The sequence below is a fragment of the Magnetococcales bacterium genome (genome assembly GCA_015231755.1).
Taxonomy (GTDB): Bacteria; Pseudomonadota; Magnetococcia; order Magnetococcales; family Magnetaquicoccaceae; genus Magnetaquiglobus.
On the sequence record JADGAZ010000013.1, the window covers coordinates 1 to 57671 of the forward strand.

The 57671-nt window shown below is 60.0% G+C and carries 40 protein-coding genes (1 of these 40 running past the window's edge); 22 read left to right on the plus strand and 18 right to left on the minus strand.

Going from position 1 to position 57671, the window contains the following annotated elements; all coding sequences use genetic code 11:
• The coding region (locus HQL98_09820; GenBank protein MBF0272346.1) for a tyrosine-type recombinase/integrase at positions 1–245 on the plus strand (245 nt) is incomplete at its 5' end.
• A 94-nt stretch (positions 246–339) separates the two neighbouring features.
• A complete protein-coding gene (locus HQL98_09825; protein MBF0272347.1) occupies positions 340–1104 on the plus strand; it encodes a class I SAM-dependent methyltransferase in 765 nt (254 codons plus the stop codon).
• A gap of 101 nt (positions 1105–1205) precedes the next feature.
• Here the strand turns inward: HQL98_09825 and HQL98_09830 are convergent, their stop codons facing one another.
• Positions 1206–1409 carry a hypothetical protein gene (locus HQL98_09830; GenBank protein ID MBF0272348.1) on the minus strand — a complete coding sequence of 68 codons (204 nt, stop codon included), beginning with the start codon at positions 1407–1409 and terminating at the stop codon, positions 1206–1208.
• Between the two features lie 84 nt (positions 1410–1493).
• Between HQL98_09830 and HQL98_09835 the strand changes: the two genes are divergently transcribed.
• Positions 1494–2996, plus strand: a complete 1503-nt coding sequence (locus HQL98_09835; protein MBF0272349.1) for a B12-binding domain-containing radical SAM protein — start codon at positions 1494–1496, stop codon at positions 2994–2996.
• Between the two features lie 72 nt (positions 2997–3068).
• The gene (locus tag HQL98_09840) at positions 3069–3254 is read left to right on the plus strand and encodes a hypothetical protein (protein MBF0272350.1); all 186 of its coding nucleotides are present in this window, start codon (positions 3069–3071) and stop codon (positions 3252–3254) included.
• Between the two features lie 30 nt (positions 3255–3284).
• Here the strand turns inward: HQL98_09840 and HQL98_09845 are convergent, their stop codons facing one another.
• A complete protein-coding gene (locus HQL98_09845) occupies positions 3285–4235 on the minus strand; it encodes a DUF523 and DUF1722 domain-containing protein (protein MBF0272351.1) in 951 nt (316 codons plus the stop codon).
• 299 nt (positions 4236–4534) lie between these two features.
• Between HQL98_09845 and HQL98_09850 the strand changes: the two genes are divergently transcribed.
• From HQL98_09850 to HQL98_09860, 3 genes are all read left to right on the plus strand, one after another.
• The gene (locus HQL98_09850; protein MBF0272352.1) at positions 4535–12679 is read left to right on the plus strand and encodes an amino acid adenylation domain-containing protein; all 8145 of its coding nucleotides are present in this window, start codon (positions 4535–4537) and stop codon (positions 12677–12679) included.
• Positions 12676–20730, plus strand: a complete 8055-nt coding sequence (locus HQL98_09855; protein ID MBF0272353.1) for an amino acid adenylation domain-containing protein — start codon at positions 12676–12678, stop codon at positions 20728–20730. The genes HQL98_09850 and HQL98_09855 overlap by 4 nt, the downstream gene beginning before the upstream one ends.
• 145 nt (positions 20731–20875) lie before the next feature.
• Positions 20876–22705, plus strand: a complete 1830-nt coding sequence (locus HQL98_09860; GenBank protein ID MBF0272354.1) for a TolC family protein — start codon at positions 20876–20878, stop codon at positions 22703–22705.
• Between the two features lie 105 nt (positions 22706–22810).
• Here the strand turns inward: HQL98_09860 and HQL98_09865 are convergent, their stop codons facing one another.
• Entirely contained in the window at positions 22811–23686 is an 876-nt protein-coding gene (locus HQL98_09865; protein ID MBF0272355.1) for a sulfotransferase domain-containing protein, read from the minus strand.
• Between the two features lie 257 nt (positions 23687–23943).
• On the opposite strand from HQL98_09865, the gene HQL98_09870 reads away from it, so the two are divergent.
• The 7 genes from HQL98_09870 (at position 23944) to HQL98_09900 (ending at position 33899) form a co-directional block, all read left to right on the plus strand.
• The gene (locus tag HQL98_09870) at positions 23944–25593 is read left to right on the plus strand and encodes a cyclic peptide export ABC transporter (GenBank protein MBF0272356.1); all 1650 of its coding nucleotides are present in this window, start codon (positions 23944–23946) and stop codon (positions 25591–25593) included.
• Positions 25594–25597: 4 nt separating this feature from the next.
• Positions 25598–26299 carry a thioesterase gene (locus HQL98_09875; GenBank protein MBF0272357.1) on the plus strand — a complete coding sequence of 234 codons (702 nt, stop codon included), beginning with the start codon at positions 25598–25600 and terminating at the stop codon, positions 26297–26299.
• The gene (locus tag HQL98_09880; GenBank protein MBF0272358.1) at positions 26296–26979 is read left to right on the plus strand and encodes a 4'-phosphopantetheinyl transferase superfamily protein; all 684 of its coding nucleotides are present in this window, start codon (positions 26296–26298) and stop codon (positions 26977–26979) included. Before HQL98_09875 ends, HQL98_09880 begins: the two co-directional genes overlap by 4 nt.
• Before the next feature lie 381 nt (positions 26980–27360).
• The gene (locus HQL98_09885; protein MBF0272359.1) at positions 27361–29022 is read left to right on the plus strand and encodes a 2-isopropylmalate synthase; all 1662 of its coding nucleotides are present in this window, start codon (positions 27361–27363) and stop codon (positions 29020–29022) included.
• A 69-nt stretch (positions 29023–29091) separates the two neighbouring features.
• Positions 29092–29592: a rubrerythrin family protein gene (locus HQL98_09890; protein ID MBF0272360.1), complete on the plus strand. Its 501-nt coding sequence runs from the start codon at positions 29092–29094 to the stop codon at positions 29590–29592.
• A gap of 74 nt (positions 29593–29666) precedes the next feature.
• A complete protein-coding gene (gene rlmM / locus HQL98_09895) occupies positions 29667–30758 on the plus strand; it encodes a 23S rRNA (cytidine(2498)-2'-O)-methyltransferase RlmM (GenBank protein MBF0272361.1) in 1092 nt (363 codons plus the stop codon).
• A gap of 45 nt (positions 30759–30803) precedes the next feature.
• A complete protein-coding gene (locus HQL98_09900; protein ID MBF0272362.1) occupies positions 30804–33899 on the plus strand; it encodes a response regulator in 3096 nt (1031 codons plus the stop codon).
• Positions 33900–34082: 183 nt separating this feature from the next.
• Here the strand turns inward: HQL98_09900 and HQL98_09905 are convergent, their stop codons facing one another.
• Both HQL98_09905 and HQL98_09910 read right to left on the minus strand, forming a co-directional pair.
• Positions 34083–34811, minus strand: coding sequence for an OmpA family protein (locus HQL98_09905; GenBank protein ID MBF0272363.1), 729 nt, complete (start codon positions 34809–34811; stop codon positions 34083–34085).
• Positions 34812–34939: 128 nt separating this feature from the next.
• Positions 34940–35623, minus strand: a complete 684-nt coding sequence (locus tag HQL98_09910; GenBank protein ID MBF0272364.1) for an ABC transporter ATP-binding protein — start codon at positions 35621–35623, stop codon at positions 34940–34942.
• Positions 35624–35803: 180 nt separating this feature from the next.
• Between HQL98_09910 and HQL98_09915 the strand changes: the two genes are divergently transcribed.
• The 3 genes from HQL98_09915 (at position 35804) to HQL98_09925 (ending at position 38602) form a co-directional block, all read left to right on the plus strand.
• On the plus strand, positions 35804–36289 hold the full coding sequence (locus HQL98_09915) for an LEA type 2 family protein (GenBank protein MBF0272365.1): 486 nt from the start codon (positions 35804–35806) through the stop codon (positions 36287–36289).
• Positions 36290–36293: 4 nt separating this feature from the next.
• Positions 36294–37595 carry a TRAM domain-containing protein gene (locus HQL98_09920; protein MBF0272366.1) on the plus strand — a complete coding sequence of 434 codons (1302 nt, stop codon included), beginning with the start codon at positions 36294–36296 and terminating at the stop codon, positions 37593–37595.
• Positions 37596–37765: 170 nt separating this feature from the next.
• Positions 37766–38602 (plus strand): hypothetical protein, encoded by an 837-nt coding sequence (locus tag HQL98_09925; GenBank protein ID MBF0272367.1) that lies wholly within the window; start codon positions 37766–37768, stop codon positions 38600–38602.
• Between the two features lie 114 nt (positions 38603–38716).
• On the opposite strand, the gene mtaB is transcribed toward HQL98_09925, so the two are convergent.
• Positions 38717–40126, minus strand: a complete 1410-nt coding sequence (gene mtaB / locus HQL98_09930) for a tRNA (N(6)-L-threonylcarbamoyladenosine(37)-C(2))-methylthiotransferase MtaB (protein ID MBF0272368.1) — start codon at positions 40124–40126, stop codon at positions 38717–38719.
• Here mtaB and HQL98_09935 point away from each other — a divergent pair.
• Positions 40125–41483, plus strand: coding sequence for a CCA tRNA nucleotidyltransferase (locus tag HQL98_09935; protein ID MBF0272369.1), 1359 nt, complete (start codon positions 40125–40127; stop codon positions 41481–41483). The two genes, mtaB and HQL98_09935, sit on opposite strands and share 2 nt — an antisense overlap.
• Positions 41484–41487: 4 nt before the next feature.
• Here the strand turns inward: HQL98_09935 and dcd are convergent, their stop codons facing one another.
• From dcd to HQL98_09955, 4 genes are read right to left on the minus strand one after another with little or no spacing between them, the layout of a single operon-like run.
• Positions 41488–42069 carry a dCTP deaminase gene (gene dcd, locus HQL98_09940; GenBank protein MBF0272370.1) on the minus strand — a complete coding sequence of 194 codons (582 nt, stop codon included), beginning with the start codon at positions 42067–42069 and terminating at the stop codon, positions 41488–41490.
• Positions 42070–42084: 15 nt separating this feature from the next.
• Positions 42085–42729, minus strand: coding sequence for a hypothetical protein (locus HQL98_09945; GenBank protein ID MBF0272371.1), 645 nt, complete (start codon positions 42727–42729; stop codon positions 42085–42087).
• A gap of 26 nt (positions 42730–42755) precedes the next feature.
• Entirely contained in the window at positions 42756–43436 is a 681-nt protein-coding gene (locus HQL98_09950; protein MBF0272372.1) for an HAD family hydrolase, read from the minus strand.
• A gap of 1 nt (position 43437) precedes the next feature.
• Positions 43438–44925, minus strand: a complete 1488-nt coding sequence (locus HQL98_09955; protein ID MBF0272373.1) for a hypothetical protein — start codon at positions 44923–44925, stop codon at positions 43438–43440.
• Positions 44926–45283: 358 nt separating this feature from the next.
• On the opposite strand from HQL98_09955, the gene HQL98_09960 reads away from it, so the two are divergent.
• From HQL98_09960 to HQL98_09970, 3 genes are all read left to right on the plus strand, one after another.
• Positions 45284–45517: a hypothetical protein gene (locus tag HQL98_09960; protein ID MBF0272374.1), complete on the plus strand. Its 234-nt coding sequence runs from the start codon at positions 45284–45286 to the stop codon at positions 45515–45517.
• 18 nt (positions 45518–45535) lie between these two features.
• Positions 45536–47116, plus strand: a complete 1581-nt coding sequence (locus HQL98_09965) for a sulfatase-like hydrolase/transferase (protein MBF0272375.1) — start codon at positions 45536–45538, stop codon at positions 47114–47116.
• Between the two features lie 298 nt (positions 47117–47414).
• Positions 47415–48566 (plus strand): class I SAM-dependent methyltransferase, encoded by a 1152-nt coding sequence (locus HQL98_09970; protein ID MBF0272376.1) that lies wholly within the window; start codon positions 47415–47417, stop codon positions 48564–48566.
• Between the two features lie 21 nt (positions 48567–48587).
• On the opposite strand, the gene HQL98_09975 is transcribed toward HQL98_09970, so the two are convergent.
• The gene (locus HQL98_09975) at positions 48588–49922 is read right to left on the minus strand and encodes an AmpG family muropeptide MFS transporter (protein MBF0272377.1); all 1335 of its coding nucleotides are present in this window, start codon (positions 49920–49922) and stop codon (positions 48588–48590) included.
• Between the two features lie 99 nt (positions 49923–50021).
• On the opposite strand from HQL98_09975, the gene HQL98_09980 reads away from it, so the two are divergent.
• On the plus strand, positions 50022–50441 hold the full coding sequence (locus HQL98_09980; GenBank protein ID MBF0272378.1) for a hypothetical protein: 420 nt from the start codon (positions 50022–50024) through the stop codon (positions 50439–50441).
• Here HQL98_09980 and HQL98_09985 read toward each other — a convergent pair.
• The 7 genes from HQL98_09985 to mreD form a co-directional block, all read right to left on the minus strand.
• Positions 50435–51292 (minus strand): integrase, encoded by an 858-nt coding sequence (locus tag HQL98_09985; GenBank protein ID MBF0272379.1) that lies wholly within the window; start codon positions 51290–51292, stop codon positions 50435–50437. The genes HQL98_09980 and HQL98_09985 overlap by 7 nt on opposite strands.
• A gap of 162 nt (positions 51293–51454) precedes the next feature.
• On the minus strand, positions 51455–52075 hold the full coding sequence (locus HQL98_09990) for a TIGR04282 family arsenosugar biosynthesis glycosyltransferase (protein ID MBF0272380.1): 621 nt from the start codon (positions 52073–52075) through the stop codon (positions 51455–51457).
• 55 nt (positions 52076–52130) lie between these two features.
• On the minus strand, positions 52131–53189 hold the full coding sequence (locus HQL98_09995) for a methyltransferase domain-containing protein (GenBank protein MBF0272381.1): 1059 nt from the start codon (positions 53187–53189) through the stop codon (positions 52131–52133).
• The gene (locus tag HQL98_10000; protein ID MBF0272382.1) at positions 53189–54151 is read right to left on the minus strand and encodes a UDP-3-O-(3-hydroxymyristoyl)glucosamine N-acyltransferase; all 963 of its coding nucleotides are present in this window, start codon (positions 54149–54151) and stop codon (positions 53189–53191) included. Before HQL98_10000 ends, HQL98_09995 begins: the two co-directional genes overlap by 1 nt.
• Positions 54152–54600: 449 nt before the next feature.
• Complete coding sequence (rodA, locus tag HQL98_10005; protein MBF0272383.1) at positions 54601–55761, minus strand: rod shape-determining protein RodA; 1161 nt, start codon at positions 55759–55761, stop codon at positions 54601–54603.
• Complete coding sequence (gene mrdA / locus HQL98_10010; protein ID MBF0272384.1) at positions 55758–57572, minus strand: penicillin-binding protein 2; 1815 nt, start codon at positions 57570–57572, stop codon at positions 55758–55760. The genes rodA and mrdA overlap by 4 nt, the downstream gene beginning before the upstream one ends.
• Positions 57559–57671 carry the 3' portion of a rod shape-determining protein MreD gene (mreD, locus tag HQL98_10015; protein ID MBF0272385.1) on the minus strand. The gene runs 394 nt beyond the window's last position, so 113 of the gene's 507 nt are visible here — the last part of the coding sequence; the start codon falls outside the window, past its right edge — the gene reads right to left on this strand; its stop codon occupies positions 57559–57561. Before mreD ends, mrdA begins: the two co-directional genes overlap by 14 nt.

Sequence of the window (57671 nt, forward strand, 5' to 3'; positions counted from 1 at the left end):
TTTGCCGCACCACAGCCTGGAGTCGCGTCAAAACGTGCATGAATCAGGCTGGCATTTCTGGGTCGCAGGCAAGTCCAAAAGGTCTGCGGCACGCCTTCGCCGTCGCCTCGCTGCAATCCGGTGTGCCGATCAATTTTGTGCGCAAATGGCTTGGTCATTCCCGCTTGGCAACCACCGAAATCTATGCCGATGCCGTTGGCGAAGAAGAGCAGAAAATCGCCAGTCGGTTGTGGGGTACATTCTGAACCCATTTCACTGAACAGAATGCCCCATTCTGTTTAAAAGTAGTCATCTTACTTAAAAAATGTTACCAGACAGAAAAAAGGAACAATAAATAAAATGTCCACAGAAAGAAAACTAGGCTACAAACAAGAAAAATGCCCTGGATGCCTTTCAAAAAATATTATCAAATATTTTGATTATGACAGTTTTAACATAATGTCTTGCATCGAATGCAAGACAGCATTTGTTTATAATATACCTTCAGAGAAAGAAATATTTAATTTTTACAAATCATCATACACTACAAATGGAGATTTTATCCCAAATCAAAACATATTCCGTATCCTAAAATATCGACTACTTGGAAAATATTTGATATCGAAAGCAAGAAACAATAATGGAATTCGTCTATTAGAAATAGGATGTTCCCAAGGATATCTTATGCACGCACTGCAAGGAAATAAAAATATATACACAGAAGGAATTGATTACGCTGAAGGGCCAATCTCTTATGCCACCTCTCAAGGTCTAAATGCTTTCAATTGCTCAATATGGGAGAGGGGCTATAAAGATGGGGATTTTCAAATTATTGCAGCCTTACATGTGGTTGAACATTTTCAAGATCTAACAGATCATCTAAACGAAATACATAGAATATTAAGCATTGGGGGAATATTCTATAGCGTTATCCCGTGCATTTCTCATATCAAGGCAAAATTGGCAGGTAAAAAATGGAAATATTTTGGACCTCCAGGACATCTTTGGTACTTTTCTGCTTTGGGGTATTTGCGCCTATTGGAGCGACATAATTTTCATATTGAAAACTCATCTTTACTTTCCAACAGATCACATCTCAGAGTCATTGCCAGAAAAATATATTAACGATTTAAATTTTAAAATAAAAAATAATTATTTAAATTGTCAGTTCTAAGCTTATAAATGAAATTTCAATAAATCGTTATCGCATCAACCGCCCCACCCCCTCACCCGCCATCCCGATCCCGCATCAAATTGGGGTTGGCCGGGTCGATAATCTCCTCGTCCATGGGCCGACCGGCCAACATACGGGTCAAACCCACACTGGCTGGACGCCGCAATCCGACAGGCAGGGTTTCCGTGGAGTCCGGGGAAGCGGTTGTGTCTGTTCCCTCTTCATGCGCGATTGCCTTTGAGCGGGTTTCCGTCATAATCATGGCCTCCTGATCCGATGTGGATCGTCCGATACGATCCCAATTGATCCATAGATTAGCACAAATCGCGCGATCATAGACATGGCAGAAATCATTCTGACGGCCTTCAATGCCCGTTTTTCCCATCCTTCCATGGGACTGCGCTGTCTGCTGGCCGGTCTGGGACGCTGGCGGGAAAAGGCCCGTCTGATCGAATTCGACCTGGAAAAACGTCCCGAAGAGGCGGTGGAGGTGATTCTGGCCCAACAACCGCGCATTATCGGTTGCGGGGTATATGTCTGGAATACCGAACTGGTCACCCGCTTCGCCACCCTGTTGAAAACAATCCGTCCGGAAGTGGTTTTGGTACTGGGGGGACCGGAGGCCGCCCATGCCCTGGATGATCACCCCCTGGCTCAACTCGCGGATCATCGGGTGGAGGGGGAAGGCGAGGTGATCTTCGCGGCGATCTGTGACGCCATCCTGGCTGACGGACCCCCACTGCCCCGCAAAATCACGGCCCCCGCCCCGGATCTGGCCACCCTGCCTTTCCCTTATGACGAATACGACAGCCAGGATCTGGCCCATCGCCATCTGTATGTGGAATCCTCCCGGGGATGTCCCTACCGGTGCGCATTTTGTCTTTCCGCCCTGGATGCCGCCGTGCGTCGTTTCCCCCTGCTCCCGTTCCTGAAAGAGATGGAGCGGTTGCTGGAACGGGGTGGGCGTCATTTCAAGTTTGTGGACCGCACCTTCAACCTGGGGGAGAAACACGCCACGGCGATTCTGGATTTTTTCCTGGCGCGCCTGGACACTCCGGGGATTTTTGTTCACTTCGAGATGGTTCCGGACCGGCTCACACCCGCCATCCAGGAACGTCTGGCCGCTTTCCCCCCCGGAACCTTGCAACTGGAGATCGGCATTCAGTCTTTCAACCCCACGGTATTGCAGGCCATCCAGCGCCAGCAGGATAACCCCCGCGCCGAAGAAAATTTGCGCTGGCTGCTCACCGCCACCCACGCCCATATCCATACGGATCTGATCATCGGACTGCCTCATGAAACCCTGGAAAGCTTTGCCCAGGGCTTTGACCGCCTGATCACCATCCAACCCCATGAAATCCAGGTGGGCATTCTGAAACGACTGGCCGGAACCCCTCTTGTCTCCTCATGTCCCGACGCGGAGATGATTTTCGACCCCTTCCCCCCTTATGAACTCCTGGCCAACCGAAACCTGGATTTCATGACCTTGCGGCGACTCAAACGTTTTGCCCGTTATTGGGATCTGGTGGGCAATTCGGGTCGTTTTCCCCACACCCTGCAAACAGTGTTTCAGGATCACTCCCCGTTTCAAATCTTCCTGACGTTTGCGGACTGGTTGTTCACCGCCACCCATCAGACCCACCAGATCGCCTTGCCCCGTCTGGCCAAACTGGTGCAGGAAGGGTTTGCCGCCAACCCGGTTTTGGATCCGATCCGGATCAATCAGGCAATGGAACGGGATCTGCGTCAATTGCAACGCGCCGACACAACCCCCCGCGCCGCCAAAGCACCACCCCGACAGAGGCGTCATTTGGCCCCTGTTGTCCCAACCGAACAATCATAAACCGGCCTATTTATAAACAAAACGGATTATGATTCAAACCCCCCTTCAATACAATTCAGGAGAGTGCATGCCATGACCGACACCAAAGAAAACAACACCATCAGCGCCACCAACATCGCCAAAGAGATCGGAGTGAGCGATACCAAGGTCAAAAAGGTCATCAAGGAACTGGGCATCGAACCGGCGGCCAAACGGGGGGTCTGCTGTTTCTATGCCCGGGATGACATTCCCAAGATCAAGGAAAAGCTGGGAGTCTGATTCCCAAAGCATCCAAGCCGATCACCCGGTTTACGCATGGTTGCGCAATTTCAGCTCCAGGGGATGGGGGTGGAGATACCATTGCCCGGAGAGATAAGGCGGCGCGAATTTGCGCACATAGTGATTGAGCAGGGTGATCGGCACGATCAACGGGATACGCTCGGCCCGATAGGCGTCGAGCAACTCCAGCATTTCGGCTTTTTCGTCCGCACTCAGATGGGCCTTGAGAAAGCCCATCATGTGCATCAGTGCATCGACGTTTTTCTTCGGGGTGGCCAGACGTTTCAAGCCTTCCATCAGCAAGGCGCCATAGGCGTCCAGGGGCAGGTCCCCACCCTTTTGCATGCCCCCCGTCACTCCTCCCAACTGACGCATGTGGGTGGGACTGTGGGCCATGATCAAAAATTTATGCCGGGTGTGAAACGCCACCAGCGCCTGGGCTGAAGGGTTTTCCAACAACTCCCGCCAGCGCTGGTAGACGAATACCCGTTCGATGAAGTTCTCCCGCAGCGCCGCATCGTTCAACCGGCCCTCTTCTTCGATGGGCAACAGCGGAAACGCGGCCCCCAAGGCCTGAGCGAATATCCCCACCCCCTGCTGAACGGGCATGCCATTCTCCCGGTAGACCCGCACCCGCTCCAGGCCACAGGAAGGGGAATCCCGCTTCAGGATGAAACCGCACAGCCCCTCGTCTGCCAAGGCACCCACCAACCGCCCGGCGGCCTCTTGCAAGGGGAGGGTCAACTCTCGGCGGGTTTTCTGGCTGATCACCCGGGGCTGTTCCGGTTCACCTTCCAGACGGATTGGTTCGCGGGGAATACCGAAACCGGCTTCGACCTCCGGACAGACCGGCACAAAACGACAAAACGGACCCAGCACACCCGTGATGTAGCTGCTGTGTTTGTGCCCGCCATCGTAGCGGACCTCATGGCCGAGCAGGCATTGACTGACACCGAGGGCGATGGATGACTCTTCCGACATGGGGCGAGGCTCCTATGAGGCGAGACGGATGTATCCACGGTTGACTTATACAAAACCACCCGCAAGAAACGCTCCACAAATCCAAAAAGGGTCTCCCCATCCCTTAAAGCCACCTTTTGCCCAACAATGCAGCAGCGGATGGAGAAAAATCACCGAATTTTACAGGGGTGCGTCTGGTTGACGGTGGAAGAAACAGACAAAAAACGCTACACTTTCATCCCTGGCGGTCGGCATGGATCCAAGAAGACCACCCAAACCAAAAAAACACCCATCTTGTCACGTAAGGAGCCGGACACCCCATGTCCCAGATGTCCCAGGAACCGTCCGGTTCCGAAGCCAATCCACTGTCATCCGTCAAACAGGCCCTGCTGGCCGTGCGGGAAATGAGCGCCAAACTCAAGGCCATGGAGGCCACCCGCAGCGAACCCATTGCCATCATCGGCGCCAGTTGCCGTTTTCCCGGCCAGGCCGACTCTCCGGAACAGTTCTGGGAACTTCTGAAGAACGGTGTGGACGCCATCACCTCGGTTCCGCCGGATCGCTGGAACGCCGATGCCTGGCACGATCCCGACCCGGACAAACCCGGTACCATCAGCACCCGCTTCGGGGGGTTCATCGGGGATCCGACCCCCTTCGATCCCCAGTTCTTTGAAATCTCCCGCCGGGAGGCCGCCAGCCTCGACCCGCAACAGCGCCTGCTGCTGGAACTCACCTGGGAGGCCCTGGAACGGGCCAACATTCCCCATGAGGCGCTCCGGGGCCAGTCCGCCGGGGTGTTCGTGGCCATGAGTAATGTGGATTATGCCCTGCTCATGCACAAAAACCGGGATCCCAAGGAGATCGACGCCTATTTCATCACCGGCAACGCCTCCAGCGTGGCGGCGGGACGGCTCTCTTATTTTCTCGGGGTGACCGGGCCATCGCTTTCCGTGGACACCGCCTGCTCCTCTTCGCTGCTGGCCACCCATCTGGCCTGTCAAAGCCTGCGCCAGCGGGAGTGCGATCTGGGTCTGGTGGCCGGGGTGAATCGCATCCTGATTCCAGAGGTGAGCGTCAATTTCTCCAAAGGGCACATGCTGGCCCCGGATGGTCGCTGCAAAACCTTCGACGCCCGGGCCGACGGCTACGCCCGGGGAGAAGGGTGCGGCGCCCTGGTGCTCAAACGGTTGTCGGACGCCCTCCGCGACCAGGATACCATTCTGGCGGTGATTCGCAGCTCGGCGGTCAATCAAGACGGGGCCAGCGGCGGTTTGACCATTCCCAGCGGTCTGGCCCAGGAACGGGTCATCCGTCAAGCCCTGAGCAACGCCAATCTCAAACCTTCCCAGATCGATTATGTGGAAACCCATGGCACCGGCACCCCGCTGGGAGATCCCATCGAGGTGGATGCCCTGGCGAAAGTGTTCGGTTCGGACCGTGGGGCGGATCGCCCCTTGATGATCGGATCGGTCAAGACCAACTTCGGCCATCTGGAATCCGCCGCCGGCATGGCGAGCCTGCTCAAGACCACCTTGGCGTTGCGGCATCGGGCCATTCCCCCCCATCTGCACTGTCACACCCCCTCGCCCCACATCGACTGGAAAAAAGCCCCCATCACCGTGCCCAACCGCCTGACCCCCTGGCCGAACACCGGCAGCGAACCCGCCAGGGCCGGCATCAGCTCTTTCGCCTTTGGCGGCACCAATGTCCACATGATTTTGGAAGAGGCCCCGGCCCCAATCGCTGCCGCCCCGTCCGCCGCTCCCCTGGCTCCGCCGCCTCCCCTGGCCCTGCTCCCCCTGGCCGCCAAAAGTCTGCCCGCGCTCCAGGCCCTGGCCCGACGCCACGCCGCCCACCTGACCGACAACCCGGATCAATCCTGGTGGGACATCTGCCACACGGCGGCCACCGGTCGCACCGGATTCCGGCATCGGCTGGCCCTGGTGGCTCCGACCACCGCCGACGCCCCGCTGTCGGAGGTGCTGAACCACTTTGCCGAAAACCGTATCGATAAAACCTTCATGCGCGGTCGCGCCTCCTGGGGTCTGGTGCCCGGAGAGGAAAGCCCCACCGGTCTGCCTCCCAGAATCGCCTTTTTGTTCACCGGCATGGGCTCCCAATACCTGGGCATGGGGCGGGAACTCTACCAGTCCCAGCCCGTGTTCCGGGAGACCCTGGATCAATGCGATGACATCCTGCGACCCTGGCTCACCCCCTCCCTGCTGACCGTGCTGCACGGCACGGATCCGGCCCCGTTGAACCAGCCCGAATACGCCCATTCGGCGATCTTCGCCGTGGCCTGCGCCCTGACCCGGCTGTGGCGCTCCTGGGGGATCGAGCCGAGCGTGGTGCTGGGTCACAGCATCGGGGAGTACGCAGCAGCCTGGGCGGCGGGCATGTTCTCCTTGGAAGAGGGATTGCGGGTGATCGTCCAGCGGGGTCGGTTGATCGGATCCTTGGCCGCTGGTGGCAAAATGGCCCTGGTGGCCACCGGCGAGGAGGAGGTCCAACGGGCCATCGCCCCCCATGCCGCCCGCGTGGCCTTGGCGGCGATCAACGGTCCGGCCTATTGCACCATCTCCGGCGACGGGGAACGGGTGGAGCAACTCCTGGCCGACTTTGCCGAAGCGGGCATTCCCGGCCAACTGCTCAAAAGCGACCACGCGGTCCACTCACCTTTGGTGGAACCGATTCTGGCGGAGTTCGAGCAACTTTTGACCGCTCTCCCCCTGACCGCACCCAAACTGGAGCTGATCACCAATCTCACCGGCAAACGGGCCACGGCCCACATGGAAACGCCGGGCTACTGGCGTCAGCAGATGCGTCAACCGGTGCGTTTCGCCGACGCCATTCTGGCCGCCCGACAGGCCGGATGCACTGCTTTTGTGGAAATCGGTGCCCAGCCGGTACTGATCGGACTGGGCAGCATGGCGCTGCGGGAGTTGACCCCGGAACCCCTCTGGCTGGCCAGCCTCAAGGAGGGACAAGGTGAATGGTCGATGCTGCTGCGTTCCCTGGGCACCTTGTACACCCACGGGGCTTCTGTGGAATGGAAATCCTTCTATCGGGATTACGCCTGCCAGCGGGTCACGCTGCCCACCTATCCGTTTCAGCGTTCCTATTGCTGGTACACGGAGACCCCCACGCTCCCCACCCCCTCCCAGCCCGAACCCGTTGCGGAACCCGTCGACATGACCACCCACACCCCATCCGACAACCCCGGCCCCCGCATTCCGCAACGGCTGCAACAGCTCATCGCCCAGCAGTTGCGGGCCAATCCCGAGGAGGTGGATCTGCATACCCCCTTCCTGGAGATGGGAGCCGACTCGCTGATTCTCATGGAGATTCTCCAGGCCATCGACAAACGCTTCGGGGTACGCATCGCCATCCGGCGCATTTTCGAGGATCTGTCCACCCCCGACGCCGTGGCCAACCACATCGCCCACGCACTGCCCGCCGACTGGTGCGACCCGGACGATCAGGCTCCGGCACCCGCTGCAACACCCGCTGCGGTCACGGCGGCGGCACCCCAGACGACAACGATCACCCCTCCCCCGGCTCCGAACGTGACGACGACGGCCACCCTGGCCGCCGCCACGGCTCCCGGATCGGCCATCGAACAGGTGGTGATGCGTCAACTGGAACTGATGACCCAACAGTTGGCCCTGCTGCGGGGAGAACCCCTCCCGGCCTCCCCGACGGCTGGCATTGCCACGCCAGCCGGACCGCTCCCCACCGCCCCGGCCAAACCCCAGGGGCAGACCGGGGGCCATTTCGCCTCGTTCCACGACCAGGACGCCAGCGCCCTCACCCCCTCTCAGCAGGCCTTCCTGGATGGTTTCATCCAACGTTACATCCAGCGCACCCAGACCTCCCGCACCCGTGCCGAACAGGAGCGGATCCACTGGGCGGATGTGCGTTCGTTGATGGGCATGCGTCCGGAAACCAAACGCCTGAGCTATCCGATTCTCTCCTCGGAGGCCACGGAGAGCGGATTCATCGATCTGGACGGCAACCACTATGTGGATCTGGCCAGCGGATTCGGTGCCCATCTGTTCGGTTTGAAAGCCCCCTTCATCACCCAGGCCATGCAGGCCCAGATCGAAAAAGGGGTGCATCTGGGGCCCCAATCCGCGGTGAGTGGAGAGGTGGCGAGACTGATCCGGGAGTTGACCGGGGTGGAACGGGTCGCCTTTTGCTGCACCGGCACCGAGGCGGTGATGTCGGCCATCCGGCTGGCCCGGGCCGCCACGGGACGCACCCGCATCGCCATGTTCTCCGGCTCCTATCACGGCCACTCCGACGGCGTGCTGGTGATGGCGGGCAAAGTGGATGGCCAGGCCTGCACTGTACCCATGGTGCCCGGAGTGCCTCCGGGTCCGGTGGCAGAGACCCTGATTCTCAACTACGACAAACCCGACGCCCTGGAGACCATCCGCGCCCACGCCGACTCCCTGGCGGCCATCCTGGTGGAACCGGTCCCCAGCCGCCAACCCACCCTGCAACCCAAGGCCTTCTTGCATCAGTTGCGCGCCTTGACCCTGGAGCTGAACATTCCCCTGATCTTCGACGAAATGATCACCGGTTTCCGCATCGAAGCCGGAGGGGCGCAGGCCCATTTCGGCGTGGAAGCGGATCTGGTCACCTATGGCAAGGTCTTGGGCGGGGGACTGCCCATGGGCGTGGTGGCGGGCAAGGCGCGTTTCATCGATCAGGTGGATGGGGGATTGTGGCGGTTCGACGATCCGGACTCCTTCCCCAGCCACGAAACCACCCTGGCCGGTGCGGGCACCTTCCGGCGTCATCCCCTCTCCCTGGCGGCGGCCCTGGCCATTCTCACCCGCATCAAAGACGAAGGCCCGGCTTTGCACGCACGCTTGAACCAACGGGCCGAACGGCTGGAAAACGACCTGCACGCCTTTTTCCAATCCAAAAAAGTCCCGGTGCGCATCGCCCGGTTCGGTTCGTTGTTCCGCTTTGTGCAAAGCGGCAACTTCAGCTACACCTATCAGCCGTTGGAAATGGATCTGCTGCACTATGGGTTGATCGAAAAGGGTATCTATCTGTGGGAAGGACGCACCTGTTTCGTCTCCACCGCCCACACCGACTTAGACATGGAACAGGTGGTCAACGCGGTCAAGACCACGGTGGAAGAACTGCTGAACGCAGGCTTTTTCCCCAGCGCCGGACACACCCCCACCCCGCCCGCGCCGGTGGAAAGAATCCTCCCCTTGAGCGACGCCCAAACCCAGTTGTGGATGCTGGATCAGATGCATCCGGACAGCTCCTTGTGCAATCTGAGTTTCACCAATCTGGAGTTGCATGGTCCCCTGGACCCGGAGGCCCTGCACGAGGCGGCCCGTCGGGTGATCCAGAGGCACGACGCCCTGCGCACCACGATTGCGCCCCACGCACCCCAACAGACCGTGCTGCCCGCCGTGGCGTTCACCATTCCCCTCACGGATCTGTCCCACCTGGACGAATCCGCCCGTCAGGCGGAACTGACCCGCTGGTTTCAGCAAGAGGCAGCCACTCCCATCGACATCACCCAACCGCCTCCCTTCCGGCTCACGGTGATCCGTCTGCAACCCGAGCGGCATCGTCTGGTCTTCGCCGCCCACCACATTCTGATCGACGGCATGTCCCTGGTGGTGTTGCTGCGGGAGCTGTTCACCCTCTACACCGACTTGAAACAAGGCATCTCCACCCCGTTGCCCCCGGCCATGCCCCTGGACCATTACCTGAACTGGCGGCAGGCCTGCGACCGCTCCGTGGAGATGCAACCCCACGAAGCCTACTGGCTCGACCAGTTCTCCGGTCCTCTGCCGGCCCTGGAGCTGCCCTGGGACCGCCCGCCCCGCCAGACCAGCGACTATCGGGCCGCACGGGCGGTGCTGCGCATCGAAAACACCTTGTATCAATCCCTCAAAAAGGTGTGCGCTCAGTTCAATAGCACCCTTTTCATGGTGCTGCTGTCCACCTATCAACTCTTCTTGCACCGGCTGTCCAACCAGGATGAGCTGGTGGTGGGCATCTTAGTGCTGGGACGGCCCCCCGCCGCCCAGAAACAACCGCTGATCGGCTACTGCTCCCACATTCTGCCCCTGAAAAGCCGACTGGAGGGCAATCCCGATTTCGCCGCGTTCTTGAAGGGGGTCAAGCAGACCCTGCTGAACGCCCTGGAGCATCAAAACTACCCCTTCGCCCGGCTGATCGACCGGTTGCAAGCCCAACACCACGATGCCCACACCGCGCTGATGGCCACCACCTTCAACATGGACCATCCCATCGAATTGGGGGATGCGCTGGGATTGCAGGCGGAATGGTTTCCACAGCCGATCCATGTATTGGACAACGCCTTGAGCGTCAACGTCACCGAGATCCAGGGGGAGCTGGTGGTGGAGTTCGACTACAGCACCGAGCTGTTCGATCCCGCCACCCTGGAACGCTGGAGCGGCCATTTCCACACCCTGCTGGCCTCCATGGTCGCCGACGCGCAAGGCATCACCCCGCCCACACCGGTACGCAACCTGCCCCTGCTCACGTCAAAAGAACGCCACCACATCTTGACCGCCTGGAATCAGCCCCGGTATCTGTCGTTCCGCCATGGCACGTTCGACGCCCTGCATCAAGGCGTCGAACGCCATGCCGTCGAGAACCCGGAGGCCATGGCCCTGCGCCTCGATGACCGGGTTCTCAGTTATGGTGACCTCAACGCCCGCTCCAACCGGCTGGCCCATCACCTGATCCGCTCCGGGGTTGGCCCCGGCTCCCGGGTGGGGCTGCTGGTGGAACGCTCCTTGGAGATGATCGTGGCCCTGCTGGCCATTCTCAAGGCGGGCGGGGCCTATGTGCCCCTGGATCCGGAAACCCCCACGGCCCGACTGGCTTTCGTGATCGAAGACGCCGGATTCGCCGGCATCGTCACCCATGCCGCCCTGGCCCCCCGGCTGCCCCCATTGCCGAATCACGCGAATCAGGCGGCGCTCCGGGTGATCCTGGATGACTGCTGGTCAGCGCTGCCGGAATCCGACTCCGGCAATCCCGACCTCCCCATCCAGCCCGACCAGCCCGCCTATGTGATCTACACCTCCGGATCCACCGGGGAACCCAAAGGGGTGGTGGTGGAGCATCACACCATCGTGCGCCACTGTCTGGATTACGGGGCCATGCTGGAAATCACTCCGGCGGATCGGGTGTTGCAGTTCAGCGCGTTGCATTTCGATTTTTCGGTGGAAGACATCTTCACCCCGTTTCTGGCCGGAGCCGGGCTGGTGTTGCGAGGTCCGGAGATCTGGACCGCCGCCGAGTTCAACCGTCAGGTGGGCCAGCACGGCATCACCCTGGCGGGTCTGACCCCGGCCTATCTGCAACCCCTGGTCCACGCCTGGGAAAACCATCCCCGCGAAGCCCCCCATAGCCAGCTCCGCTGCGTCACCGTCGGCGGAGACGCGGTGCCCAAGAGTCTGGTGGAGCAGTATCAACGCACCCCCATGGGGGCCGTACCCCTGTGGAACACCTACGGACCCACCGAAGCGGTGGTCACCGCCTTGGTGCATCCCATCGGCCCGGTAGCGCAAGAGACCCATCCCCGCGTTCCCATTGGCCGTCCGTTGGGACGACGTACCGCCTGCATTCTCGACCCCCAGGGGGAACCCCTGCCCATCGGGGTGCCCGGCGAACTGCATCTGGGGGGCATGGAGTTGGCCAAGGGATATCTCAACCGCCCGGAACTGACCCGGGACCGTTTCATTCCCGACCCCTTCAGTCCCCATGCCGGCGCCCGGCTGTACAAAACCGGAGACCGTGCCCGTTATCTGCCGGACGGACAGATCGATTTTCTCGGGCGCATCGACACCCAAACCAAAATTCGCGGCTTTCGCATCGAGATGGGCGACATCGAATCCACCCTCACGCGCCACGCGGGGATCCGGGAGGCGGTGGTCCAACCCCATGTCCAAGAAAACGGGGAGACCATCCTGGTGGCCTATCTGGTCCACACCCGGCAACCGCCCCCCACGGATTCCCGGTTGCGCGCCCATCTGCAAACCCAGTTGCCGGACTACATGATCCCCTCCCATTTCATCCACCTGGAGGCGCTGCCTCTGACCAGCAACGGCAAGGTGGACCGGCGGGCGCTGCCGGCACCGAAACGCGACTCCGCGGATCCGGATGATCTGGTGGCTCCCCGCACCCCCACGGAACAGACCATGGCCCGGATCTGGAGCGCCCTGCTGGACAGGACGGAAATCGGCATTCATCACAATTTCTTCGATCTGGGGGGCCATTCGCTGCTGGCGGTTCAGGTCATCTCCCAGGTGCGCGACCGCCTGACGGTGGAGTTGCCCATCGGCCTTTTCTTTCAATATCCCACCATCGCCGGACTGGCCGAACGCATCGACGCCGCCTTGGGCATTGCCCTCAACGACCATTCCGACACGGAACGCGAGGAGTTCGTCTTTTGAGCCACTCATCCCCCTCCATCGAATCCCTGCTTTCCGAACTGCGCGGCCTGGGCATCGCCGTACTGGCCGACGGGGAGAATCTGCGGGTCAGCGCCCCCAAAAACAGCATGACCGCCGCCTTGCGCCAACAGGTGGCCGACCGCAAAACCGAGCTTTTGGCCCATCTCCGGCACGAAGCCGCCCAAAGCGCCACCATCCGGATCACCCAACCGGAAGCCGGAGCCCGCACCATTCCGGTCGTGCCCCGTCATCCGGATCAGGAGTTGCCCCTCTCTTTCGCCCAGCAACGGTTGTGGTTTCTGGATCAACTGGAAAGCGGCTCCACCTGGAACATCCCCGCCGCCTTGCGCATGACCGGCCCGTTGAACCGCGCCGCGCTCACCCACGCCTTGAATGATCTGGTGGCCCGTCACGAGGTGTTGCGCACCTCTTTCGGCAAAGGACGCGACGGGGAGACCCCCATCCAGATCATCGCCCCTCCGGCGCTTGTGGCGCTGCCGGTGATCGACCTGGAACCCCTGGACCCGGAACAGCAGCAAGCCGAAGTGCGACGCTGGATCACCCAGGGAGAGGATTACCGATTCGATCTGGCCACCGGCCCCCTGATGTGGGTCCACCTGTTGCGGCTCTCCGACACCGCTCATCTGCTGCTTTTGACCCTGCACCACATCATCGCCGATGGCTGGTCCGTGGGGGTGTTGATCCACGAGGTGGCGGCGCTGTATGCCCGGCATGCCGGCTCTCCGGCTCCCGTGGCCCTGCCGGAGTTGCCGATCCAGTACGCGGATTTCGCCGTCTGGCAACGGGGCTGGTTGCAAGAAGGGGAGCTGGACCGTCAACTCGCCTACTGGCAAAAAACCCTGACCGGCGCCCCGGCCCTGTTGGAACTGCCCACGGACCGGCCCCGACCGGCGCAACAGACCTTTCGCGGCGCGGTGGAGCGCTTCTCCTTCGGTCCCGCCCTCACCCAGGGGTTGCGCCAGTTGAGCCGCGACAACCAAACCACCTTGTTCATGACCCTGCTGGGTGGGTTCACGGTGCTGCTGTCTCGTTACAGCGGACAGTCCGACCTCGTGGTCGGCTCGCCGGTGGCCAACCGCAACCGGGCCGAACTGGAAGGCTTGATCGGATTTTTCGTCAATACCCTGGTGTTGCGCCTGGATCTCTCCCGGGAACCCACCTTCCGCACCCTGCTGCAACAGATCCGCCAGACCACCCTGGATGCCTACGCCCATCAGGATGTGCCTTTCGAGCATCTGGTGGAACGGCTCAAACCGACCCGCACCCGCAGTTACTCGCCGTTGTTCCAGGTGATGTTCATCCTGCAAAACACCCCGGAAACCCGGCTCGAACTGCCGGAGATGACCATTCACCTGCAAGACCAGGAACAGATCCCGGCCAAATACGATCTGCTCCTGGGCATGGAAGAGCATGCCTCCGGCCTCAAAGGAGAGTTCGAGTACAATACCGACCTGTTCGATCCGACCACCATCCAGCGCATGATCGGACATTTGGAAACCGTACTGCACGCCGCCGTTCACAATCCGGATCAATCCTGCGCCCGCATGCCCCTGCTGACTCCGGGGGAATACCAGCTCATGGTCCATGACTGGAACCGCTCCCCCTGTCCGGAACCGGAGACCACCTGTCTGCACACCCTGATCGAAGCCCAGGTGGCCCGCACTCCCGAGGCTCCCGCTTTGGTCTTTGAAGGCACGACCCTCAGCTACCACGCCCTCAACCAGCAAGCCAACCAACTGGCCCACCACCTGATCGCCCTCGGCGTGCAGCCGGGCACCCTGGTGGGCATCTGCCTGGATCGGTCGCTGCAAACGGTCATCGGAGTGCTGGCGATTCTCAAGGCGGGGGGGGCCTATGTGCCCATGGATCCCTATCATCCACCGGAACGGCTCTCCTTGCTGATCGAAGACGCCCGACTGGCCTTCCTGGTGACCCAAAGCCCGATCCTGGCCCGGCTGCCCGCCCATCAGGCCCGCACCATTCTGCTGGACTCGGAAGCCGAAACCATTCGCAGCCGCCCCGCCACCAATCCCGACACCCGGGTCACGCCACTGCATCCCACCTATGTCATCTACACCTCCGGCTCCACCGGACGGCCCAAAGGGGTGGTGATCCGTCACGACCGGCTGGTGCGCATGTTCCTGGTGATGCGGGAGTGGTACCAGTTCGACGCCCGGGATGTCTGGTCCCTGTTTCACGCCTTCTCGTTCGATTTTTCCGTCTGGGAGATGTGGGGCGCGTTGCTGTTCGGGGGACGGTTGGTGGTGGTCTCCCGGGATACCGCCCGCTCCCCGGAGGCGTTTTACGAGCTGTTGCACAGCGAACGGATCACCATCCTCAACAACAACCCCTCGGTGTTCCAGGCCCTGACCAACCTGGAAGAGTCGGGTCACGCCAAACCCTTGAGCCTGCGGCTGGTGATCTTCGGGGCCGAGCCTCTCAAGCTGCAAAACCTCAAACCCTGGTTCGACCGCCACGGGGACCAAACCCCGCAACTGATCAATCTGTATGGCATCACCGAATCCACGGTCCACACCACCTATCACGCCTTGAGTCGCGCCGATCTGGAGCAGCCCCATCTGCGCATCGGCCCCCCCCGCGCCGAACTGCACCCGTTGTACATCCTGGATGACCACCTGCAACCCGTGCCCATCGGGGTGCCGGGGATTCTGTACGCCGGAGGCATCGGACTGGCCACCGGTTATCTCAACCAGCCGGAGTTGACCGCCAAGGCCTTTCTGCCGGATCCCTTCAATCCCCACCCGGACAGCCGTTTGCAACGCACCGGGGATCTGGCCCGTTTTCTGCCGGATGGCAACATCCACTTTCTGGGACGCAAGGATTATCAGGTGAAGGTGCGGGGATTCCGCATCGAACTCGGAGAGATCGAAGCCAATCTGGCCCAACACCCGGACCTCTACGAAGCCGCCGCCACCACCTGGGAGCCGCAACCGGGAGACAAACGGCTGGTGGCCTATGTGGAGGTGGAAAAGGGACACACTCCCCCCACCGCCGCAGAACTGCGGGCCTATCTCAAACGCAAGCTGCCGGATTACATGGTTCCGGCCCTTTTCCAGATCCTGGAGGCCCTGCCCCGCTCCCCGAACGGCAAGGTGGACCGGCGTCTGCTCACCCCTCCGGCCAGCGACGACGCCCCTGCGACCCCGGCCAGCCAGGACCCGTTGCGCACCCCCACCGAAGAGATGGTCGCCGCCACCTGGGGCGCGTTGCTGAATCGCCCACGGGTCAACCGCGCGGATCATTTTTTCGAACTGGGGGGACACTCCCTGATGGCCACACGGGTCATGGCCCGGCTGCGGGATCTGTTCGCGCTGGATCTGCCCCTGACTTTGCTGTTCGACCACCCCACCGTGGCGGATATGAGCGCCCAGATCGACACCGCGCGCCTGCAATCCAATCGCATGCCCCCGCCCCCTCCGATCCGGATCGCCGCCAAGGATGCCGCTTTGCCCCTGTCGTTTTCCCAGCAACGGTTGTGGTTTCTGGAACAACTGGAAGGGGGACTGGCTACCTATCACATGCCCGGCGCCATGGCCCTGACCGGCTCCCTGGACGCCAACGCCCTGGAACGAGCGATCCATGCCATCATCCGGCGTCACGAATCCCTGCGCACCACCTTCCAGGTGATCGACGGGGATCCGGTGCAACGGATCCTGCCCCCGGTGGATCGGCCCATCACCCGCATTCCACTGCCGCCGGGAGAGAGCGTGCAACAACTGGGCAGCGCCGAAATGCAAAAGCCTTTCGACCTGACCCGCGACTTCATGCTGCGGGCCACCCTGATCGAAACCGGCCCCCAGGACCACACCCTGCTGTTCACCTTTCACCACATCGCGGCGGACGGCTGGTCCATCACGATTTTCATCAGTGAATTGATCCAACTGTACAACGCCTTTCTCCAGGGTCAGCCGGATCCCCTGCCCCCGCTGCCGATTCAATACGCGGATTACAGCCAATGGCAACGGCAATGGCTCCAGGGTCCAGTCCTCGACACCCAGTTGGCCTACTGGAAACACCATCTGGCGGATGCCCCGGTGTTGCTGGAACTGCCCACCGACCGGCTGCGCCCGCCGATCCAGACCTATCATGGCGCCGACGCCTATTTCCACGTGGATCCGGAGATCGCGCAGGGCATCGCCCGCTTGAGCCGCGACACCGGCACCACGGTGTTCATGACCCTGCTGGCCGCTTTCACCACCCTGCTGGGTCGTTTGAGCGATCAGCAGGATGTGATCGTCGGCACCCCGGTGGCCAACCGCAACCGCCCGGAAACCGAAGGATTGATCGGCTTTTTCGTCAACACCCTGGCGTTGCGGGTGGATCTCTCCGGGGATCCGGCCTTCCGGGAGCTGCTGGCCCGGGTACGACGCACCACCCTGGACGCCTTCGCCCATCAAGACATCCCCTTCGAGCAACTGGTGGAAGCCCTGCAACCCACCCGCAACTTGAGCCACGCTCCGTTGTTCCAGGTGCTGTTCGCGCTCCAAAACGCCCCCTTCACGCCTTTGGAGATGACCGGCCTGACCATCACGCCCCTGGATCTTTACGGCAAATCGGCCAAATTCGACATCTCCCTCTCCATGGAAGAGACAGATCAGGGGATGACCGGCAACATCGAGTACAACACCGATCTGTTCGACGCCGCCACCATCCAACGCATGATCGGCCATTTCAAAAACCTGCTGGCCAGTCTGGTGGCCCAGCCGGAACTCTCCCTCTCCCGGCTGCCCATGTTGAGCGCCGCCGAACGGCATCAACTGCTGGAAACCTGGAACGACACCCACGCAGACTATCCCAACCGTCATCTCTGCCTGCATCAGTTGTTTGAAGAGCAGGCGCTGCGCACTCCGGAAGCCACCGCCTTGGTGTGCGACGATGGCCGCAGCCTGTCGTATGCGGCCTTGAACCGCAAAGCCAACCAACTGGCCCACCATCTGCGCGCCCTCGGGGTCGGGCCGGACAATCTGGTGGGCATCTGCCTGGAACGCAACCAGGAGCTGGTGATCGCCCTGCTGGCCACCCTCAAGGCCGGAGGGGCCTATGTGCCCCTGGATCCCAACTATCCCCAGGATCGCATCGCCTTCATGCTCGACGACATGCAACAAGGGGATACGGGCGCCCATGGTCCGGTGCTTTTGACCCAGCAATCGATCCGGCCCCAACTGCCCCCGACCCGGGCGCGGGTGATCAGCCTGGATGGCCCGGAGGCTCAGACCATCGCCGCTCTGAGTACCGACACCCCCGCGCCCCTGGCCACACCCGACCATCTGGCCTATGTGATCTACACCTCCGGCTCCACCGGACGGCCCAAAGGGGTGGCCATCGAACACCACAGCCCCGTGACCCTGATCCATTGGACCCAGGGCTATTACGAACGCGCCTGGTTCGATCAGGTGCTGGCTTCGACTTCCATCTGCTTTGACCTGTCGGTATTCGAGTTGTTTGTCCCGTTGAGCTGGGGCGGCACCATCGTCTTGGTGCGAGACGCCTTAGCCCTGCCCGCAGCGGTGGAAGCCGGACACCGGATTACCCTGATCAACACCGTGCCTTCGGCCATGGCCGCGCTGCTGCGTCTGGGACCGCTGCCGGAATCGGTCAAACTGATCATTTTGGCCGGGGAACCCTTCAAGGACACCCTGGCCCACGGCATCTACGCCAATCCGTCGGTGCTGCATTTCTACAATCTTTACGGACCCTCCGAGGATACCACCTACTCCACCTACGCCCGCATTCCGGCGGATCTTCAAGGTGCCCCCTCCATCGGTCGGCCCATCGCCAACACCCAGGCCTACATCCTGGATCACCACCTGGAACCGGTTCCCGTGGGGGTGGTGGGAGAACTCCTGTTAAGCGGCGACGGACTGGCCCGGGCCTATCTCAATCGGCCCGATCTGACCGCCGAAAAGTTCATCCCCAACCCCTTCCGCCCCGGCACCCGCCTGTACAAAACCGGGGATCTGGCCCGCTACCGTCCGGACGGCTCCATCGATTTTCTCGGACGGCGGGATCATCAGGTCAAGGTACGGGGATTCCGCATCGAACTGGGAGAGGTGGAAAACGCGCTCCAGCAACATCCCGACATCCGGGAAACGGTGGTACTGGTACGCGGCGACTCCAACGACAGCCGTTATCTGGCGGCCTACGTGGTGCCCCGGGTCTCCCCCGGCCCCACTGCGGGGGATCTGCGCGCCCACCTGAAAAAACGGGTGCCGGATTACATGGTACCGGCCATCTTCGTTCTCATGCCCGACGGCCTGCCCCTCACCGCCAACGGCAAGCTGGACCGCAAGGCCCTGCCGGATCCGGAACGGTCCCGGGAAGGACTGGAAACCACCCTGGCCGCACCCCGCACCCACAAGGAACGGCTCCTGACCCGCCTGTGGCAAGAGGTGCTGGGTGTGGAACGGGTGGGGATCCACGACAATTTCTTCGAGCTGGGGGGTGACTCCATCTTGAGCATCCAGATCGTGGCCCGGGCCCGTCAGGCCGGGGTAAACCTGACCCTGCGCCAGATCTTCCAGCATCAAACCATCGCCGAACTGGCCCTGATGGCCGACCAGACCAGCGCCGTTCAGGCCGAACAGGGCACCATCACCGGTCCGGTGCCCCTGACCGCCATTCAACGCTGGTTCCTGGATCGTCACACCCCGGCCCCCCACCATTTCAATCAGTCCCATCTGCTCGTCACCCCGCCCCACATGTCGGCGCCATGGCTGAAAGTGGCGGTGGGACAACTGCTGATGTGGCACGACGCCTTGCGCGCCCGTTTCGTGTACCAAGGAGACGTCTGGCATCAAGAGATCGCCCCCCCGGATGACGCCATTCCCTTCACGGTGGAAAATCTCGCCGCCCGGCCCCCGGAGCAATGGCAATCCACCATCGAAGCCCACGCCGAACGTCTGCAATCCACCCTGGACCTGACCCATGGCCCCCTGGTGCGCGTGGTCTTCTTCCAAGGCCCAGACCATCAGCCGGGACGGTTGCTGTTCATCATCCACCACCTGGTCATCGACGGCGTATCCTGGCGCATCTTGCTGGAAGACCTGGAAACCGCCTACGAACAGGCCGCCCAGGGGCAAACCGTCGCGCTTCCATCCAAAACCTCCTCTTTCCGGCAATGGGCGCAGCGGATCACCGCGCCCGCCTTCCTGGAAACCCTGCAACCGGAGCTGGACCACTGGCAACCCGTCGCCACCCGATCCTGCGCCGCATTGCCCCTGGACTGGCCCGACAACCGCTCCCAAAACACCGTGGCCAGCGTGGCCTCCATCCGGGTCGCTCTGGATCCCGAAGAGACCAATGCCCTGCTGCGCACCATTCCGGCTCTGTTTCACACCCAGATCAACGATCTGCTTCTGTCCGCCCTGGCCCAGGCCCTGCGCCAGTGGAGCCGACAGGATGGCCCTTTTCGGGTGGACATGGAAGGACATGGCCGGGAGGAGCTGTTCGAGGATCTGGACATCTCCCGCACGGTGGGATGGTTCACCGCCTTGTTCCCGATCCTGCTGGATCCCGGCACCCCGGAGGCGTGGCCCGCTGGCACCCTCCAAAAAACCACCGCGACCCTGCAAGCCACCCCCCGCCACGGCATCGGCCACGGGCTGCTGCGCCATGTTCAGGATACACCCCTGCGCGCCACCCCCAATGCCGAGCTGAGTTTCAACTATTTCGGCCAATACGACGCCATGCTGGGCGAGTCGCGCCTGTTCACCCTGGCCGCGGAATCCATCGGCTCCACCATCGCCCCGCACGCCCCCCGCAGTCACATCCTGGAACTCAACGGATTCGTCACCGCGGGACGCATGCAATGGGAATTAAGCTTCAGCACCGCCCTGCATCGCCCGGAAACCATCCAACGGTTGGCGGATCTTTTTGTCAGCGCCTTGCGGCAATGGGTTCAACAGGGTCTGGGTCCGGTGGCGCCGGTCCATACCGCTCCTCCTGAGGAATGGACCGGGGAAAGTCTGGATCCGGACGAACTGGACGCCTTGTTGGATGAACTGAACTGAAACCATGCAATCTTTGCTAGAGAAGCTCTTTAAATTGAAGTGTTGATCGGTTATCATGATCCTGCGTTGCGCATCAATCAACTATGGCATAAAAATTGCGTATCGCATTGCCATCGATTCCCATCTCTTGAATAATGAGATCATCATGAAACAAACCAAACCATTTTTCTGGATTCTCCCTTCGCTTCTCCCCGTGCTGCTCGGTGGACCAACACCGGCCATGGCCGCCGAACGCGTCAGTCTGCAAGAAGAAATTTTCAAGACCATGACCCCCACTCCGGAAGAACAGAATGGAAAATGGGGCATTGTGGACGCCATCAAAATGGCCATGGAAAACGACAACAATGTCGAAGTGATCACGGCCAAAGGGATGCGTGAAGTGGCCGCCGGTGAATACCAGGAAAAAAGCGGGGCCTTCAATCCCACCTTCGGTTTCACCATGGAAAACAGCCAGAACATCACCCCGGTACCATCCTGGGTGCAACAGCAATACAACGCCTTGAAGGCCCAGGAGGCCGCGTTGCCAGGAGGTTCCGCCCCCGCTCTGGCCCGGGCCTTAAGCGCACAGGCCGCACGTGCGGAACAGGGCAATGGTACCTTCACCGGCTCTGACATGAAGAACCTCTACGACGTGCAACAGATGTCCGCCGGTCTGCGGGCTTTGTACGACGCCTCCATCGAAAAGAATGTCCACAAGTCCACAGCCGTGGCCTCCATGAAACAGTTCTATCGTCCCGGCTTCTTTGCCAAGATCGAAACCATCCTGGACCGCACCGATCCGGTCAACTATTACGATGTGGGGGCCCAGGGCGCCGGCGCCACCAACATCGGCATCACCCAGGTTTCGATCCGCATCCCCCTGCTGCGCAACAGCGGTCCGGACGCCTATCAATGGACCGTGGAAGAAAAAGAGAAAAAACTCGGTTACGAATCCAAAAAGCAGGATTACCGTCACGCGGTCGCCAACCGGGTCCGCAACGTGGCCAAGGCCTATTGGGACTACAAGGAGGCCATGGAAAAACAAGACATCCTGCGGGTGTCGGAAAAACTGGTCACCAAATGGGCAGAGTCCGCCAAGGGCAAGGCCGCCCGGGCCACCAAAGGCAACAAGGATGAAGTCAATACCCTGACCGCCCGTCTGGCCTCCGAATCTTTGGCTCTGGAAGAGGGACGCTCCAAGGTCTACGCCGCCAAAAACGCCCTGGCGGAAGCCGTGGGCATCTCTGTGGAAGATTTGACAGCCAAAGGCTATCCCGCCGACGATTTTCCGACGGTTTCGACCAATGTCGAAGACAAGGCCCTCATCAAACGGTTGATGGTTCTGTCCCAGTCGGAACGGTCCGACCTGCTGGCCGCCAAACTGACCGAAGAGCAATCCAACGTCTTGCTGACCAAAGCCAAAAAGGATCTGCTGCCCAATCTGGTGGTGGATGCCACCGGTGGCGTCATGGGGGGCAATGTGGATGGCTCCACTCTGAGCAACGCCATGGACGGCTTTACCGACAATGTGGTCTCGCCGAACTGGAAAGTGGGTGTGACCTTTGAATATCCCTTCGGCAACGATGCGGCCCAGGGTATGGTCACGCAACGCAACATGGCGGTGATGCGGGATTCCATGCTGCTGGAAGAGAAAAACCGTACCGTTCAGATGAGCGTGAAAAAAAGCCTGAACGACCTCAAACACTCGATTCCGAGCGTGGATCTGGCGAAAAAATCCATCAAAAACTACTGGCCGAGCGTGGAAGGCTCTTTGGAGAAATACAACGCCCAAAGACAAAACGCTCCGCTTTCCACCTTGATGGATCTGCTCAGCCTGGAAGAAAAACTCAAAGACGCCCTCACCAAACACATCGAGGCCAAAAGCTCTCTGGCCAAATCGTTGGTGGATGTCCGTTTCGCCACCGGCACCCTGCTGCCCAAAACCGAAGGCGACCAGTTCGTCATTGGCAAGGAAGCCATCGCCACCCTGCCGTAACCTCGTCGCATACCAAAAAAACGCCCCCGTCAGAGTCCGTTCAATCGCTGGACTCTGACGGGGGCGGCATGCCTTTCGGGTATCAGCCCATGCGAATCACGGGGATCACCCCACCGATCCCAGATCCTGCCGTCTCTTCTGTTCAAAGCGATCCTTCTGAGCAGGAGTCAACACACTCTCCCCCTCGCCCCGTTTGCCTTTGCGAATGAACGCAGCCAACTGATAGCCCCGATCCAGGGCCAATCCCGTGGTATGATCGAATTGGGGTTCGTGGCGTTTCATGAACTCGAATCCGCAACGCTCCGCGATCACCGGCAGACGTTCGGGGGAGACCTGAAGATTACAGAACTCCGCCACCCGGAGAATGGTGCCCGGCAGATCGGCGGTCAACGCCTCGTAGCGCAAAAACAACACATCCGGATCGTTCCGGTGTTGCCACCATCCTTGGACATGCTCGAACCAGGACTGGAACTGCACCTGCCCGTTCATGAAACGCTCGAAGAACTCATCGAACGTCCCCCGAAATGACAGGTGGGAACGATAGAAATGATAATACGACACCACCACATCCTGCCCATCCCGCATCACATAGATGTATTTTCCCCGTTTTTTCGGGGTATCGGGATAAGACAGATGACACTTGAACACCCGGGGTGAGGGCATGGCGGCGAAATAGGCCATGGCCGCCTGCGGATTGGACATGATGCGCCGCTCGAACCAGGGCACCACCATGCCGATGTGCTGAAAATCCATGTTGCCGTCCGTGGTCAACTGATACAGCATCATCTGCATCAAGGTGGTGCCGGAACGGGGATAGGTGACGACAAAAATATCGTCCGCCCGATCCTCCATTTCAAAGGCCACGGTCCGTTTCAGATCGATCTGAATCGCGGCGGTCTCGATCCACTCCGCCAGGGTCCGCAACCCCCCGCTGATACCGCCAATCAAACGATTGGCGTTTTTTTTGATGGTCTCATTCATGGTTGTGGCTTCAAGATCCAACGCAAAAGAGAAAATGACATTTCATCCGCCAGTATAACGTCCGTCACCCGCAACCCAAGGAAAAAATCAAAAAAAACGCACTTCAACCCCCTCGACTCCACATCTTTGAACAAGAGAACCCCTGGCACTCTTCCCCTTTTCTGTTGTATCCTGGATCAGGTCTGCCAAATCGATCCCTTAAACCAAAACATTCCAACCCACACACCCGTTCCTTACACACTTCTGGACATCCGCATATGAAATTGTTGGAATTCTTCAACCGGGAGTTGGAAATTTCCAAGGGGTCCATCCTGGGAAGCGCCGTCATGGCCGGTGGGGCCAGCGCGGTCTTGCTGGCGGTGATCAATGCCGGAGCGGAAAAAGCGGCCAACCAGGAGGTGCGAGATCATCTGTTCTGGATCTTCATCGCGTCGTTTCTGCTTTTTTTCATCACCAAAAAACACGCCCTCAGCACCACCTCCATTGCCGTGGAAGCGGCGGTCCGCAAGGTGCGCATCCGCATCGCCGACAAAATCCGCAAGTCGGATCTGAGTTTTGTGGAGAACATGGGTCGTTCCAGCATGTTCACCCGCCTCACCCAGGATGCCAACCTGATCTCCCAATCGGCGGTCATCATCATCAATGCCAGCCAGTCGGCCATCGTCCTGGTCACCACCCTGATGTATGTGGCTTGGCTGTCTCCGGTAGGCTTTTTCATCATTCTGGTGGCCCTAAGCACGGGCAGCGCCATGTATCTGGTCAACAACCGCAAAAACGCCGAAGCCTTCGAGGTGGTCAACCGCAAGGAGTCGGAATTTTTCGACGCCCTCAACAACCTGTTGAGCGGCTTCAAGGAGATCAAGGTCAACCAGAAAAAAAGCGACAGCCTTTTCGATCACATCCAGCGCATCTCCGTGGAAACGGAAAAGCTCAAAGTGGCCTCCGGTCTGCGCTTTGTCGTGGATTTCATGTTCTCCCAGGTCACGTTTTATCTGCTTTTGGCCATCATCGTCTTCATCCTGCCCGAACTGGAAACCACCCATTACACCATCGTCATCAAACTCACCGCCTCGGCCCTGTTCATCATCGGGCCGGTCAACCTGCTGGTGGGCGCCATTCCGATCTTCACCCTGGCGGATGTGGCGGTGCGCAACCTCTACAAACTGGAAAAAGAGCTGGATGCCCAAGGGCTCAACACTCAACCCTTGAACAAACGTCTCGCCAACAAAATGGCCGCCTTCCAGGAGATCCGCTTTGAAAACGTCCACTTCACCTACGAGGCGAGAGAACAGGCCCAGGGGGTGGAATTCAGCGTCGGTCCCCTCAATTTCGTGGTGAAAAAGGGCAACATCCTCTTTTTGACCGGGGGCAACGGCAGCGGCAAATCCACGGTGCTCAAACTGATCACCGGCCTGTATTATCCCACCTCGGGGCGCATCCTGGTGGACGGAATCCCGATCACACGCACCAACTATCCGGAATTCCGCAATCTCTTTTCGTTGATCTTCAGCGATTTTCATCTCTTCGACCGGCTGTACGGTCTGGAAGGGGTGGACGAGGACACCCTGGACGAACTCCTGCAACTGATGCAACTGGAACAAAAAACCACCTATCAGGATGGACGTTTCACCGATCTCAACCTCTCCACCGGCCAGAAAAAACGCCTCGCCTTCATCGCCTCCTCGCTGGAGGAAAAACCCATCAGCGTGTTCGACGAATGGGCGGCGGACCAGGATGCCACCTTCCGGGCCTTCTTTTACGAAAAAATCCTGCCGGACATGCGCGCCAAAGGGATCACCCTGGTGTGCGTCACCCACGATGATCGCTATTTCGACGATTGCGACCATCTGATCAAAATGGATATGGGCAAGGTGGTCATGGACGATCCCCAGCACGGAAACCTGTAAAGCAATGCAACTGTTCTGCATTCCCTATGCGGGCGGCAACGCCTATGCGTATCTCGGGCTGACCAAACATGCGGATGATTTCATTCAGGTGGTCCCCCTGGAGTCCCCCGGACGGGGACGCCGGGGTCAGGAACCCCTGCTGGAAACCATCGGGGCGCTGACCGACGACCTCGTTTCCCTGATCCGCAGTCAGGTCCGGGGACCCTTCGCCCTGTTCGGTCACAGTCTCGGGGCCTATCTGGCCAATCTGGTAAGCCGACGCCTGATGGATGAATTCCAGCTACCCCCTTGTCACCTGTTCGTCTCCGGGGCCGCCGGACCCACACGCCTCAAACCCGCCAACCTGATTCACCAACTCCCCAAAGCCGACTTTCTGGCGGAGGTGGGTAAATACGGCGGCATTCCCAAGGCCATTCTGGCCCATCAGGAGCTGATCGACTATTTCGAGCCGATCCTGCGGGCCGATTTCAAGGCCATCGAAACCGATCACTATCCCGCCCCGCCGCCCATGGATCTGGGAATCACCGCCATGACCGGTTCCCTGGACACCATCGTCACCTTGGAGCTGATACGCCTCTGGCAGGCGGAAACCCGGCGACCCCTGGTGATCGAACCCTTTCCCGGGGATCATTTTTTCATCTTCGAGCAGTGGCCACGAATCGGCGAGATTCTCTCCCAAACCCTGCGACCCTACTGTCAGGCGTGATCCGCATTCTGCTGGCGGAGATCCATCCCACTCCGCTCTCTCCGCCCCAGTGGCAGGCACTGCTGAATCAGGTACCCGAAAACCACCATCCCGCGATTCTGCGTTTCAGACGGTGGCAGGACCGACAGGCCACGCTCCTGGGACGACTGCTGCTGCGGCACGCCCTGTTGGAAGCCAAACACGAAGCCCACACCCTGCGCGATTGGCGCCTCGGGGAACATGGCAAACCCCGAGTGGCAGAAGACATTTTTTTCAACATCTCCCACACCGAAGGGCTGGTGATCTGCGCCGTGAGCCGTCTGGGGGAAGTGGGCATCGATTGTGAACGGATCCGCCCCATCCCGCTGGAGGATTTCCAGAACCTGATGGATCCGGCCATCTGGCAGACCATCCACACCGCCCCCAACCCCCAACAGGCCTTCTTCGACTTCTGGACTGCGCGGGAAAGCGTGGTCAAAGGGGATGGACGGGGGTTGTCGATTCCCTTTTCAGCTCTGGAGATTCAAGACAATCGCGCCACCATTCGCCCCCCCCACGCCCCCGCACCCCACGGCATCCAGAACTGGCACATCCACCCGGTGACAACCCGTCCCGGCTATTGTTGCCATCTGGCCACCCCAGTCCCCACCCCGCCGGAAGCCCCGATACTCTGGTTCCCGGACCCCTCTTTGGGGGAATGAACAGACGCACCACTCAAAATGGATTTGACACGCTCCCACGATCCGCGCTAGAGTTGAGGCCATGAATCAATCGAGCCATTTCTCCCTGCTGCGACTTCCTGCCATCCTGCTGCGTGGCCACACTGGCCCATGGATATCTGGAAAAGGGGGGTAATCTCCGGTTCGGTTGTCACGAAACGCTTTTCCGAAGGCCATGGGTCACACTCCATGGCCTTTTTTTTTGACCTTTCGACCCCAAGGAGCAACGCCCATGAACAGCTTGCAGCTTCGACTTCGACTGAGTGGCGGTCGCCGGATCATGGCCCATACGGGTATCGGCGACCGGAGGTACCGCCACACCTCAGCCACCACTCAGCCCCCGAATCGAAGGAGTCCGCAACGATGTTGACCCATCCGGCCACCCGCTACCGCCCTGTTCCTCCGGTTGATCTCCCCGACCGTCACTGGCCCTCCCGGGTGACGGTGGCCCCACCAATCTGGTGCGCCGTGGATCTGCGGGATGGCAATCAGGCTTTGGCCACCCCCATGTCGCCGGAGCAGAAAAAACGCTTCTTGAAACTCTTGCGCCGCATCGGTCTGAAAGAGATCGAAGTGGGTTTCCCGGCGGCCTCCCGGGATGATTTCGATTTTGTCCGCGCCGCGGTGGCCATCCAGGCCGAGGATCCGGAGTGGACGCTTCAGGTGTTGACCCAGGCCCGCAAGGAGATCATCGAACGCACCTTCGAGGCTCTGAAAGGGGCGCGAAGGGCCATTGTCCATCTGTACAACTCCACCTCTCCGGTGCAAAGGCGCGTGGTCTTCGGCATGGATCAGGCCGGCATCATCGCCCTGGCCAGACAAGGCGCCGAATGGGTCAAAGCCTGCGCCGCCCGACAACCCGAAACCGAATGGATCTTTGAATACTCCCCGGAGAGCTTTTCGGCCACCGAGCCGGAATTCGCCCTGGCCATCTGCGCAGCGGTCTGCCAAGTGTGGCAACCCACGCCGCAACACAAGGTGATCCTCAATCTGCCCGCCACCGTGGAAGTGGCCTCCCCCAACCACTACGCCGATCAGATCGAATGGTTTCATCGCCATTTTCCAATGCGGGAGGCGGTGATCCTGTCGGTTCATCCCCACAACGACCGGGGATGCGCCGTGGCCGCCGCGGAGTTGGCCATGCTGGCCGGGGCGGAACGGGTGGAAGGCACCTTGTTCGGCAATGGCGAGCGCACCGGCAATGTGGATCTGATCACCCTGGCGTTGAATCTCTATACTCAGGGGATCGCCACCGGATTGGATTTTTCGTCGATGGATGAAATCGTGGCCTGTTACGAACAAACCACGGATCAAACGGTTCCCATCCGCCATCCCTATGCCGGAGAACGCATTTTCACCGCCTTTTCCGGATCCCATCAGGATGCCATCCGCAAAGGATTGGCGGTCTGGCGCGCCCAGGGGGGATGGTGGGAGGTGCCCTATCTGCCTTTGGATCCCGCCGAGATCGGACGGGGGTACGAAGGGGTGATCCGGGTCAACGGACAGTCGGGCAAGGCGGGGGTCGCCGAACTGGCGCAACGCCGGCTCGGATTTCCCTTGCCGCGCCGTTTGCAGGGGGAGTTCGCCCAGGTGGTCCAGGGGGTCGCCGAGGGCAACCGGGGGGAGATGTTGGCCGATCAGGTGGCGGAACTGTTCGAGCAGACCTATCTGCGCCCTGCCGGAACACTGGCTTATGTCACCCACCGGTGCGACCAGACTGGCGACGATCCAGACCGTCCGGCACGGATGCGGCTCACCCTGAAAGACGGCCACCAGCCGATTGAATACACCGGAGAAGGCAACGGACCCATCGATGCCTGTCTGCAAGCCTTTCCTCAGCCATGGCGACTCTGGCACTATGAAGAACACGCCCTGGATCCGGGCAGCGCGGCGGCGGCCGTGGCCCTGATCGAACTGGAAAGCCCTCAGGGGATCAGAGCCTTTGGCATGGGTCGCCATTCCGACATTGTCACCGCGGCCATTCTGGCGGTGATCGCGGCCATGAATCGCGCCACATTCGCTTGAATTGCCGTGACGCGTCAGGCACTCTATCGTTGATCCAACCCCAAACCCCATCGTCAAGAAGGACACACCATGAGCACACAAGAAAATCTGCAATACGCCTTCGCCGGAGAGAGTCAGGCCAACCGGAAATATCTGGCCTTCGCCTCCAAGGCCGAAAAAGAGGGATTCGCCCAGATCGCCAAGCTGTTCCGGGTGGTGGCCGAGGCGGAAACCATCCACGCCCATGCCCATCTGCGGGCCTTGGACGGGGTGGGCAGCACCACGGAAAACCTCCAGGCCGCCATTGCCGGTGAGGCCCACGAGTTCACCCACATGTATCCCGGTTTTGTCGCCGAGGCCAAAGCCGAAGGTCACAAACGGGCCATCAAGTCCATGGAAGACGCCATGGAAGTGGAAAAAACCCATCATCGTCTGTTCGAGCAGGCGCTGGCGGCGGTGCTGGCGGGTCAGGATCTGCCGAGCATGGATATCTACATCTGTCCGGTTTGCGGACATGTGGAGATCGGTCAGCCCCCGGAACAGTGCCCAGTGTGCAACGTCAAGAAGGACAAATTCACCCGCATGGTCTAAAAAACCGACCTTTGTCATCCCCCATCCACGCGGCTCCCGAGTCCCGGATTTCGGGAGCCGCGCCCCGAGCGCCCATGAAGAGTCCTTGCACCCGATTGTTTCTGTATTGTCGCGCCGGATTCGAGCGCGAAACCCTGGCCGAATGTGCGAGCTGGGCCGCGTCTGCGGGTCTGCCCGGCTCCGGGGAGTTCCAGGAACGCTCCGGCCATGTACTCTTTCGGCCCGAGCAGACCCATCGGGTTGCGGAACTGCTGGAACGGCTGCACCTGTCCCGTCTGACCTTTGCCCGTCATCTGCTCGCGGTGGATGAGGACTCGGCCCCGCTTCCCCCCGGTGATCGACTGGCGCCGCTGCTGGCCCGCCTGAGCGCCATGGGGGAACGCCATGGCCCTTTTTCCGCATTGTGGCTGGGAGCGCCGGAATCCGACGCGGGCCGGGCATTGCTGCCATTGTGTCGCGCCTTGCAGGGACGGCTGGAGTCCGCGTTGCGCCAGTCCGGACTGCTGGTGGAAGAGCCCCACCGATTGCGCGCCGAAGTAATTTTTCTTTCCGGGACCCAGGCCCTGACCGGCTTTTCCCGTCCCGACTCCAGCGCCCCCTGGCCCATGGGCATTCCCCGACTGCGCCGCCCCTCCGGATCCCCGAGTCGCGCCGCGATGAAACTGGAAGAGGCCCTGGTGGTATTGCTCACCCCCGAAGCCCGCAAAAAATGGCTGGCCCCGGGACGCACGGCGGTAGACCTGGGAGCCGCACCAGGAGGCTGGACGCGCATTTTGCTGCAAGACGGCTTGAGCGTCACGGCGGTGGATCGGGCCGCCCTGGCTCCGGAGTTGCTCGCCTCTCCCCGACTGCGCCACGCCCGGGAGGACGGTTTCCGGTTTCGTCCCCCACGCCCGGTGGATTGGCTGCTGTGCGACATGGTGGAACAACCCCGCCGCATCGCCGAACTGGTGGGCCTGTGGGCCGCTTCCGGATGGTGCAGAAATGCGTTGTTCAATCTCAAGCTGCCGATGAAAAAACGGTACGAAGAACTCCAGATCTGCCGGAATCTGGTGGGCCAGGCCTTGAAACCGACCCGAATCGACCATCGCCTGTCGATCCGCCAGCTCTATCACGATCGGGAGGAGGTGACCGCCCTGCTGCATCTGTCGGGTTCACCCCAATAAGCGCTCAGGATCGTCTCAAAAAAATTCAGGTACCGGGGGGGCACCATGATCCATCCATTGCAATCCGCCATTGCCGCGATCCGCACGGTGATCGGTCTGCTGATCAATCAGTTTCTCTTTGCCCGACGCACCCCGGCCCAACGGATCGCCATTCCTTTGATGGTGGTCGCCGTGGCCTTTGCGCTGCGGGTGCTGATCGGCACCGATGAGATGGGACTGCCCTATCTGACCTTCTTCCCGGCTGCGGCCATCTCCGCCTTTCTCGGAGGGTTCTGGTCCGGCATGCTGGCGGCGATCATTGGTGCTGTCCTGGCGTCTTATTACTACATCCCCCCCTACAGCTCCTTCGTGTTCGAATTCCATTCGTCGGTGGTGTTCGGCAACGTGGTCTATCTGTTGGATGAACTGATCGTCTGTTCCGCCATGGCGGCCCTGCGCCGTTATCATTTGCAATCCAAAGAACAGATCGCCGAAATGCAAACCCTGATTCAGACCATCCCGGAGATGATCTGGCTCAAAAGCCCCAACGGAGTCTATCTGAAATGCAACGTCGCCTTTGAACGCCTCATGGGCAAACCACGGGAGGAGATCATCGGCCAAACCGATCGGGATCTGTTCGGCGAGGATCTGGCGCAACTGTTTCGCACCCGTGATCTGGCCTGCATCACCTCGGGAGAACCCCGTTTTCACGAAGCGTGGATCTTCAGCGCCGAACATCAAAAGCCCATCCTGCGGGAAACCATCAAGGTGGCGATGCGCACCCAGGAAGGAAAATTGCTGGGTGTGCTGGGCATTGGCCGGGACATCACCGAACGCCGGGAGATGGAAGCCACCATTGCCCGCCATCAACGGGAATTGGAAAGCCTGGTGGAACAGCGTACCCGTCAGGTTCTCGAACTCAACGCGGGACTGGAAGAGATGGCCGCCAAGGCCATTGCCGCCAATCAGGCCAAAACGGTCTTTCTGGCCAACATGAGCCACGAAATCCGCACCCCCATGAATGCCATCATGGGCTTGTCCCATCTGCTGAGCACGACCCGTCTGAACGAAGAACAACGGGATTTCGTCCGCAAGATTCATGGCGCGGGTCAATCGTTGTTGGGCATCATCAACGATGTCTTGGACTTTTCCAAAATCGAGGCCGGACGCATGGAGTTGCACCATGTGGAATTCTCTCTGGATGGCCTGCTGGATGAAGTGGCCCTGCTCATGGCTGGCAACGCGGGTCAGAAAGAGCTGGAACTGATCGTGATCCAGGATCCGAACCTGCCCGGAATGCTGAAAGGAGATGTGTTGCGACTCTCCCAGATTCTGATCAATCTGGTGGGCAACGCGATCAAGTTCACCTCCGCCGGTCACGTCTGTTTGCGAGCCACGCTCCTGGAACGCAAACAGACGCAAGTGATGCTTCGGTTTGTGGTACAGGATACGGGCATCGGCATCAAGCCCGAGGTGCTGGAACAACTGTTCCAGCCATTCACCCAGGGGGATCCTTCCACCACCCGCACCCACGGGGGAACCGGACTGGGACTGGCCATCTCCAAACGGCTGGTGGAACTGATGGCCGGACAACTGGGAGCCACGAGCCTGCCGGATCAAGGCAGCGAATTCTGGGCAGAGCTTTCGTTGGAAGTAGTCCCGGAACCAAAGACCATACGCGCAACAACCGGGCAGCCGGTCCCGCTGCTGATCGCGGTGGATCACGCTTTGCAACAAGAGGCCCTGCTGAGCCACGCCCAGGCTCTCGGATGGCCGGTTCCCGAGGTCTGTTCCGGCGCGGGGCTTGCCAAACAGGCTTCCGACTGGCAAAACAAAAGCGTCTGGATACTGGACCGCAAGCTTGCCAATCTGGAGGCCCTGTTGGCCCAGGTCAACACTTGGCGCAGTCAACCCGACACCCCTGCCCCTCTGCTGCTCATGACCCTGAACGCCTGCGATCAGGATGCCTGGAGTCAATCGGGACAAGCGGCCGCCATCGATGCCCTGCTCACCAAACCCGTGACCGCGGCGTCACTCTACCGGGGGGTGGCGATGGCCAAAGCCCATCGGTTGCGATTCAAAGGGACCACCACCCGTCTCCCGACGATTCCGGAACGCACCGGTCCCCGACTGGCGGGGGTGCGCACGCTGCTGGTGGATGACTGTCCCATCAATCTGGAGATTGCCCAACGCATTTTAGAACTGGAAGGAGCCACGGTGACCGCCGCCAGTCAGGGGCTGGAAGCCCTGGAAATTCTGCGGGACACCCCCCATGGATTTGACGTCATTCTGATGGATGTGCAGATGCCGATCATGGATGGCAACGAAGCGGTACGGATCATCCGTCAGGATCCCCTGCTGGCCCACCTGCCGGTGGTGGCCCTGACCGCCGGCGCCATGGAAAGTGATCGCCACCGGGCGCTACAAGCGGGCATGACCGATGTGATCACCAAGCCATTCGACGTGAACCGGATGATCCGTACCGTACAACGTCTGGCCCGAAGCGGCACAATACCCCAGAGATCTTCCGCCCTTTCCCCATCTTCCCCATTTCTTCAACCCCCGATCCCGGACTGGCCCACGGTTCCGGGAATCGACATTCAGGGAGTTTTCCAACGGCTTGGGGGAGACTGGAACCTGTTTCTGTCGTTGCTACGCAGTCTGCGTCAGCAATTCCGTCTGGTGGCGCAGGAGGTGTCGGAGGAATTGGCGGCGGGTCGCTCCCAACAGGCGGCCATGCGGATGCATAAATTGCGCGGTTCAGCGGGCAATGTGGGCGCTGTGGCCCTACACCAGATGGCCGGCGAGCTGGAAACCCTGCTCCTGGCCCAGACTCTTCCGGACCAACTCACCCCCCGACTCGACTCCCTCGATCAGGCCCTGGGGACGTTGATGCAAACGGTCGCTCCGTTGCTGTCGGACGCAGATGGCGCGCCAAACGGCTCCGCCCCGCCCCCACCGGTGGATCCGGAGGCTCTGCGCGCATTGATGACCGCCCTCGAAACCAGAAATTTCCAGGCCATCACCCTGTTCACCGCTTTGGCACCCACCCTGACCGCCCATCTGCAAACAACGGAATACCGCCAACTGGCACGGGCCATCGAGGGGCTTGATTGTGTCAAGGCGCTGGAGATCTTGAAGAAATCCGGTGTTGCCGGTTGACGGGACACAGCCCATTCCCCATCCCCACACGCCAGGCCATTCAAACACGAGGGGATCGGAAAGCACCAAAAAAAATCCCGGTTCGAAAATGGCAACACGCCTCCATTTTCAAACCGGGAGAATGCAACCGAAGCGGTGTCATAACGACCACCGCTTCGGGAAACGTCATCGGGACAAAACGGCTTACGGTTGGGGCTTGAGCTCCACGCGACGGTTCTTGGCCCGTCCGGCGGGATTGTCGTTCGTGGCGATGGGTTTGGAAGGACCAAAACCCGCCGTGGTCAAACGATTGGCAGCGATGCCCTTGCCGACGAGATACTTCTTGACCGACTGGGCGCGGGCCTTGGAGAGCTTGTCGTTGCGCACGGCAGTGCCGGTGCTGTCGGTGTGACCCTGGACTTCCACCTTGACGCTGGGATTGTTCTTCAGGACCGTCACCACACTGTCGAGCAGCGGGAAGGAGACGGGCTCGATCTGATCCTTGTCCGACTTGAAGTGCAGGTTCTCCAGAACCCAGCAACCCAGGTCGTTCACCTTGGCGCCCATGGGGGTGCCGGGGCATTTGTCTCTGTCGTCGGTGACGCCATCTCTGTCGGAGTCGAGGGGGCAACCCTGCTCGTTGACACGGACGCCCATGGGGGTGCCGGGGCATTGGTCCTTGGAGTTCAGAACGCCGTCACGGTCGTCATCGCCATCCACCGGCTTCGGGGGTTCGGGCGTGACTTCAGTCGTGTTACAGAAATAGCATTGCGTGCCCACCGCCGAGAGGGAATTGGCACCGGTTTGCGGATGCCATTGGGCAAAACCATTCTTGCCCATCCAACCTTCTTTGGTAGTGGTGGGGACACAGGCGGCGAGGCTCAGGGAGAGGGCACCGGCCATGGCCAAAAAGGTGATTTTCGAATGTTTCATGGTTCCTACCGACACAGTTGGAGGGATGAAAGTGATCAATATAGTCCATATCGACCCTATTGTCACTCACTATCTGCGATCCGAGTGGCTTTTTACATAAAAAAAGACACAATATCCACTAACGTCACTCAGAGATCGATCAACTTACCCTCATGCAATCTCAATACCCGATCCGCCTGACTGGCAAAGTCTGGACTATGGGTCACCATAATCAGAGTAAGTCCTTCTTCCCGCACCATGGCGGTCATCAAGGCCATCACCTCCTGTCCGGTTTTGTGATCCAGGTTGCCGGTGGGTTCATCCGCCAAAGCCAGCATGGGACCATGCACCAGGGCGCGGGCGATGGCGGCCCGCTGCCGCTCCCCGCCGGACAGACGATCCGGAAAAGCCCCCGCCCGACCGGCCAATCCCACCCGATGCAGCAACTCCAGGGCGCGACTGCGGCCCGCCGCGTCATCCATCCCGTTGAGAGCCAGGGGAAAACGCACATTCTCCAAAACGGTCAACGCCGGCACCAGATTGAAAAATTGAAAGACAAATCCAAGGTGACGCCGCCGAAATCGGGTACTGTCCTCATCGTTCAACCCGGTGAGGTCGGTGGGACCGATCCATACCCGTCCCCGATCGGGCCGATCCAAGGCGGCGATCAGATTCAACAGCGTGGTCTTGCCCGACCCGCTGCGTCCCACGATGGCGGTCAACGCGCCCCGGGCAAAAGTCACGTTGACCCCCGCCAGAATCGGCACCCCGTCTCCCTCCTCCTCGGGATAGGATTTGCCGATTCCCTCCAGACGCACCAATGGATGCTCCATGGATCAAACCTCCGGATGATGAACCCAATGTTGCTTTTCTTGGATGTGTTGCATCGACAAATCGCGTAAGATGTCACTCGTGAATCCAAGCCGCATGCGCGGTGCCTTAAGATTCGTTATAATCGTTCGGGAGGCGAAGTGGACAGAGTTTTTCTTTCCCACCGGATCAAAACCCTTTGGATGATCCTCCTGGTTGTCGGCAGCGGATGGTTTCTATCGGGCTGCGGGCTGCTGCCGGAGTGGTCCGATCCCCGACCCCAACTCGAAAAACCCCGCTTGAGCCTGGTGGATATCCAACTGGCCAAAAAAAACAGCACCAAAATGGCACCCCGTTTCCGGGTACGTCTCAAGGTGGAAAATCCCAACGACATCGACTTTCCCATCGGCGGAATCGAATGCCGGGTGGAATTGCAAGGCATGGCCTTCGCCACCGGCCAGTCGTCGGAATTTTTCACGATTCCGGCCAAAGGGGATGCGGAGTTCGACGTGGAGGTGGCCACGGAACTGATGAAAGCCATCAAACAAATTTCCGCCCTGTTGCGCAAAGGCGAAGCCAGTCTGGAATACCGCATTGTGGGAAAAATCCATGTAGAGATCCCCTTTGTGGGTGCGGTGCCCTTCGACAAAAGCGGCATCTTGAAAAAAAACATCAAGTGGGATGAATGACCTTATGAATCCATCTGTCGGAACTCCCGTGGAACTGACCATCGAAAAACTCGTGCCCGGTGGCATGGGACTGGCCCGTCTGGAGGGTCGGGTGGTCTTTGTGCCCGGGGCCATGCCCGGAGACCGGATCCGGGGCCGGATCGAAAGCGATCATCGCCACCATGTCATGGTGCGCTGCGAGGCGATCCTGACCGCCGGTCCCGACACCGTGGATCCCGGCTGCCCGGCGGATGGATCCTGTGGCGGCTGCCAGTTGCGCCGTCTGTCCGCGTCCCATCAAGACGCGGTCAAGGCCGGATTCGTGAAGGAAGGACTGGAAAGAATCGCCCGTCTCGACCCCACCCAGGCGCTCCAACCCCTGATTCCCGCCCGGGAACGGGATGGATACCGGCGTCGGGCCACCTTCCAGACCCGCTGGACCGACCATGGCCCACAACTCGGCTTTTTTGCCCACGGTTCCCACGATATTGTGGATCTGACCCACTGTCCGATACTGGATCCCCGTCTGTCGGCCCTGATGTCACCCTTGCGCCGTCTCATTGCCACCCTGGCCTGCCGCCACTCCCTTTCCGGAATCGAGGTCGTGGCCGGAGATGATGGAGTCGGGATGGTTTTTTGCCTGTTGCGACCCTGCCCCAACACCGATAAGGAGACCATGCGGCGGTTCGCAGGGGAAACGGGAGCGGATCAGGTCTGGATACGCGTCGGCAAGTCACCCCCCAGCCCCCTGGTGACGCACCACCCTTTGAGCTACGCGGTGGACGGATTTTCGATCGCGTTCGAGCCGGCCGACTTTGTGCAAGGCCACGGCACCCAGAATCACACGCTGGTGGCCACCGCCATGACGCTGGCGGGAAAGGGACAACAGGCCTGGGATCTGTTCTGCGGCATTGGCAATTTCACCTTGCCTCTGACCCGCCGCTTCGACCGGGTCGCCGGATCGGATCTGCTGCCAGGATCCTTGCGCCGCTCCGGGGAAAATGCCCGGCGGTATGACGTGGGAAACCGGGTGGTCTTCCACCGGATCGACTTGTTCCGGGAAGAGGATCTGACCCGTCTGCCCTGGCAGGAACCGGTGGATCTGGCCCTGCTGGATCCCCCCAGAAACGGCGCGGAAGCACTCTGCCGTCAATTGGCGTCCAAAGGGCCGGAACGCATTGTCTACATCTCCTGCGACCCGGCCACCTTTGCCCGGGATGCGGCCATCCTGGTGGCTGGGGGATATGCCCTGGAGGTGGTGCAACCCGTGGATCTGTTTCCCCAGACCCGGCACGTGGAGATCACCTCCCGTTTCGTGCGCCGCTAAAACGGCCCGAACGCAAAGTTGGAACGAATCTTTGAACAAAGATATCGAAAAAAGAGTTTACCCAGGGAGAGCATTTTTTGCTAAAATTATGGCCAAGTCCGTTATGAATGTCATCGACCGGCTCAGGGATGAAGCCGGGCATCCCGATCTTTTGCGACGGAGTTCCACCCATGGCTGATCTTCCAGGCAGACGCGCACAGTTGGAAAAACAGGCGCAACAGGCCCAAAAAGCCCAAGCCAGCGCGGCTGAAAGAAATGCGCCGGGAACGGCTCCCGGAGAGGCGGCCCCCCCCTCTCCGGATCAGGTGGATGCCATGCTCGACCAGATCCGCCACGAAGAGGATATTGTCCTGGCGGGCAAACTGGAAGTGGTGCGCAAAAAACGCGAGCAGGAACTGCAACGCGGCAAACCCAAAACCATCGAAAAAATCAACATCGAGGATCTGAAATTCACCCGGGAGGAGAAAAAAGCCGGGTTGCCGGATCGCATCCGCAAACTGCCTAAAGATCATCCGGTGCGTGTGCTGTACGAAAAAGGCTACAAGCAAAAAGGCCCCGGCATTCCCACCCGTCCCGCCTTTCACGAAGATACCGGATTGGATCTCAAACAAACCTTGGGTTCCATCCTCAAGCCGTTGGGCGCGGTGCTGTTGATCGTGGGGATGATCGCAGGCGTTTATTACGGCAGCCAACGCTACCAGGCGGGCAAAGAGGAGACCCGCAACCAGATCCTGATGGTTCTCAAAGACAAGAATTATCACCCGGATCATCCCAAGCTCGAAAAGGAGTTCAAGGCTCTTTATTGGAGCAACTGGTTGCCCGATCTGCAAAGACTGCTGAACTTTGTGGAAGGTCTGGGAATCAATTACGAAGCGTTCGATGGCAACCCGGAACCCGGCAGCTATGTGGACTACATCCAACGCCACAACAAGCCGTTCAATCAGGCGGAAGCCATGGAGTGGTACGCCCGGGAAATGCGCAAACCTTCCCGCGCCAACGATCCCTGACCGCCCGGCAACGCCCTCTCCGACCATCCTTGGATCCCGTCATCCACACAAGTCATCCACAAGGTTATCCACACCCTCTGTGGATAACCTTGTGGATGAACGGCTCATCCCTCCTCACAAAAAGCCCTCCCGGACCCGTCCGGTCAGGCATCGTTCCACCGGATCCACCCCCTCCACGATCACCGGCAGCAAAGCCCCCCGCCACGCTTCCTGCCCGTCGGGAATGCGCATCGACAAAAACCCGTCGGTCTTGCCCACGGCCCACCCCTGTTCCAGGTTTTCCACCAGCAACCGCTCTTCCCTCCCCACCCGCTCACCCAGCACCTGTTCCAACAGGACCTCCCCGGCCTGACGCAACCGTCCCGCCCGTTCCCGGATCTGCCCGCCGGGCACCAGCAACGCCGCGGACCAATCCGCCGCCGGCGTATCCGGGCGCATGGAATAGGGAAACACATGCAACAACGACAACCCGGCCTCGACGGTCAAATCCAGGGTGCGCTGAAAGGCCGCCTCGCTTTCCGAGGGAAAACCGACGATGAAATCCGCCCCCAGCACCACTTCGGGCCGCACGCCCCGCACCCGCGCGATCCGTTCCAGCACCTCGTCCCGGCCCCGACCCCGGGCCATGCGACGCCGCACCCCGTCATCCCCGGACTGAATCGACAAATGCAAATGGGCGCACAACCGGTCGGAATCGGCCAACAGATCGATCAATCCCTGGTCGATGTCCAAAGGATCCAGGGAGGAGATCCGCAACCGTCCCACTCCGGACAGAGCCAGAACCTGACGGGCCAATCCGGCCAAAGTGGGACGCCCGGCCAGATCCCGACCGTAAGAACCCAGATTCACTCCGGTAAGCACCAGCTCCTCGTATCCCGATTCGAGAAACCGTTGCGCCTGCTCCACCACCCGTTGCGCCGGCACCGAACGGCTCGGACCCCGCACCCGGGGAATCACGCAATAGGCGCAGGCCCGGTCACACCCGTCCTGGGCCTGCAAAAAGGCCCGGGCCCGATCCCCGAAACGCTCCACCGGCTCCATCTCCGGCACCCGGGTCAACCGGGCCACATCCCCCACCTCGATCTGTCCGCCCGCTCTGTCTTCCCGCAAGGGCGCCGCCTCCAGCAGTTCCCACAACCGGCTTTTCTCCCCATTGCCCAGCACCAGATCCACGCCCGGCAATCCCGCCACCCGCTCCGGTTCGTTCTGGGCATAACAGCCGGTGACCACGATCCGGGCACCGGGATGGTCCCGCACCGCCCGCCGTACCAACTGACGGGCCTGACGGTCGCTCTCGCCGGTAACCGAACAGGTGTTGATCACCACCAGTTCCGCCGCCTCTCCGGCCTCGGCCGGTCGAAATCCCCGTGTCTTGCCCCCCTGCCCCATGACCGCGCTCTCAAACTGGTTGACCCGACACCCCATGGTCAACACGGTCATGGGTCTCACCCCTTCCACCCGACCATTGACGTGGGGATCCAACCGGTCTAATGTATCGCCCGGTAAACTTGTTAAGGACGCCATGATCCCATCCTTTCCCAACGCATTCGCGCCGTTCATCCGCAATCTCCTGGACGATGTCAATCGTCTGATCGGGCCGATTCACCTTGTCGGAGAGGCCCCTTTGTGCGGTATTCAGGGCAAACCCTTGCCCAATACCCTCGAAATTCTCGTCTCCCGCCCCCTGACCGAATGTCGCAAACGACTGTTGCGCGGCGATCACGCCGAAGCGGTCATGGGACACAAGCATAACAGTCTGCTGTTGCCCATCAAAGAGTGGACGCATCCCAAGGTGCTGGATATCGGCTCGTTCAAGAGTCGCCCCAACCATCCGGCCACCTTGGAAGAGGATCTGCTGCATCGGGATGTCACCGTCAACGCCATGGCCTACACCTGGCCCAACGGTCCTCTGGTGGATCCATTCAACGGTCGCCGGGATCTGCTCACCGGAGAGATCCGACTGGTCAACGGCCAGGAAACCCTGGATCAAAACCCCTTGCGGGCCTTGATTTTCTTTCGTTTCGCCATGCAACTGAACCGGCCCATGCATGCGGAAGACCTGGGTCTGGCGATCATGACCCCGCTGGAACGGGCCCAACCCGAACAGATCCGGGCGGAGATGGATCGCATTCTCTCGTTGCCCCTGGCGGACGAGGAGACCCAAAATCATCTGCGCACCCTGTTTGCCTGCCCACTGGCGGATCAGATCCTGCCCCATCTCGCCGCCTTGAAAAATCCCGGCAGCCATTGGAGCGGGGAAGACCACTGGAAACAAATCCTGGATACCACCCTGGGCATCACCGCCCCCACAGACGACGAGGAAATCTCCCTGTTGGATCTGCGCTGGGCCATTCTGCTGGGTGGGGTGGGGGTGGCCAGACACACCTCCCAGGATCACATGGAAAGCAATCTGGCCCAGGTGAATCGCAGGCTCGAATTTCTGGAGTTCTCCAAGCGTCGGGCGCGACGCATTCTCAGTCTGCTGCGCAATCTGAACGGGACCACCAATCCCACCGATCGCCAATTGAAACGCTATTTGCAGGATCACATTCCCCTGGAAGGCGTGTTTCGCGTTCTTCAGGCGCTCACCTCCGCCAACGCCCATCTCTCGGAATCGGCCCGGGTGGAAGAGGAGCTGAAATTCCAGGAAATCCGTGATCGATGCCGCGCCTTGAGACAGGCGGAACACCGTCTGCATCCCACGGATCTGGCCCTTTCCGGCGGGGAGATCCTGGATATGGTCCGCATTCCTCCCGGTCCCTGGCTGCGGGATCTGCAAGCCAAAATGGTGGACCTGGTGAGCCAGGAACCCCACCGCAACCAGAAAGCCGAACTGCGCGCCCAGGTCAACAAATGGATCGCGCAGCAAAAGGTATTCTAAAGGTTCACGCCCCGTCCAGCCCGAGCCGACTCGACAATGGAGCCTGCTGGCCATGGTATTTGGCGCCGGTTTTCTTGCCGTAGGGGCGCGTGGTGGGGGATGAGAGGGTTTCAAAGGAGATGGCCCCGATGCGCAATCCCGGATTCAGGGCCAAAGGCAACCGTCCCGCATTGAAAAACTCGAAGGTGATGTGACCGTCCCACCCCGGATCGATGGAATGGGCGGTGATGTGAACCATCAATCCCACCCGGGCCAGACTGCTGCGGCCATCCAGCCACCCCACCAGATCCTCCGCCACTCCGATCCGCTCCCGGGTCATGCCCAGGGCAAACTCTCCCGGATGCAAAATGAACCGCTCCTGCTCCCCGATGGTGACCTCTTCCATACAGGCCTCGGAGACCGAATGCACACTCTTTTGATCCGACAGATCCAGATACGGCACCCGCACATGACGAAAGGTGCGAAACACATGCCCCAGACTCACATCCACCGAAAACGAACCCAAACAACTGTCTGGCGGCATGGGATCGATCACGATCCGGCCAGCCGTGATGGCCTTCAAGATATCCTGGTCCGACAATCGCATCGCCCTCTCCCTTGATTACGCTTGCAGCGAGTCCGGATTGGTCTGCTTGCGCTGCTTCTGGATCCCCTCGAAGACCGCGTTGAAATCCCGAAACAACGATTTGTACTGCGCCGGATCCCGATAGGCCTTCTTGACGAATCCGTCCGGGAGTTCCTCCAACTCCACCACCTCCGCCCAGCCCTTTTCCAGGGCAAAGGCGTAATAGGGATATTCCGCAGGCACGTCGCTGGCCAGCACGATGTTGATCGGCACCCCGAGCCGCATGGCGGTATAGACCCGATGCATGCCGTCGTTGATCAAAGGAATGGTGCGACCATCCGGCTCCACGGAAAGCTCCACCACTGGCGGCATCAAGGGGATCGGCCCATCCTCCCCGCCGGGCAGGGTGTCATCGGCCAGCCAGAAAAACAGCCCCCCGTCCAGATTGAAAATGTCGATTCCCCGCTCCCGGAAGGCCAGATACAGATGGTGCAGCCGTTGATGGTCCTCCCGGAGGATATAGCGTTGCGCCGGATACAGGCTGGCCGGATCCACCTGCCGCACCAACGCCAATTTGGCCTGCTGATAAATCAGGGGCTGACCATGGCCGCGCAAGCGCGTGTCTGCAAACCGTTGCAACAACTCCACCTCTCCGATCGTTTCGACACGGGTGATATTCATGGATTCTCCACTGGTTTTCTTGAGTTTCATGCGGCAAAAAGTCCGGACAGGTGTTCCAGGTTCAACCCGTCGATACCCGCCAGAGTCAGATCCGGACGGGAGACCCGTTGATTCAACACCGCCACGAGATCAATTTTTTCCTTCTCCGGGCGGTGCAACAGCCAGACACCTTTCATGCCGAGTTGCAGGGCCGGGGCCATGTCCATCTCGTAGGTGTCGCCGATCATCACCGCCTGCCCAGGTGTCACGCCACAGCCGTCGAGGGCCTTTTGATACAAGGCCACATTCGGCTTGGCCAGCCCCAACCGACAGGAGGCGAACAGGGGCGCCCGCTCGAAGGCGTGGGGAAAAACCCGGGCGAAACCCGCCAAAAACGGGGTCCAGATGTTGGAAATGAACGCATAAGGAATGTTGGCCTGATCCAGTTGGGCCAAAAACCGTTGGGCGCCGGGCAAAGGATAGGCGTCTTGAATCTGCCGCGCCCAGAATCCGGCCACCACCCGACGGGTGCGCTCCCGATCCAGCCCATGCGCCCCGGACAACCGATCCGCCAGACTCTCCGGCGCGGTCAGGTCCGTGGTGAACAGCCAGGCTTTCAAATCCCCCTTGGCCGCCGCCGACAACCCAAGCTCCCGGGCCAGCCATCCGGAAGGCCCGATCTCCGGACCACCGATCACGGTGAACCCAATGTCCAGGAAGACAAACACGTCATCCCCCTTTCAACGGGCCGCGTTTCGACCGCTTGAGCCGCGCCTCGGCCCGCCCAAGCTCCCGACCCAGATACAGGGCATGCCCCAGATCCGAAACCGCCAGATCCGTGACCAGTTGACGTTCGATCTCTTCGGCGGTCGCGCCCGCATACCGGTGCAATCGTTGTCCTTCAAAACGGTGTTCCAGCACGATCTGTCCCAGATCCTCGTTGACCGAGGTGACAAAATCCCCATGGGGATCCTGCCGGAATCCGTTGCTTTCGTTTTGTTCCCGGTTTCTGAAATCGTGGATGCTGCGGGCCCGCTCCAGCCCCCCACCCTGGGGATCGATGGTGATGGAGTGGCTAATGAGGGTCAACGCGCCAGGCGCCAGGCCGCTCTCCCGGGCGATCTGACGTTGGATCGCCATCAGGCCATGGACATTCATCAACCACGCCGTCAGGGCGTTATGGGTGCGAAACAGGGCCGTCAGGGTCAACGCCCCCTCGAAGCGACGCGCAAACAGGGATACCAGACACGGATGCCCATCGGCATCCGACAACAGATCCCGTCCGGTGTCCCAAAGAGAGATGAAAACATGACGGGAATCCGGATCCTCCCGCAACATGCGAACCGCCCTGGCGAGGGTATCGTGTTCATCCGCGCCGAAATAGCCTCGCAAGCGGTTGCCATAACCATAATGCTGATCCGGCGGGATGGCGGTATCGGACAGGATCCCCTGTCGATAACGCTCGAACGCCCCCAGCTCGAATCCGTGGGCGCGCAACTGTTCCGGGGACTCATCCACCGGATCCCGGATCGTGACCTTGACATTCTGCAACTCCAGCCGTTCCCCCTTGGACAAGGTGACCCGATGACCGAAGCGGTACAGACGGTGGATCAACTCCTTCCAGGCCAACAGCGGCCCGTCCGCCAGAATCTGATGCCCACGGGGATCCGAGGGAAAGCGGTTCACCTCAAAGCGGGCCAAGGGGATTTCCCATCGCTCCGCGGTCACGGGAGCCGGCGGCGGCAGGGTGGCGAAAAAGCTGCGCAGTCGTTCTGCGGTCTCCGGATCCCCGGGTTTGCCCAGATCCACCACCGCCAGACGACCCTGAAACGCCTCCGGTCGCACCCCGCCATCGATTTTCTGGCTGGTGCCCACGATCTGCTGGACCACGGTGCCCAGACACAGGGTAGGTTCCAGACCCCGGGCGAAAAATCCCGTCACACTCTCCCGCGATCCCCCCAGATCCACGCCAAACAACACCAAATGGCGAATCTGGGGATTGTACAGCAGATTTCGCAACAGTTCGGGCAATCCTTCGCCGTACAGGGTACCGAAAGCCACGATGCGGGACGCATGGGGGGTCAGATCGATCCCGGCATCGACGAAATGTTGACGGATCACCGCAACCGGAGACCACAGGGTGAGGATGCCCACATCACCGGATCCGGGATTGACTAAATCCAGTTTATCTTTGTAATACAATGGAATAAAATCCATCACCCCTGTCCCTTCCTCCGGTTGAAACACAGACCCGCAACCCAGGAAGGCATTAATGCAAAAGGCATGCTACTGGAACAGATGAAACCGTACCGCACCCATCCGTCATCCGGAAAGACGCAACAACCCGATGCCAGGGCCTATCACGGCTCACGCGACGCACCGGACAGCGCAAAGACATCAAATTGATTATTCGGGATAATTATATCAAATTGCGAGAAGTCCTCAAAAAGGGCTTGCCTTGAGATCCAATTTTTTGCTAAAATTTGGCAAGTATTATTCAGCTATAATATGGGATTCATTGCAAAAAACATATGTGTCGGATTGCTCCAGACCATCCGATGCAGGGGAAAAAAACATGAGAAATAAATTTATTGTTTTATTTTTGATCAGCCTCTCCGTGTATCCCGTAACCGCGCACGCCTACATCGACCCGATCTCCGGTTCGATGTACCTTCAGGTATTACTTGGTGGCATCGTCGGCATGGCTGGCATCATCAAGCTGTATTGGCGACAAGTCAAAACCGCCTGGAGCAACTTCTTTGGTGCCAAAACCGCTGTCTCTGATTCGTCGGAAACCAGACAACCGTAAAGACAAAAGGCTGCATGCATGGTTTCCACTTCAGCGCAGACCAACCCACGCCAACTGCTGCTTGATGGGTTGGTCTCCCTTTCCTTGGCCAACCTTTTGTTTCTGACCAACTGGGAAACGGTTCTCGGCCCTGGATACACATCCCGATACGAATTTCTCGCTGCCATCAGCAACGTCCTGAGCCTGGGGGGATTCTTCTGGTTGGCGGCTGTGATCGCCCGCCACTCCGCACGTCCCTGGATCCAGACCAGCGTAAAATACCTCCTGGTGCTGACGGGTCTGCTGGTTCTCTGGCTCACGATCCCGACCCAATACGAAGATTCCCTCGTTCCCAAACTGGGCAAAGTCAACAGTCTGATTCTCGGTGGTTTGACGCTGATTTTAATTACAATTATCGTCTTGAAAAACCTGCCCCCCCTGGCCAAGACCACCTACATCGTCAGCCTAATCTTCATCCCGTTTCTCATCATGACCCTGTCCAAATCCTTGTACCAAGTCGTCACCTGGGCCGAACCGGCTGATAAACAAACAATCCCGGCCAGAACCGATTACCCACTGCTCAACACCAACGCTCCCCATCGCCACCGGGTGCTGCTGCTGGTCTTCGACGAAATGGACTACAGTTTGGCCTTCCAGGATCGACCGGAGTCGGTGCGAATGCCGGAGTTCGACCGTCTGCGCTCCGAGAGCCTCAGCGCCCAAAACGCCTTTCCCCCCGGACCACAAACCTCCTTTTCCATGCCTTCCATGTTCACCGGAAAGGTCGTCACCGATTCCCAAAAAACCGGCAGGGATCGACTGCTCACCTTCATCGACGGTTCCACCAACCGGTTGAAGCATGAAAAAACCATCTTTACCGTTCTAAACAACGACAACAAAACAACTTTAAGAATGAGCGATATCGAGCGATTCGTCAATTTTGGCCAATATCCCGCCGATGCCCGCATCGTTCCTCTGCCAACCGTTCGCCAAAGAAACCAACCCTCTCTGATCAACCTCATGAGGGGTCAGTTCTCGAAAGTCATCACCCTGCTGCCCTTGAGTCGCATTCTGCAACTCACACAACAAATCTCCGCCCTGCTGGGACGGGACTCCCTGCTCGTCTACGCCAAAGCCTATCTCCGGCAAGCCGAACAGGTGGTCGCCAAAGCCGATGTGGACTTTGCCTATATTCACATGATGATGCCCCACACACCCTTTATTTACGACCGGGTGCTGGATGACTACTCCAGCGCCGGACACGTGGATTATATGGACAATCTGGTGCTGACCGACCACTGGTTGGGCCACCTGCGGCAGGCCATGGAAAAAAATGACGTCTGGGATTCAACAACACTGATCATCACTGCCGACCATTGGTATCGCTCCTCCATGCACATGTACGGTCGCCCCCAGAATCATCGTGTCCCCTTGTTGATCAAACCGGCCGGACACCATCCGCCTTTGACCCTGGCCACCCCCATCAACACCATCGCCTTGTTTCGATTGATTCCCGCTTTGGTCAAACAGGAATTGACCACTTCCGAAGATATCTCAGCTTTCCTGTTGCAGGCCAGCCCGTTTGCCCAAAGTCCTTCCACCACCGAAGTATCCTTCTGACGGCCTGTCTGGCAAAATCCCGACCGGTCGAGGAGCCATCAAGATGCATGAGATCAAAGGAAAAGTGGCAGGTTCCTACCGTGATCCGGCTGGTGAGGTCTATCACATCGACGGTCGATGGTTCCGTACCATCCATCCCTGCGCCCGGGAGCAATACGCCTTTCTCCAGCAACATGACCTGCTGAAACAATCCATCGACCAGGGCTTTCTGATCGGTACCCGGGAGTTGCCCGCTGCGGAATGGCCAGCCGAGTTGACCCACGCGGCCCACGTGCTGACCCATGAAGAAATCCCTTATATCTCCTATCCATACGAATGGTCGTTCGCCCAATTGAAAGCCGCTGCCCTGCTGCATCTGGATTTCCAGTTGTTCTTGTTGGCAAAAAACGCCGTTTTAACCGATGCCACCGCCTACAATGTCCAGTTCATCGGCAGTAAGCCGGTCTTCATCGATGTCCTCTCCCTGGCGGCCTATCGGGAGGGTCAATTCTGGTTGGCCCATGGTCAATTCTGCGAGCAGTTCTTGAATCCTTTGCTGCTGCGGGCCAAAAAGGGCCTTCCCCACAACGCATGGTATCGGGGCACACTGACCGGCATTTCCACCCTCGACATAAACGCCCTGTTGTCTTTAGGGGATAAATTCTCCTGGAACATCTTCTCGCAAGTGGTCCTGCCGGCCTGGCTGGAACGCAAAACCCTGAAAAACCCACAATCCGCCCACGCCAAAATCAACAACAATAAACAATTCTCCAAAACCGCCTATACCGGTTTCCTGACTCTGTTGCGGGACTGGATCACCACCCTGGTTCCCAAGGATACCGGCAGAAGCGTCTGGGAAGAGTATGCCCACAACAACGTCTACTCAAAAGAAGACGCGGCCACCAAACACCGTGTGGTGAAAGAATTCGCGAAAAAATGGACCCCCGGGCTGCTGATCGATCTGGGATGCAATGTCGGCGATTACAGCATGGCGGCATTGCAAGGCGGGGCGGATTATGTGGTTGGATTCGATTTCGATCACAAGGCGGTGGAGTTGGCCTACGAACGCTCCAAACTGGCTTCGAGCCACTTTCTACCCCTGAGTTTCGATGCCACCAACCCCAGTCCGGATTCCGGTTGGCGCCAACAAGAACGGGAAGGCTTCGAGCAGCGCTCCAAACGGGCCGACGCCTTGATCGCCTTGGCTTTTATACATCATCTGGCCATCGGAAAGAACATTCCGCTGGATCAGGCCGTTGACATGCTGGTGAAACTGGCTCCCCGGGGCCTGATCGAATTCGTCCAGAAGGAAGACGAGACGATTCGCACCATGCTGGCCATCCGCGAAGACATTTTCACCCATTACACCCCGGAAACCTTTCTCGCCGCTCTGGAAAAACGGGCGAAAATCGTGGCCGCCACCGTGGTGTCCAACAGCGGCAGAACCATCTACGAATACGACCGCACCTGATGGGGGAATGCGGGCGGGTGGTCAGTGGATCTTGTAGCGCCGGACCATCACTCCCCACAACAGCAACCCCGGAATCGCGGCCAGGGTGGTGAGCAGAAAAAAAGTGGACCAGGACATGCGATCCGCGAGCCACCCCCCTCCCGAGGCCAACAGCGTACGGCCAAAGGCCATGAACGACGACAGCAACGCATACTGGGTGGCGGTATAAGCCACGTGGCACAATCGGGACAGATAGGCCACAAAAGCCGAAGTACCCATGCCCCCGGAGATGTTTTCGACCGCGATGGTCACGATCAACATCTCCATGGAGTGGCCGGTCTGGGCCAGCAGCACGAACATCAGGTTGGAAACCATCTGCAACAGTCCGCACAGAAACAAGGCGTTGGTGATGCCCATCCGGTCTGTCAAAATTCCGCCAACCACCCCCCCGATCAGCACCGCCGCCAATCCGAACAGCTTGGTCACATTGGCAATCTCGATCTTGGAAAAGCCCATCTCCACATAAAACGGCGCGCTCATCACCCCGGCCAGGGCATCGCCGAATTTGTACAGCAGAATGAACAACAGCGTCAGCAGCCACCCGCGCCGTCCCATGAACTCGGCGAACGGGGCGATCACCGCGCCGGAGATCCAGGCCAGCACCCGGCTTCCCCGTCCTCCCACGGCGGTCAAATCGACGCCACGGATCACCAGCGGGGCAGACACCTCCCCGCCCCCCCGACGCGGCTCCGGATTGAACAGCATCACCAGCAAGCCGATCCCCATCAATCCCGCCATCACCGCATAGGCGGAAAACCAACCCCAGAAGGTCGCCAGATACAAAGCCCCGGCCCCGGACGACACCATGCCCAACCGGTAACCCAGCACGCTCATGGCAGCACCAGCCCCGTATTGACGCTCTTCCAGGCTTTCCACCCGATAGGCGTCGATCACGATATCCTGAGTGGCGGACCAGAAAGCCACAGCCAACGCGAACCAAGCGGTCCAGAAGGGATCGCGGGAGGGATCACTGGCCCCGAGGGCCAGTATGCTCCCGATCAACGCCACCTGGGTCAACAATCCCCACCCCCGCCGCTGACCCAGACGACTGGTCAAACCCGGAATGGGCATGCGATCCACCAACGGAGACCAAAGGAACTTGAACGTATAAGGCGCTCCGGCCAAGGCGAACATGGCAATGGAGGTCTTGCTTACCCCGGACTCCGCCAGCCATAATGACAACGTACTCACAGTCAAGGCCAGGGGGAGGCCGCTGGAAAACCCCAACAAAAAAATCACCACCACCCGTGGTTCCAGATAGATGGCGAGGGCCGACCAGGGACGCCAGCGCGTGCCCGACAAGGGGGATGATTCCATGAACGACTCCCGGTTAAAATCCGCACCCGATGCAGCTTGTTCGCCCCGGATGATAACAGCGGAAGCGATCCAGACAAAGCCTCCACCACAGGATCGGCCATGAGTTGCGAAAAGGTGGCACAGATTCTCGCACGTCTGGATCGCACCACCGCCGATCGCCTGCTGTCTCATCTGGAAAAACACGAAAGCGCCCTGGCCAGGGCGGTACGGGATCATCTGGTGGTATTCGAGGATTTGGAAAAACTGGATGACCGGGGATTGCAGACCCTGTTGCGGGAGATTGCCCCGGAGGAACTGGCTACGGCGTTGCGGGGCATGCGGGAGAGCCTGGTGAAACGTTTTGCCAACCAGCTCTCACGCCATGGGGCCGAGGTATTGCGCGAGGCGCTGACCTTTTCCAGCCCCCCATCACGACATCAGGTGGAAACGGCCCGGAAGGGAATCATCACCCTCGCCCGTGCGCTGGAAGCGGACGGACGCTTGGTACTCCCTTCGCGGGCCGATCCGCTTCTTTACTGATGTCCGTGGGCCGCCTTGGGCATGGGCATCGGATCGCCATCGAGGAGGCTGCTGCCCTCGTCCTGGGCGCCTTCCAGAATACCCCCCACCCGGGGACTGCATCCGCTGTAACGGGTAGGATCCAGCCCCACGGCCTTGACCCGTTCCTTGATGACCAGGGCCACGCCATGACCCGTCAAAGGCTGTCCGGAGATCCGTCCGTGACGGTTGATCCCCTGGAATACCGCTCCGCTCGCAATTTCCGAGGCGGCCAACCACGCCTTGAGGGCCGTCACCGGACAGATGGGATCCTGACCGTAGGGAATCATCACCAGCCGACCGGTATTCAAGGAGAGTTCCATGCCTCCGGTCCGTTCACGAAGATTTTCCACCAAAAGACTGGTGAGTTCCGAACGGCGCAACCCTCCAGAGAAACCGACCAGAATCAAAGCCTTGTCCCGCAGATCCTTCAGGCGATCCCCCATCGCGTTCAAGACAGCGGAAGTTTGCGTGGCGGTCAAAGGGGCCACGCGGCGTTGTTCACGGCCATGTTTTTGCTTGATGCCCTTGAGCACCGCGTTGACCATTTCGGTTTTGGTGGGGTCAACCAGACCTTGAGCCGAGTGTGCCTTGCCCAAAGAGACCCGCCAACGGGCCAAGGTGGCAAACTTGTGGCTGTTGGCATGTTCCACCAGATAGGTCGCCACCATCTTTTCAGGTGCCGGGATGGCTCCGCCCCAGTCGATGAAACGGCGCAAATCGCCCCAGTAAGCCGCGCGCGTCGCGTCTGTCAAGGACGGTGCCTGGGCAAACGCCTTGACCTGCGGATCGAGTGGATGCTCTTCTTGGATCGTGTGGGGGAAATCGCCCATCAGTAAAGACTCCTATGGATTCCGATAAAGCAATACGATTATGTCGTCTCTGGCCCCGGACGTGGAGTTGACTGGAGGGGCACTTTCTTCTCTTGGAGATTCCTTGCGTAGCACCACTGCGCGGTCTCCTCCAGTCAACCCCATGTCGAGACAAGGTACATTTCAGCAATTATCGGACCAACTCTTTTCAAGGCGTCGGAAACGTTCCCAATCCTCCGGCAGATCCACATCCCAATGGCCCGGCAGCTCCTCCCAGGACCAATCCAAAGCGCGCAAAGCCTGACGTGTGGCCTCGGCAACCCGATCGCTTCCCCAGGGAATGGCGTCAAACAGCTCCGGCGCAAAACGTCTGAGACCCAGCAGGACGTAACCCCCGTCAGCCGCCGGAATCAGCACGGCGGGATGGCGTGACAACACCTCTGCGGCCTGCTCCAGGGTCGAAGAATCGAGGCTGACGGCATCCCCTCCCAGCAGCATCACGGCGTCGGCTTCGGCCAGACCGGATCGGGCAATATGGGCGAGTCGCTCCCCGAAATCCCCAGGGGGTTGAATGTTTCGTTCGTCGGGATGGGCAAGAAGAGAAAACAACGGCGCGGAACAATCCGGAGTTCCCCACAGGCGGAACAGCACTCCGGAACCGGCGCTGACACACCAGCGGCGGGCCTGGGTGGCCACATGCGTCAAAAGAACAGCATGGGCCAGGGCCGCCCCCTCGACTCCCAGGGCGGGAATCAGACGGGTCTTGGCGCAGCCGGGCTCAGGCGCCCGGCCCAGCAAATTCAAGGAAAAAGACGCCTTGCGGGATAAGGAAGGACCGCTGACCAAGGCGCGACAGGCGTCAACAACAGCCGTGCGGTCCGCAACCGCAGGGCGATGGCGCCACTGGATCCGGCGCCAGTCGGATGAACCAGGGGGCAAACGGCTCCTGTCCCAGCCGCTCGAATACTTCCCGTGTCACCGTAACCCGCTCTCCCGCCGGATAACGGACTCCGGATTCGTCCTCAACCACCGGGAACGGACCCCGCTGGATGACCACACAAGGTTCCTGCTCCCCGGACTCCGGACGCAGCGGTTTCACGGCGGTCAAGGTCACGGAACGAAACGCCACCCCCGCCACCGTGCGCCACGGGGTGGATTCCCACTTGTCGAAAGCGACCCCCACCAATCCGGCGTTCTGGAAAGCACGCACGAATTCCGCCTCCTGGAAGGCTCCAGAGATGCAACCCGACCACAACTCCGGATCCTCTTTCAGATGAGCCGGCACGGCCCGGTCTGCCACGATATCGGAAATGGCCACCCGTCCGCCGGGTTTGAGCACCCGGAAGATCCCGGCCACCAGCGCCCCCTTCTGGGCATCGTCCACCAAATTGAGCACGCAGTTGGAAATCACCAGATCCACGCTTTCATCCGGAATCATGGGCTGTTCCCGGCGTTGACGCTGCTCCCAGAGTTGAAACGCATCGGCGCTGGCGGAATCGATCACCGGATGAGCCGCCAGATAACGTGCGACCGCATCCTGGTCCAACGCCAGATCCTGAATTCTCCCCTTGCGAAACACCACCCGGTCCCCGCCCAGCACCTGGGCCATTCCGGCCTGATGACGACGGGCCAAAGCCAACATGTCGTCGTTCATGTCCACGCCGATCACCCGCCCCGCCGGACCAACCAGTTGGGCCGCCATGTAACAGATCTTGCCTCCTCCGGAGCCCAAATCCAGCACCACATCTCCGGAACGAACATAACGGGAAGGATCCCCGCAACCGTAATCCCGCTCGATGATCTCCCGAGGCAATTTTTCCAGCAAGGCGGTATCATAACTCACCGGACAACACAACGACTCCACCACCCGCGCCGCACCCTCGGAATAGGTTTTGCGCACCTCGTCTTCCACTTGCATCATTCACCCGACTCCTGGCCCTTCATGAAGGCCCGCACGGTTTTCATGAACTCGGGCAATTTGCGCAACGCATTGATCTGAGAAAGATTTTCCCGATGCTGACACCCCCACCATCCGGACCATGTCACCCCGGCGGGCACATCCCCGGCCACACCGGTGGACGCGGCGATGCGGGCACCCCGCCCCACGGTCACATGGGGTGCCAAACCCACCTGACCCGCCAGCACCGCCCCATCCTCGATGCGACAGGAACCGGCGATCCCCACCTGACTCACGATGATACAGGCGCGACCGATCTGAACATTGTGGCCGATTTGCACCAGATTATCGATTTTCGTGCCCGCGCCGATCCGGGTTTCGCCAAAACGGGCACGATCCACAGTGGTGCCGGCCCCGACCTCCACATCCTCTTCGATACGGACGATACCGAGATGGGGAATCCGCTGATGGGCTCCGTCCGCGTACTCGAACCCGAAGCCATCGCTGCCGATCACCGCGTTGGGATGAATCACGCTGCGGGCCCCGATCACCGAACGCTCGTGAATCACCGCGCCGGGATGGATCACGCAATCATCCCCGATGACCACCTCGGCGCCGATCACGGCCAAAGCACCGATGGTCACACGACTGCCAAGCCGAGCCGTGGGATCGATCACCGCCGATGGATGGATGCCCGTCATCCGCAGTTCACGCCCGCCGAGCAGCAACGCGGCACGTCCCGCGTCCCGACCCGGAGTGGGACTGATCAGCAAAGGGACCTCCACCATCCCCTCCGCCTCCCCGGCCAGCTCCGGCGACACCAACAACGCCGACGCCCCCTGGGCCTCGCTCAACCATTTGCGTGTGGTCACGAAAGAAAGATCCCCGGTTCCCGCCCGATCCAACGGCGCGACCCCATGAATCTCCACCTCCCCCCCCCGATGTTCCACACCCAGTTGCCTGGCCAGTTCTGTGAGTTTCATGGACCTGCGACTCCACAATGGGTTATTTCAAGAGACATTCCATTGGCCATTGCATGGACAAAGGATACGGCAACTCCGCGATCTGCTTTGGCTGCCGGGCAACCGGTTCCCGCAACTCCTGATTTCCCGGCTCGCAAACGCCGATTCCTGTCTTCGGAGACGCGTGTTCTCCCTTGATACGAAAACTGAAATGTCATCTCCAGACATCGTTACATGGATGGGAATCTGACTGCCAATAATCACTTTGTCAAGACCTGGCGCTCCGCGTTTCTGGTTGGGATCATCCGGTGTGACCAACCCAGGGCACTTGATTTTCAATCCCGTTCCGCAAAAAACTGGAACATGTACCATGCGCCATCATGAAAGAAATTCTGGCTCGTTTGGCAACCCTGCAGTGGCTGATCGCACGACTCAAGGCATCAAAAGAATCCGCCCCAATCCTCCCTCCATTACACCGATCGCCCATGCTGACGGGAATACAGGCTCACATGAGCCAACAGGCCCATGGCGATCATCAAGGTGACCATGGAACTGCCGCCGTAGCTGATCAGGGGCAAAGGCACCCCCACCACAGGCAGCAGACCCAGCACCATACCGACATTGACCACCACCTGAACGGCAAACAGCATGGTCGCTCCCACCACGGTCAACAGGCCGAAGCGGTCGTTGGCCATTTCGGCGATCAAAAACGCCCGGAAGATCAACAAGGCATACAACACCAACAGAGTCACCCCACCCAAAAAGCCCCACTCCTCCGCCAGCACCGAAAAGATGAAGTCCGTATGCCGTTCGGGCAGAAAATCCAGTTGGCTTTGACTGCCGGCCATGAACCCTTTTCCCGTCACCCCCCCGGAACCCACCGCAATCTTGGACTGGATGATGTGATATCCCGAACCCAACGGATCCCGTTCCGGCGAAAACAAGGTGATGATTCGCTGTTTCTGGTAGGTGTGCAACCCATTCCAGGCCAAGGGCATCGAGGCGCCCAGCACGATCACCATGGTCAACAGCACTTTCCAGGAGATGCCGGCCACCACCACGATCGACAGTCCCACCCCGGCCAGCAACACCGCGGTACCCAGATCCGGCTGCTTGATGATAAAAGCCATGGGACACAGGATCATCAGGAAGGGAACCCCCAGATCCCGCCATCCCAGGGATCCCGCCTTGGCGTGATCGTGAAAATAACGGGCCAGGGCCAGAATCAAGGCGACCTTCATCAATTCGGAGGTCTGCAAGCGAAAGAAACCCACCTCCAGCCAACGCCGCGCCCCCATGCCCACGCTACCCATGATCATGGTCACGGCCAGCAACAACAGGCTGCCGGAATAAAACAGATAGGAGAAGCGGCGATACACCTTTTCTCCGGCCAGCAGGGAGACCGTGAGCATGATGCCGATGCCGAACGCGGATTGAATCACCTGTCGCCAGAAAAGCCACAGATTGTTCTCTCCCCCCACCGCCGAATAAAGTACCCCGAAACCAAAAAAAATCGTCAACAGCAACAGCAGCAGTAGACTCCAGGGAAAACGCCGCAGTCGCTCCGTCCACGCCACTGTAGCGGTTCCACCCAGACTCAACCAGGAGTGACCCGATTCGGACTCGTTCACGAACTGCTCCCGTACTTGGTGAAAAATCGATCCATCACCCGCTTGGCCACCGGAGCGGCTGCCGATCCCCCATGTCCCCCGTGTTCCACGATCACGGCCACAGCGATCCTGGGTCTGTCCAAAGGCGCGTAACAGACGAACAGGGCATGATCCTGCAATTTTTCGTTGGTGGATTTGATGATTTGACCGCTCTTTTCCCGTCGGTGGCGGGCCACCTGGGAGGTTCCGGTCTTGCCCGCCGCCCGGATTCCTCCTTCGAGCCGGGCCTTGGCCGCCGTTCCGGTGGGATCATGCACCACGGCTTCCAGACCCTGGCGCATCAACTCCAGATGATGCACGGAAAAATTGTTACGGCTCATCACATCCGGCGCCTGACCGGGCTCCAGCCTGAGCAGGGAAGGCCGATACACCGTACCCCCATTGGCCACGGTCGCCATCATGGAGGCCAGTTGCAACGGCGTGGTCAACACGTACCCCTGGCCGATGCCGGTGATCAGGGTCTCCCCCGGATACCAGGAGGCCTTGAACATCTTGCGCTTCCAGGCCCGGGAGGGGATCAAGCCGGGCCGTTCCGCATCCAGGTCCACCCCGGTCACGCCACCCAATCCCATCTTGTGGGCCTGACGTTCGATGGCGTCGATGCCGAGACGCTCCGCCAGCTTGTAGAAAAACACATCGCACGACTGGGTGAGCGCCTGGATCAAATTCACGCTGCCGTGACCATGGCGCCGCCAGCAATAAAAACGCTGCTCCTCCTTGAGCAGAAAGCCACCACAATGGACCTGTTCTCTGGGATCCAGTTTTCCGGTGCTCAAGCCCGCCAGGGCCACCACGATCTTGAAGGTGGAACCGGGGGGATATTGTCCCTGATGGGCCTTGTTGATCAATGGCCGATCGGGATCGGTACTCAAGGCCTGCCACTGGGCATGGGTGAAACCGCGAATGAATTGATTGGGATCGTAACTGGGGGTGCTGACCATGGCCAGGATCTCGCCGGTATTGGGATCCATGGCCACCACCGAGCCGATCTCCTCCCCCATGGCCTCCTGGGCCTCTTTTTGCAGGTCGAAATCGATGGACAGATGCAGGTCCTCGCCGGACTCCGGGGGATTGCGGTGCAACTCCCGCACATGCCGCCCCACTGCGTTGACCTCCATTTCCAAAACGCCTTCGCGGCCCCGGAGCAACTCCTCGAAGTGCTGTTCCACCCCGCTTTTGCCCACCTGATCCCCGGAACGGAAAGTGATCCGGGAAAACCGTTTGCGATCCCCGTCGCTCGGCTCCCCGAGATATCCCAGAACATGACAGGCCAAGGAATCGAATGGATAATAACGGACCGACTGGCTTTGCAGATCCAGGCCGGGAAACTCGTGGATGCGCACCTCGATGCTGCTCACCTCTTCCCAGCTCAAGTGGGATTTGACGCGCAACGGGAGAAAGGAACGTTGCCGGCGGGCCTGCTGCAACAGGTGTTTGACCTCCTCTTCCGACAGATCGATATGCCGGCCGAGACGCTTGAACAGCATGCGCAGGGGTCCGGCCAGTTCCGGCACCACCACCACCTCGAAGTCGGGACTGTTTTCCACCAACGCCCGGTTTTCGCGATCGAAGATCCGGCCCCGGGGGGCGAAGATGGGTTTGAGGCTGATGCGGTTGTCCTCGGCCAGGGTCCGGTATTCTCCGCCGCGCATCACCTGGAGATGGAACAGCCGGCCCCCCAGAACCATGAAACCCGCGCCGAGACACCCACCCACCAACAGCAACCGTCGCCGGGCATCCCCCCGGAACTGTTCCCGGTCATCGTCGAGCATGGGGTTCCTCCAACCAGGATTGATGGACCGTGACCAGCAGATGAATCACCATGGGAGCGATCAACACGGTGGCCACGGGACGCCCCGTGAGCAAAGGCC

Coding starts and splice junctions, on each gene's coding strand:
- mrdA (MBF0272384.1), bottom strand. CDS start 57,572: ATGCTCGACGATGACCGGGAACAGTTCCGGGGGGATGCCCGGCGACGG.
- HQL98_09960 (MBF0272374.1), top strand. CDS start 45,284: ATGAGAAATAAATTTATTGTTTTATTTTTGATCAGCCTCTCCGTGTAT.
- HQL98_10000 (MBF0272382.1), bottom strand. CDS start 54,151: ATGAAACTCACAGAACTGGCCAGGCAACTGGGTGTGGAACATCGGGGG.
- HQL98_09890 (MBF0272360.1), top strand. CDS start 29,092: ATGAGCACACAAGAAAATCTGCAATACGCCTTCGCCGGAGAGAGTCAG.
- HQL98_09900 (MBF0272362.1), top strand. CDS start 30,804: ATGATCCATCCATTGCAATCCGCCATTGCCGCGATCCGCACGGTGATC.
- HQL98_09945 (MBF0272371.1), bottom strand. CDS start 42,729: ATGAATATCACCCGTGTCGAAACGATCGGAGAGGTGGAGTTGTTGCAA.
- HQL98_09980 (MBF0272378.1), top strand. CDS start 50,022: ATGAGTTGCGAAAAGGTGGCACAGATTCTCGCACGTCTGGATCGCACC.
- HQL98_09885 (MBF0272359.1), top strand. CDS start 27,361: ATGTTGACCCATCCGGCCACCCGCTACCGCCCTGTTCCTCCGGTTGAT.
- HQL98_09850 (MBF0272352.1), top strand. CDS start 4,535: ATGTCCCAGATGTCCCAGGAACCGTCCGGTTCCGAAGCCAATCCACTG.
- HQL98_09925 (MBF0272367.1), top strand. CDS start 37,766: ATGGCTGATCTTCCAGGCAGACGCGCACAGTTGGAAAAACAGGCGCAA.
- mtaB (MBF0272368.1), bottom strand. CDS start 40,126: ATGGCGTCCTTAACAAGTTTACCGGGCGATACATTAGACCGGTTGGAT.
- HQL98_09870 (MBF0272356.1), top strand. CDS start 23,944: ATGAAATTGTTGGAATTCTTCAACCGGGAGTTGGAAATTTCCAAGGGG.
- HQL98_09835 (MBF0272349.1), top strand. CDS start 1,494: ATGGCAGAAATCATTCTGACGGCCTTCAATGCCCGTTTTTCCCATCCT.
- HQL98_09985 (MBF0272379.1), bottom strand. CDS start 51,292: ATGGGCGATTTCCCCCACACGATCCAAGAAGAGCATCCACTCGATCCG.
- HQL98_09875 (MBF0272357.1), top strand. CDS start 25,598: ATGCAACTGTTCTGCATTCCCTATGCGGGCGGCAACGCCTATGCGTAT.
- HQL98_09915 (MBF0272365.1), top strand. CDS start 35,804: ATGATCCTCCTGGTTGTCGGCAGCGGATGGTTTCTATCGGGCTGCGGG.
- HQL98_09905 (MBF0272363.1), bottom strand. CDS start 34,811: ATGAAACATTCGAAAATCACCTTTTTGGCCATGGCCGGTGCCCTCTCC.
- HQL98_09845 (MBF0272351.1), bottom strand. CDS start 4,235: ATGTCGGAAGAGTCATCCATCGCCCTCGGTGTCAGTCAATGCCTGCTC.
- HQL98_09975 (MBF0272377.1), bottom strand. CDS start 49,922: ATGGAATCATCCCCCTTGTCGGGCACGCGCTGGCGTCCCTGGTCGGCC.
- HQL98_09910 (MBF0272364.1), bottom strand. CDS start 35,623: ATGGAGCATCCATTGGTGCGTCTGGAGGGAATCGGCAAATCCTATCCC.
- HQL98_09965 (MBF0272375.1), top strand. CDS start 45,536: ATGGTTTCCACTTCAGCGCAGACCAACCCACGCCAACTGCTGCTTGAT.
- rlmM (MBF0272361.1), top strand. CDS start 29,667: ATGAAGAGTCCTTGCACCCGATTGTTTCTGTATTGTCGCGCCGGATTC.
- HQL98_09825 (MBF0272347.1), top strand. CDS start 340: ATGTCCACAGAAAGAAAACTAGGCTACAAACAAGAAAAATGCCCTGGA.
- HQL98_09840 (MBF0272350.1), top strand. CDS start 3,069: ATGACCGACACCAAAGAAAACAACACCATCAGCGCCACCAACATCGCC.
- HQL98_09955 (MBF0272373.1), bottom strand. CDS start 44,925: ATGGATTTTATTCCATTGTATTACAAAGATAAACTGGATTTAGTCAAT.
- HQL98_09935 (MBF0272369.1), top strand. CDS start 40,125: ATGATCCCATCCTTTCCCAACGCATTCGCGCCGTTCATCCGCAATCTC.
- dcd (MBF0272370.1), bottom strand. CDS start 42,069: ATGCGATTGTCGGACCAGGATATCTTGAAGGCCATCACGGCTGGCCGG.
- HQL98_09865 (MBF0272355.1), bottom strand. CDS start 23,686: ATGAATGAGACCATCAAAAAAAACGCCAATCGTTTGATTGGCGGTATC.
- HQL98_09830 (MBF0272348.1), bottom strand. CDS start 1,409: ATGACGGAAACCCGCTCAAAGGCAATCGCGCATGAAGAGGGAACAGAC.
- HQL98_09920 (MBF0272366.1), top strand. CDS start 36,294: ATGAATCCATCTGTCGGAACTCCCGTGGAACTGACCATCGAAAAACTC.
- HQL98_09995 (MBF0272381.1), bottom strand. CDS start 53,189: ATGCAAGTGGAAGACGAGGTGCGCAAAACCTATTCCGAGGGTGCGGCG.
- HQL98_09860 (MBF0272354.1), top strand. CDS start 20,876: ATGAAACAAACCAAACCATTTTTCTGGATTCTCCCTTCGCTTCTCCCC.